Source organism: Marinomonas sp. ef1, from assembly GCF_002806845.1.
Classification (GTDB): domain Bacteria; phylum Pseudomonadota; class Gammaproteobacteria; order Pseudomonadales; family Marinomonadaceae; genus Marinomonas; species Marinomonas polaris.
This window is the reverse complement of record NZ_NHTT01000007.1, coordinates 230685-288355: the sequence shown is the minus strand read 5'-3', so window position 1 is coordinate 288355 and position 57671 is coordinate 230685. Positions and strand designations below refer to the sequence as shown.

Here is a 57671-nt window from a genome sequence, read left to right as displayed (position 1 = left end):
ATACCCACTCGCAGCCGCTGGACAACCCGGTGTCGAGCGCGCACTCGGATTAATGAAAGCCGAACTCGAACGCGACATGAAACTCATGGGCAAAACTTCGATTGATCAACTGACGAGAGAAAACTTGCGGTTTAGGTTTTAGCCTTAAGCATATTTAAAATTTTAGGGAGCTGAAATAAAAAAACAGCATGAAAGCGATAAACTTTCATGCTGTTTTTTGATACAGGTAATCAGCCTAACTAGCTTACTAACCCATTACGAATTTGGCCCTTTAGCTAAACAAATTCATGAACAAAGTAATGATAAATGGGTTACAAATATTGATAAAGATCACTGTAATAACAGGCAACATAACAGCAGCATTTGGCGCAGGTCCAAAACGATCAATAACAGTCGCCATGTTTGCAACGGCATTAGGCGTTTGACCTAAACCAACACCACAATGACCCGCAGCCATAACCGCAGCTTCGTAATCTTTCCCCATCAAACGGAAGGTAACGAAGTAGGCAAATAACACCATCATTATCATCTGAGACACAAGAACAACAAGCATTGGTATCGCAAGGTCGAACAGCTGCCAGATTTTTAGCGACATAATAACAAGCACTAAAAATAAGCTAAGCGAGATACTACCAATCAGATCAATATGACTCATCTTAAGCTTATAGTCATTGTAATCACATACGTTTCTAACAATTGCAGCAGCGAAAACACCACCCACATAATATGGGAAAGTAATACCGGTTTTATTAAGTAATAAGACAAGAACCGAACCAAAAGCCATAGTCAATAACACAACAGAAACGGTACCCAGTGGCGTACGTTTATGAGCATCATCATCTTTAAGATCTACTACTTCATTGTTATTAGCGCTACTTTTTAAATCAAACCTTTCAATCAAACGTTTTGCTACGGGACCACCAACAAGACTGCCCATAACCAAACCAAATGTTGCAGCTGCAATTCCAGTAAAAGTAGCGGATTGAACACCTAATGCTTCAAATGATGGACCAAATGCCGCAGCAGAACCAATACCACCAGACATAGCAACAGAACCCATACTTACCCCAAGCAGTGCATGAATACCCAATAGTTTAGATAAACCTATGCCAAGCAAATTTTGTAAGAATAGTAATGAAACCGCCGCCACAGCTAGAATTGCCCCTTGTTGACCGCTGCGTTTGATCACGTGCAGACTGGCCATAAAACCAGTACAGGTAAAGAATAGGACTAAAAGGAAGTTGGTAAGCCCTTTATCAAGGGTCACTGTATATAAGCCAGTTTGTTTGCCGATTAGCATCAAAATGGCGTAAAACAAACCACCAATGACAGGAGCTGGAATAAAGTATTTTTGAAATATAGGCACTTTACCTTTGAGATAACGGCCTAAGAAAAGGACGACGACAGCCAAACCCATGGTTTGAACTAGATCAAGCGTAATGTTCATTTGTAAATTCCTTTAATTATTTTTTTAGGAAAGTTTATATGGATCGTTATAAAAATTTATTCTCTAAACCTAATAGCTCTAACGTGGTTTTACCCGCTCTTATCTGCTCTCTAAAAACAGCTTCTTTTGATTCTCTCAACTCAGCCATTTCTAATACATTTTGCGCTTTATCAGGATTAACAATGACAAGACCGTCTTGGTCTCCAATCACAATATCTCCAGGGCAAATCTGAACATCACCAATACAAATCGGAACATTCACCTCACCAGGCTGGTTTTTTCCAGTACCTTTAATGCTTATTCCTCTACAAAAAACAGGAAATCCCATTTCAATAATGGTCTTTGCGTCTCGAACAGATCCGTTGATAACCAAACCAGCCAAGCCGATTGCCAATGCCTGCTCGGTAAGAACATCCCCCCATGGTCCGGCTTCTAAAAAACCTTTTGCATCAATTACCAACACATCGCCGGGCTTTGCTTGCAATAATGCATAATGAATCATCAGGTTATCAGCAGGTTTACAATCTAACGTTAAAGCTGGACCTGCTAAAGTCATACTGCTACTCAGAGGTTTCATCCCGCTATCAAGAGCGCCTTTTCCCCCTTGAGCCTCATAGACAGTTGCCGTACCAAGCTCTTTAAGACGTTTCAGTAACTCGTCATTTTTTATTGTTTGTTTAGTCATACCGCTCTCCTTTGAACTTAATTCCAATTTAAGCTAAAGTAAAAACTTAAACAAACATGCTTTTTTGAACTTAAGATAAGAAAAAATGAACTTAAAACAGCTCAGATATTTTTGTGAAGTCGTTAGTTGTGGCAGCGCCACTCAAGCTGCGAAGCATCTTTTTATCGCTCCAACAGCAATTAGCATGCAAATCAGTCAGCTAGAAAACCATTTAGGGGGAGAGCTTTTTGATCGCTCAACTCGCCCTATGGAATTGACCGCATTAGGAAAATACTTTTATCCAAGGGCAAAAGACCTGTTAGCTCAGATGACAAAACTGGATGAAGAAACACACGATATCGCGACAGGCAAGAGCGGCTGCTTAAGTATTGGCGTGGTGAGATCAACGCTATTTACCATCATGCCTCAGGCAATCAGAGCTTTTCGCGAAGCTTATCCAGGAGTTCATTTAGATTTATTAGAAGTGTTATCTGAATATCAACCAGACCTTCTGGTTGATAGGCGCATCCACATTGGTATTTCGCGATTTATTGGCGAATTTTCACCACCTGATCACCAAACACACACCTTAATTATGGAAGACCCTTTTGTTGTCGCGATACCGGCTCACCACCCGCTAGCTGAAAAAACATCATTAGTGCCGGAAGATATCGACAAGGAGCCTTTTATTATCTACCCGAAAGATCCAGTAACCAGCTACGGTAAAAAAATCTTAGACGCTTTAGCTAAAAAAGGCTCTAAGCCAGAAGTGTCTTATGAAGCCATTGAAATACATACCGCTTTATCACTCGTATCAGCAGGATTAGGTGTAACTCTTGTCGCGCAATCCATATCAAAAAATCACTTTAAAGATGTGGTATTTATTCCAATAGAAGGTTTAGAAACAAGCACATCAATCGTTGCGGTCACCAATACCAGAGAGCACAACATACACGTTGATGCATTCTTGTCTTTCATAAAATCATAAAAATCAAAAGCCATTTCAACCAATAGCATTCTTAGTTTATAGATACTACTATTATATGAAAAATTGATGGAGAGTATTTATATTTAATACAAAACAGCACAGGAGCTTAACTGCTCCCATGCTGTTTTTTTATAGTAGTAAATCAGCCCAATTGGTTTACTAAAGCGACAATGTCTTGCTTTGCTTTTTCGGCCGATAAGGCATGACGATCATCAGCAAACTCTTGATATTCCGAACCGATTTCGAAAAACTTAGCAACGCCCAAGTACTTAGCCAACTCTTTGATGTGCGGACCAAGATGATTCATCTGTTCGCGTACACCACCAGCACCAAAACCAAACTCTCCAGATGAAGTTAATAAAACTAAGGTCTTTCCGGACAAGATTGGTTCAATCGGAAAATCCCCTCGCGCTAGGTCAAAGGTAAAGGTTTTATTCACTCTCAATATTTGATCAAACCACGCCTTTAATATCGCTGGCATGCCGTAGTTATACATAGGTGCGGTAATCACGATGACATCGGCATTAGACACTTCATCAAAATAAGTATCTGACTCAGCCAAGGCTAATTTCTGCGCCGTGCTTCTCTTTTGCTCTGGGGCGAACGCCGCCGCAATCCAACCCTGACAAATGAAGGTTGGTGGATTAAGACCGAGATCACGATAAACCACCTCGTCTTGATGATTTTTATTCAGCCATGTGTCTATAAAACAACGCCCAAATGACTTTGAAATCGAATTATAGCTTTGTGTTGAGTTATCAGTATGACGAACGCTTGAGTCGATATGTAGAATGGTTTTCATATTTTATGCCTCTTCCATTGATAGTTAGTAGGCATAGTGTGTTCGGCAATCGTTTTAGTGACAAATGGTCTTATTTTTTCTATAAAGTAGTTATTCTCATCCATAGAGTACCTTTATGTTTCAGCAACTTCCCTCTTTAAATGCTATCAAAGCCTTTGAATCCGCTGCTCGATTAAACAGCTTTAAAGACGCCGCTAATGAACTGAATGTGACGCCGACGGCTATTTCTCATCAAATCAGAACACTTGAAGACAGCTTAAAAATAAGATTATTTGAACGAAAAACACGAGCGGTGACGTTAACGAAAGAAGGCGAATTACTGGCAGCGTCTGCCAACCAATCTCTGCAGGACTTACTCTCGACAGTGAATCAATTAAAAGGCTCTCCTCGAACATTAACCATCAGCACGACCAGCTCGTTTGCAGCAATGTGGTTAGTCCCAAACCTTGCGGGCTTTCAGCAACAGCATCCTGACATCGATATTAAAATAAGAGCAGAAGAATCTCTTATAGATATGGAACATGATAGACGTGTCGATATGGCGATTCGTTACGGGGAGCCGCCTAAACAACTTGAAACCAAGGCACTTATTCATCAACCTTTAATTCAAGAGTCAATTGGCTTCTTTGCGACACCAGACTATTGGAAAAAACACAGTAAAAGCACGTCTGAGGCCGTATTCTTCTGCACTCAATGGAAGAACTCAAAGTTACCGAACTTAAGGATAGAAGAAACGATAAAAAGCATCGTTGCCGACACTCAACCTAATATTCGCTATTTCCATGACGAAAACCTAACCGCTCAGGCGGCACTTTCTGGACAAGGCATTGCCATCATCAGCCAGCTTGCTGTCGAAAACTCGATTAAAAATGGCTGGTTAACCCAAGGCACGGACAAAATGGCAACACCTATCACTGGTTTACATTACTACTTGGTTATACCCAAGCGGGTACAAACTAACCAAGCTGCAATTCGTTTTAAAAAATGGTTGCAATCAACGTTGGCCAAAAATCAGCCCGTGAATTAGCCCCTAATCACTTATCTTCTTATAAAAATATTTACGACAAGTGCTTTCATCCATTCGCTTGAGAACAAAGACTAAAAACCCAATCACTGTCACTGCAAACACAATCCGTCCCCAAAAAATAGTCATAAAGTCCGCGCCAATTAACAGAATCAGCAGCGTGTCTTCAATCAAGCTATGAAGCAGGTTGAGTAGCATCATGGCGACAAAAATATCCCGCGGAGAAATATGTCCTCGCTTTGCTTCATTAATAAGCAAACCGCCACCAAAGGAAACGCCTAGCGTGATACCAACAATCGTCAAGTTTGTGGCTTCTCGGCTGATACCAAGCACAGACAAAACAGGCCTAAGTAATATCCCCATCAACTTTTCGATACCAAGTAATTTTAACAATCGTAAAAACGTCATTAGCGCAGCAATTACCACAAAGATCATCGCGAGACTTTTAAGCTGATCGATTGCCCAAGCCACATAACTTGGATCACTCACTGGCGCATGTCGCCAAACTACCTCTGCAGACGTATTTAGTAGGTCGCCGCCTTGGTATATTTGATGCAAAATCCACCCCATTAATAAACCACCACCAAGACGAATCACCAATGTCGCAACAATACCTACTCCGGCTTTTTTAGCAACGGCCACTTCGACAGGAAGTGAGTGAGCAAGCAACATCAAAGTGCCAAGAATCGAGACTTGAGCGACGGTTAAATCCGCATCGATACTCATAAATATCACCAGTCCAGCGTACATATTGGTGACGAGCGTGGTTGCCCACACCAAGCCCATTTCACTAGGCAAGCCTACCATCGACATGACAGGGCTCAACCATTGGCTCAGTAGCTCAATGCCGCCAAACTCTTCAACAACCTTGATGATAATAATCATGGGAATCATGATCTTATAAAGCGTCCATGTGACATTAAGAATTTCTTTCCACAGCCCATTCAATAAAAGCTCGGTCAAAAAAATCATTTTCTTATACATCGTATTGCTCCAATAAATAATGGAACAGATTCTATGTACATCTAGAGAAATATGTCGCTTAATTTATCTAATAAAAATCACTAATATTTCTAAAATATAAAATATTAAGAAATTTCAAATTGAAAAATATCGATATTGAGAAATGTATGGAATTAGACAAAATAGACCGAAAGATCCTAGCCATCTTGCAACGCAATAATCGTATCGCAAACGTGGAACTTGCCGAAGAAATAGGACTATCTCCACCAGCCTGCCACAAAAGAGTAAAACGACTAAGAGATGACAACATCATTGTGGGTGATGTTTCTATTGTGAACCCAGAGTTGAGCGGTAATAAGCTTACTTTGCTGGTGTCGGTTGAAATGGAGCGGGACCGAAAAGATGTGTATGACGCTTTTAAACGCGTCGTTAGCAAAGCCCCTGAGGTGAGACACTGCTACCAGATCACAGGTAGCTACGATTTTATGATGGTCATCACTGTGTCAGATATTCAAGCCTATGAAAGCTTTGTCGATCGAGTACTTCACACTGAAGCCAACATCCGAAAATTCCAGACCTCGGTATCACTTCGAACGGTAAAGTCCTCAACTGAGATCCATTTGAACGAATAGGTTACGTAGAGGCTGAGCAAAATGCTTAGGCTCAACTGACGTCAGCGTAACAGAATCACATTGTTGGAATTGACTAAACGTTTTGATGGCTTCGACAAAGGCGCCAATCACCATGTCATCATCAAAGTTTGGTGTTTCTATCTGTATCTCCAGGTATAGAGATTTGATTTCTAGGCGGCGTTCTTTTCGATGGGCTTTGCAATCCATGCGACCGATGAATTCTCCTCGAAACAGTAGCGGCAGACAGAAGTAACCATATTTGCGTTTGGGCTCTGGCACATAACATTCGATCTGATAATCATACTGAAACAGACTTTTAAGTCGGTCTCTCTGAATGACACTGTTATCAAATGGCGAGAGTATCAAAAGGCGGTTATTCAAACGAGGCAAACGGAGCTCTAATGCATCTGGTTCCATTACAAACACATCGCCATTAGGGATTTTCACCTGTTCTAACAAGCCTTGTGCCAAGCGCCCATCGACTATGTTTTTCACCGCGTTGCGAAGCCCTGTATTGCGACGTAAATAGGTCAGGCCTTTTAGCGAAGCAAGACCATGACAACGTAATTGCTGATCGACCAAATGGCTCGCAAACTCGTCTAAACTAGGTGTTGTAGAATCCACGTGAGAGGGCAAAACTCGCTCGGTTAAATCGTAGGTTTTCTGAAAGCCTTCACGATTACAAACCATGAGATCCCCTTGCATATAGAGTTGCTCAAGAGCTTTCTTCGCAGGCTTCCAATCCCACCAACCTGCTCCACTATTACTGGATTTGGTTTCGATATCTCGAGAACGTAATGGTCCGTCAGAAGTAACACGAGCTAACAACTCTGCCATCAACTTTTCATCTGGATCTTTGTACCAATGGGTTTGACCGCTTTTAATCGCATTCTTATAAGGCAAGGAAAAACGAAAATCGCCTATAGGTAAAAACGCCGCCGCGTGTGACCAATACTCAAACACATCCCTATCCAGCAACAGTTGATTGGTCATTGCTGGCACGAACTTGGGCACTCTTGAATACAGTACATGGTGATGAGCCCGCTCCACCACAGAAATAGTATCGATCTGAACGTAACCTAAATGACTCACTACTTTACGCGCGCCAGCCAAGCCACTACCAAACGAACTAGCCTGCAGCAAACCTTGAGATGCCAAAGCCAAACGACGCAAGCGAGAGAGGTCTTTATTAGATTTGAGTTCAATCATAATGATGCCAAGCCTTATTCAATTATTAAATTCGGCAAACAATCGCGCCTGTTGTACGCTTTTCCCAATTCTTCAAAGTAACGGAACGATATTTCTGCATGATGCCATCCGCAACGAATGATGTAATGCCAACATGATCCAATAAGGTAGTCATGACAGACTCAGCCGCTCGAACCGCGCCATCTTCGCACTTTAACGCAATAGCGAGTTTTAGCTCAGGAATAGCGGCGATATAAACACCTTCAGCCCCTACTTTAAGGAATACGCGCTTCTGCAATATCGTCATCATATCGGTACAATAACGATCGGTTCCCGCCACCATAAAAGGATGTTTCACCACAGCATCATATAAGGTTTTACAGGCTTTCTGACGCTCTACTGATAAGCTCTCAGGACTCGCAAACTTAGCAAAAGCCAATGCAAGATTGGTCAGTGGCATCGCCCATGTTGGCGCAGAGCAACCATCTGGCGACCAAGGTGCTGTGCTGTAATCGTACTCGCACATCTCTGCCATGGTATCGGCAATTTTCTGTTGTACTGGGTGATCAATACCTATGTAACCCTGTGATGGAACACCGAGCAATTTGGCTAGTCCCAACATACCAGCATGTTTACCAGAGCAATTATTATGCAATTGATTCGGCTTTTTTCCTTCGCCTGCTAGCGCATAACTTGCCTCAGCGCGGGATGGCCAATGACAGCCACATTCAAAGTCGGACTCAGACGAGGCAAGCTTATCTAACATGCTTTGTACTGTCGCCACATGCTCTGGCTCGCCACTATGAGACGCACAGCAGATAGCAATTTCCTCCTCACTAAAAGCAAAGAGTTCAGCACCGCCCATCTCGATAAAAGCCAATACTTGCATGGCTTTTATCGCGCTGCGAGGATAAACCAACATATCTACATCGCCCCAAGATTCAACCACTTCGCCAGTACTTGAGACAATAACCGCCTTAATACTATGCTCGCTTTCAACAATACCGCCGCGTGTCACTTGCACGGAAAGAGGAGCATGCTGCATATGATTTTTCCTTTATCTAAAAATGGAATAATTGAAACAGATTAAGTTGAACATGGGGATATAACAACGCGTCAGAAAAAGCCTTTTTTATCACTCCGGTGCTACAGAGGTTTGCAGGTAATCATCACAGACTTCCAGTTCGTAAACCGTTTTTGATTGAACTAAGCAACGGCGCATTTCATTACGTGCACTTTGGTAAAGCTCATCGGTAAGATCGGTGATCTTTTCCCATTGCTCTCGACTTGGCCATTGGGCATAACCTACCAAAATATTAGGTTTATCTGACGTATGAAGTCTTGAGCCAAAGCTACCACAATTTTTATAAATCGCTTTTGTAACTTCAAGCCATGCATTACGAAAAGACGCTTCCGTGCCTTCTTTGATTTCAAATTCATAAACAGCGATAAACATCCTTTTCTCCTTGGGTTAATGATATTTTTATAATTTTACTTTTACCAAACACCAGTCTAAAAAACCTGCGCTCGTAACTAATAATACATTCTGTCTTAGTAAGTGAACGCAAAAAGATTATCAAACCAAAGCTTTCAATCGACTAGAAATTGGATGATTGTCTTTAAGTTGCAACAAGTCCCATAAATTACCGTATAGGTCTTCAAATACGGCGACTGTGCCGTATTCCTGCTCAGCAGGTGGTCGAACAAAGTGAATACCTTCTGTGAGCATACGCTCATAGTCTCGCCAGAAGTCGTCAGTATTTAAAAATAGAAAAACACGACCGCCCGCTTGGTTGCCAATGAAGTCCATCTGCTCCGGTTTAGACGCTTTCGCTAGTAATAAGGTCACGCCCTTTGAACCTGGCGGAGACACGACGACCCAGCGCTTGTCTTGCTCTGGCTGATAGGTATCTTCGATCAATTCAAATTTGAGTTTATTAACATAAAAATCAATGGCTTCATCGTAGTCTCTAACGACCAAACCGATATGCACTATGTCTTGCTTCATAGGTTTAAAACTCATTTAACAATGGGAATGACAAACACTATAACGCCAATGAAATCGCATCGAAAACGAAATTTAGTATTTAAAAATTAGACGACCTATATGAGCAAAAAAATAACAACGTCATTTGACCAGCAAGAATAAGATCACGAGAAACAAGACAAAAGAAACGCCTTGCCAGAACATAACGGGGTTACGTTGCATTAATGGCGGTCGAGTTCGATCTAGAAAGGTTTGATTCGGATGATGTAGATCGTAGACGAATTCAGAGACTTCTTCGTAACGTTTTAGCGGGTTGATGTTTAATGCTTTATGCAATGCGTCGTCGATCCAAACTGGCAGTTCAGAGGCTTCGGTAATAACACTGCGATAAGTTAAGCGTTGTTGGGCTGCAATGCTTCTGGCTTGCGCTATTTTTGGACTGTAAGGGAATTGATTGCCGGATAACATTTGGTAAGTAATAACGCCAAGCGCGTATATATCGGAGCGTTCGGAACCCGCGTGACCAAGAAAGTATTCTGGTGCGGAATAGCGCATGGTGCCCCGCAGCACTTCTTCGTCTTTGGTGTTGCTCACACCAGCGATGTAGGTGGAACCAAAGTCGATGATTTTCACCGTATTGTGTTTATCGATCATGATGTTCGCAGGACGAATATCTTGATGAATCATGCTTTTACGATGGAAAGCCTGTAGTCCATTGGCGATTTGCGAAATGATGTCTCGGGTTTGTTCTAGTGTTGATTTGGGGTTGTCTATCATCCATTGGGCAAGGGATTGGCCTTCTATATATTCCGTCGCCAGATACAGAAATTGCCGTTGTCGTGGCGATTCTATGGCTTTGACCACATGAGGATTATTCAGCCGTTTCGCTATCCAGTCTTCCAACATGAAGCTTTCCAGATACGCCGCATCGTCGCTCAATTCAGCCGACGGCGTTTTAATCACCACCAGCTCATTGCTATCTATATCGCATGCTAAAAACACATGACTGCGACTGCTCACATAAACAGACCGAAGTATCTCGTAGCCATCAAACGTCATTCTTTCTCGTAATGGCGGCGGCAAAGGCAATAGGCTGACGCCCTGCTGAACATCCTCCAACTGATAACTTGGCACTTCATCTACTCGGGCGATTTGAATACTGAGGTTATCGCCACTGCCGTTTTCCAAAGCCAGTGCAATAAGGTGTTCTGCGGCCTTATCCAAATTCTCTGATTCGACAATACAAGTAACTACTTGCTCTGCTTCAAGGAATTCATACACGCCATCAGTTGCCATCACAAAGATGTCACCTTTGGTCATCGGCAGAGTTTGATAATCCAGTTCTATAATCGGCTCTATACCTAAGGCACGAGTCAAATAGCTCTCGCTGACGGATACTCTGCGACGATGATCTTGTGTTAGTTGCTCGAGCTTTCCGTCAACTAATCGATAGACTCGACTGTCGCCTAAATGAAAGATATGAGCCGCATTGGCGCAAAGTACAATAACGGCAAAGGTACACACATAGCCTTTGTCTTTGTCGAATCGGCTTGGGCCGTTTTGTGTTTGAGAATACAGAGCAGCATTGATGGATTTAATGACCTTTTCACCCGATGTCTTCACCGACCAAACATCTGAGGTGTGGTAAAAATCTTCTAAAAATCGCGAAATAGCGAATTCACTGGCGGCTTGGCTCACCTCGCTCGAACTGATGCCATCGGCAACAGCAAGAGCAACACCTCTTGTTGTTAATAGCGGTTCCGCTGGTGTCTGACAACCCAAGAAATCCTGATTGATATCTTTTTTGCCCTTATTGGTCGAGCTACCAATGCTGATGCTTAGTTTTTTCATCTCACGACCTTAATAACACAAAAAACTCTGCAAGCACGAATGCTTACAGAGTCTAGAACTTTGTTTAATACAACGCGTATCTTGCAAAACGAACGTTATGCTAGTTTACGTGATGCTGATGTTTTCACATGGGTAAGGTAAAGCGGTAAACCGACCAATAACAAACCACCCGCAAGGTTTCCCAATACCGTTGGGATTTCGTTCCAAATCAGATAATCCATGAAAGTGAAATCACCACCCATGATCATAGAGAATGGGAACAAGAACATGTTAACAATAGAGTGCTCAAAACCCATGAAGAAGAACAACATAACCGGCATCCACATAGCAGCCATTTTGGCACCTGCGGAAGTAGAAATCATCGCGCCTACAACACCCATAGACACCATCCAGTTACATAACATGCCGCGAATAAAGATGGTAAACCAGCCACCGGCACCATGAGATTGATAACCCAAGGTACGCGATTCACCGATAGCACTCACTTTTGCCGCTAATTCGCCGCCGTCTGTTGAATACCCGTAGGTGAGAATAAACGACATCATGAACGCAGTGGTTAATGCTCCACCAAAGTTACCAATAAACACTAACCCCCAGTTGCGCAGCACTTGCGCAGGCGTTACACCCGGACGCTTATCCAGCAAAGCCAAAGGCACTAAGGTAAATACGCCAGTCAGTAAATCAAATTTCATTAAATACAGCATGATAAAACCAACGGGGAATAACACAGCACCCAATAATGGACTGCCCGTTTTGGTCGCTACGGTGATGGCAAAGATTGCCGCCAACCCCAGAATTGCACCCGCCATGAACGCACGAATGATGGTATCTTTTGTCGACATATAGACTTTTTGTTCGCCTGCGTCGACCATTTTGGTGACAAATTCACTTGGTTCTATGTAAGCCATTTTCACGCCCTCTTATCTTTAAATTGCAAAAAAACCAAAACGCTCTGAATCAACACTCTCTAAATCAAGCAAGTGCTATCACCATGATTTATATGGCAAGAACTTCCCGTTCAATGTCAAAATCACGCGATCACCTTTGGGGTTTTCTTCCTTTTCGACCTTCATTGAAAAATCAATCGCGCTCATGATGCCATCGCCAAATTTTTCCTGAATCACTTCTTTCAATGTTGGGCCATAAACGCCGACTACTTCGTACAATCGATAGATAAGCGGATCTTGTGGAATCGCTTGATCCCACGTTTTTGTTGGATATTCCATGAGGGCGGATTTTGCTTCTGCTGGCAGGCCTAAAAAAGCCACCAGTTTTTCAGCAACTTCTGCAGTACAGCTATTCATTCCTAAGCACGCGGATGTTATCCAAACGTCGGTCATGCCTACTGCATCAGCAATGGCTTCCCAGCTCAGATTTTTCTCTTTCTTGATGGTAAAAATAGCTTCTGTTACATCAATTTTTTTCATTCTTCTCTCCTAAAAATTTGGTCTAGCTAAAGTCCACTAAATGAACGCTGTAAAACTCCATGTCTCAGAATTAAGCAAACAGTTTTTGCCAATGACACGACCAGTATTGAAAAATCAAACGACTTTTTAAGAAGGAAGAAGAAAAGAGAGAAGTAGATACACGCCTCCCTTATCAGTAACGTCCTTTCAAAAGGAGCCTGATCGAGTGCTACCAAAAAGGTTTAGTAGCGGGCGACGATGCCATTGACTAAGTTAACCGACATTGGCCAACTTATAAAATTCCTATAGGCAAAACCTACATGAACATATTTTTCATTCAGCAAAGATAATGCCAAACAGAAAAATAAAAAGAACTCAAAGTAGTTTTTCCTTTAAAATCAATGCATAAGATAATTTTATAGCAATTAAATAACATAGATGTTTATTTAAAATACGCGATAAACTAGGAACTACTTTTATTAAAGCGCACGTTTTAGACACAACCTCCGCACCAAGAGTAAACACAATTCATAAACTAAAAAGTGAATGCCCCGCTAACGTGTTAGCTTTTCCAGCTAAACACAGTCATCAATATAAAAGACTCTCTGAGACAAGTTTTTTATATTAAATCTAATATTTTAAAAAATGAACGATAAGAACTAATCAAACCACTTAACCTCATTTTTAGCTTTTATTAAATGAGGCCGTACAAAAAATACTGAATAAATATTTTTTTCAACTAGAATGAAAATCATCTAACCCTTATTTTGGAGAAAGTTAATGACGATAAAAATCAAAATTTATCTAGGCATAATGTTATTCGTGATCATAGTTCTAGGTAATTCTGTTTTAGGCATGTTATCCGTCAGTAAGCTAAAGTCCGAAATCAACTTTATTACAGGCAATGCATGGGATGCAGCAGATGGCTCGATGGAAGGAACTATTGGTATACAATCACAAATCATCACCCTTGATGCTTTCATTAATAATGAACTGTCATTAGCAGACGCTAAAAATAAAATTGCAGAGACAAATAAGTTTACTCAAGAAGCACTAGGCAGAATGAAAGCGTCTGGGCTGATAGAAACACAATCAATAACTACCTTAGACAATTATTTAGCAAAGCTAGAGACTTTGAAGGGAAAGATTCTCTCTGATGACAAAGAAAACTCAAAAAATGCTGTTGCAGAGTTTGACCAGCACGTCATAACATTATTGGAATTTGTGGGTGAATTAGAAGAAGAAGGTGATAGTAAAGTCGAAGAAGGCGCAGCGGGGATAGCGAATGTTATCAATCAAGTTGAGCTAAATAATTACATTAGCTTAGCTGTTGTACTTATTCTATCTACCTTTATTATCTTTGCTGCGAACAGGCTCATCATCCGACCTTTACGTCAAATGATATCAGTACTGGAAGGCCTTAATAGTGCAGACGGCAACCTAACCACTCGCCTTGATAGTTCAGGCAAAGACGAAATGGCCGAAGTAGCGAAAAACCTCAATGGTTTTATTGAACTTGTCCATTCTGTTATCAAACAAGTAGCCAGTACAGTTTCCACAACTCAGGGCTTTGCCGCTCAAATCGATGATGCATTACAACAAGTTGACCGTTTATCCAAGCATCAACAGCAAGGTACTAACGAGATATCCAATGCAGTCAACGCTATGACAAGCTCTTTAAGCGAAGTATCTTCTGATGCCAGCAAATGTGGTGATATGGCAATCAAAGCTAACACCAACTCGACTCAAGGGCAAAACAACTTATCGCAGACACTAAAATCATTACACAATGTCGTCGACGAAATGGACAAAGCTTCATCCGTGGTTTCCACCCTAGAAACCGACGGTCAGAATATTGGTAATGTACTGGATGTTATTCGTGGTATTGCAGAACAAACTAACCTATTGGCACTTAACGCTGCCATTGAAGCCGCGCGTGCAGGGGAAACAGGCCGAGGTTTTGCTGTTGTAGCAGATGAAGTGCGTAGCTTGGCAAACAGAACACACGAATCAACACTAGAGATCGAAACCGTTGTGGAACGCATACAGAAAGGCTCGGCAGATGCGGCGCAAGTAATGCGCACTTCTCAGAAATTAACCGAAGGTGTATCAACACAAGCAAAAGAAACCATCGAAATGTTCACAGCCATTATTGCTTCGATCAATACCTTGAGCCACACCAACCAACAAATATCCGCATCCATTCAGGAGCAGAACCAACAAGCAGGCGAGATAGCAGAACAAGTTAATGATGTCACTAACACAGCGTTTTCAAACGTGGAATACACACAAAAAGCCGTCGATATCAAAAATCGTTTAATCAACGATGTGCAGCAGCTAAGCAAGTTAGTGGACCGCTTTAGAATCTAGTAATTCGGTAAAACGCTTCACACTGTCCTCTTGCTTTCTTGACTAGAGCTAGAGAGCCCAGAGGATAACTTATAAGTTGTCCTCTTTTGCCATGAGCGCGGCTAAATAGCGCTCCTCCATTTCAACATATTTTTTTTGGACTGACTCTATCTTTGAGTCTAACTCCTTAATTTTTTTCTGCAATTTCTCGAACTCTTCAGATTGGTCTTGTCCATCAAATAGTTCTGCTTCTAAACGCTTTCGTTCTTCTTCTAATTCCTCATTAATTTCTCGAAGGTTTTCAACTTCTTCTTGATCTTGGCTGGCTAAAATATCATCTTCACCTTCACCCATTACCGTTTCATCAATAGCATCTGGATGAAGCAGTTTATATTCAAGATTTTCACGTAAATCTCTCGCTTTGTCTAAATCTCGCTCGAGCATTTCTACATACAGCTCAGACTCATTTACCATTAAACGCAAAGAGCTCAACTTTGAAGCTTGCTCATTGGCAAAAGCATCAGACTCTTCGGTAAATGAATCCTGATAAAGCAAGTCTTCCATATTTTTCATGGTGCTACGCTCTTCATCTATCACACCATATATATCAATACCCTGCGTAAGACCTTCATCTTGTTTTTTAAGTAGTGCTTTTTTTCGTTTTAAAGCCTCATCACGCTTAATCACGTCAATATTCAGGTTGTATCTAATAGCCTGCAAACTTTCAAGTTTGCCCTCTAATCGCTTAACCACTCGACTACTTTCTAATAATGTTTTTTCCAGTCTGGCAATAGAAATATCGTAGACGCCGATGTGCTTACCATCGCCTTCATGGTCTACTTTCACTTTACGAACTTGTTCTTTTAAATCGGCAATGATTGTTTTTTGGTAAGCCGCTAACTGTTTGAGATCAGAAACTTTATCATCTAACTCTGAACGAACCGAATGCAAAAAATCAGACTGATCTGCCTCACTTAAGAATGCCTCCAAGGCATCTACATAAAGTGCGTTATCGCCCTCTTCCTTGACTTCGGCTAAATGCAACTTTAAGCGTTCAGAAAACTCGTACATACTTGCCATTTCAGATCGAAGCAAAGCAAGTGACTCATCAAGTTCAGTTTCTTTCTCTAATTTCTTTTGAAGCTTTTCAAACTGTAAATTTAATTCAGATGTTATGTTTACTTGGGCGAACACTTTTTCACCCGCTTTCTGAATGACTTTATTTAACTCTCGCAACAAAGACTGATTAACTTTTAACGATTTCAAAAGTGCATCGATCTCTTGCGCACGATCTACTTTATCCAAGAGGCTTTTGAATCCATCTAGAAGCGCCAGCACTTTCGGATTCGGCACGGAATGCTCAATGATATGTATTTCAACATCTAAAAAAATTGCCCAACATGACAAAGCAGCCCGTCCCTGAAAGTCAGACTTTGGTAACTCAGTAAGAAGTTGAGCACATATGTTTCGCTGCTGTTCAAGCAAAGCTAACCACTGTCTTTTTTCTTCTACTGACACATCTTGCTTATCAGCATGCAATTCAACAGATTCCACTTCATCAGCAACATCTGGCTTAGATACATTTTTCTTTAGAGAAAAATATCTCAACAAAACAAATATGAACACCACAAGCAAAAGTGCACTCGATACAATAAGTCCCCATTGCCAAATCAACATATTATGACAGTCCTATTTAATACAAAGTCTTTAAAGAAATAATCATAGAGGGATATGTCTTAAGAAACCATTAAACATACATTTTTTAACGCACTCACCACAAAAACAAAAAAAGCAGGTACAAGACCTGCTTTTTAGAGATGTTATTTTTGCTAGAAGAAGTTAGAAGTCTAGTTGTTCTGCTTCTTCATCTGCTTCAACGTCTGTTTCTTTAGCATTCGTTTTTTCGTCCGCCTTACCCTTTTTAGGTAATAAATCTTCACGGATCTTGGCTTCAATTTCTTTCGCCATTTCAGGATTATCTGCTAAGAATTGAGCTGCATTGGCTTTGCCCTGACCAATTTTATTACCATTATAAGCGTACCAAGCACCTGCCTTATCAACAAAACCTTGCTTTACACCTAAATCGATCACTTCGCCCATACGGTAAATACCAGCACCGTACATGATTTGGAATTCAGCTTGTTTAAATGGTGGTGCAATCTTGTTTTTCACTACTTTAACGCGAGTTTCATTACCAATCACTTCATCGCCCTGCTTCACTGAGCCGATGCGACGAATATCCAAACGGACAGAAGAGTAGAACTTAAGTGCGTTACCACCAGTAGTCGTTTCTGGAGAGCCGAACATAACACCAATTTTCATACGAATTTGGTTGATAAAGATAACAAGGCAATTGGCGTTTTTAATAGAACCAGTCAATTTACGCATTGCTTGCGAAAGCAAACGCGCTTGAACACCAACAGAAGAGCTACCCATTTCGCCTTCAATTTCAGACTTAGGAACCAAGGCTGCCACAGAGTCGATGATAATAACGTCAACGCTATTTGAACGTACCAACATGTCAACGATTTCAAGCGCTTGCTCACCAGTGTCTGGCTGAGAGATCAAAAGGTCAGCGATATTGACACCAAGCTTTTCTGCATAAGAAGGATCGAGAGCGTGTTCCGCATCAATAAAGGCACAAGTTTTACCTTGCTTCTGAGCTTCTGCAATAACACTCAGTGTTAATGTTGTTTTACCTGAAGACTCTGGTCCGTAGATTTCACAGATACGACCATAAGGAAGACCACCAGCACCTAGTGCAATATCCAGACCTAACGATCCAGTAGAAACCGTATCAATATCAAGCTTGGCACCTTCGCCCATCTTCATGATGGCGCCTTTACCAAATTGACGCTCGATTTGAGACAGCGCTGCATCCAGCGCCTTTTTCTTGTTGTCTGCAATAGATGACATTATGAAATCCTTGTGGCTACTTTTCGTTGTGATTAATTGTCGTTGTGGGTAACTCTATCGTTTTTTTTGGGGAATCTCAAGAAATACTGTATATAAAAACAGTATTATTTTTCACTGCTTTCAAGCATCTCTTTCACACCATGAAGAGCAGCTAAAACAGTCGCTTCTCTTACCGCTTGACGATCCCCAGAAAACTGAAAACGCTCAACTTTGGCTTCTTGTCCAAGCATTTTCCACCCGATATAAACACAACCTACAGGCTTTTCTGGCGAGCCGCCCCCAGGACCAGCCACGCCACTCACAGCCACAGAAATGTCACCGCCTAATTGTAAGGCACCAGCACACATCTCTTTCACTGTTTGCTCAGACACGGCACCAAAGGATGATAGCGTTTCTTCTTTTACCGACAAACCACGCATCTTAGCTTCATTGGCATAGCTAATCACACCACCAAAAAACCATGATGAGCTACCAGCTATTTCCGTGCATACCGCACTAATCAACCCGCCAGTGCAAGACTCAGCCGTAACCAACAACAACGCTCTTGCTTGTAAGGGTTCGCTGGCTTGTTGTGCCGCTCGTGTCATTTTTTGCATTTGATTCATTATCGTTATCCCTTAAATCCTAGGAAAATATCCCGTAGAATACCCCTCTATTTTTTGGATCACAATCGAGCTTCCCGAATGAGTAAAACACCAGCAGATAATCATACACCGATGATGCGCCAATACTTCGGCCTTAAATCACAGCACCCAAACCAGCTGCTATTTTATCGCATGGGAGATTTTTACGAGCTTTTCTACGATGACGCTAAACGCGCGTCTCAGCTGCTTGATATTACACTTACCGCTCGCGGTCATTCTGGTGGCATGCCAATTCCGATGGCTGGTATTCCCTATCACGCTGCGGAAAACTACATTGCGCGCTTAGTTCGTATGGGCGAGTCCGTTGTTGTGGCTGAGCAAACTGGCGATCCAGCCACCAGCAAAGGTCCTGTTGAACGCCAAATCGCTCGCATTGTAACGCCAGGCACCATTAGTGATGAAGCATTCCTGGAAGAGAAACGCGAAAACCTTCTACTTTCCCTTGCTCATCAATCCCGCAAAGGCCTCGATATTTTTGGTTTCTCTTATTTAGATATGGCCAGTGGCCGTTTTTGCTTATTTGAAGTAGATGGTCACGAAGCGCTTTCTAGTGAATTACAGCGTTTATCGCCGAGAGAAATTTTGATCTCTGAAGATTTCCCTGCACGAAAGACACTGAAGCTGGAAAAAGGCATCTCTGAACTTGGCCCTTGGCATTTCGATTATGAATCCAGTTATCGCCAATTAATTCAGCAATTCAACACCAAAGACCTTTCTGGTTTTGGTTGTGAGGCCATGACAGCCGCTATTGCGTCTGCAGGTGCTTTACTTCAATACGCTAAAGATACTCAACGCTCTGCGTTACCGCACATTCAATCCATCATGGTTGAACATAAAGACGATTCGGTTCTGATTGATGGCGCGACTCGACGTAACTTAGAAATCGATATCAATCTTACTGGCGGTACCAGCAACACAGTTGTAGAAGTTCTCGATAAATGCTCTACACCAATGGGCAGCCGCTTACTAAAACGTTGGCTGCACACGCCAATTCGTGATTTAAACGAAATTCAGGCTCGCCAACAAGTCGTCGCAGAATTACAGAAAAACCAAACCTATGATGTCTTTGAAGCGCCTCTTAAAAAAGTGGGCGATTTAGAACGCATATTGTCACGCGTCGCCTTACGCTCTGCTCGCCCAAGAGACTTATTGCGCCTGCGATTTGCGCTTGAAGCCGCCCCAGAAATCAACGATTTGTTAGCAAGTGCTACATCTGAGCGACTGCAAGAACTCAATCAGCGTATTATCGCGCAACCAGATATCACAGAGACGTTGGCAAAAGCCCTTGTCGAAAATCCACCGTCAGTTGTTCGTGATGGTGGTATTTTTGCCAAAGGCTACGATGAAGAGTTAGACGAACTATTGGCCTTATCCACTAATGCCACAGACTTTCTTGCCGAAATGGAACGCAGCGAAAAAGCCCGTACTGGCATCAGCTCATTAAAAGTCGGTTTTAATCGAGTTCATGGTTATTACATTGAGATTAGTCGTCTACATTCCGATCAGGCACCGGTGGAATACATTCGTCGTCAGACGCTAAAAAATGCCGAACGTTTTATCACACCAGAACTAAAAGCCTTTGAAGACAAAGCCCTGAGTGCAAAATCCAAATCCCTTGCCAGAGAAAAAGAGCTTTACGAAGCGCTTCTAGAACAACTTAATGAGATTCTAGGCGAACTACAAACCACCAGCCAAGCTTTAGCGCAACTTGATGTACTGAACAACTTTGCGGAACGCGCTAATGCGCTTAGTTTTACCTGCCCTGAATTACATAATCGTGGTGGTATTCAAATTGTCGGCGGCCGTCACCCTGTAGTGGAATCGGTTATTTCAGAACCTTTCGTACCAAACGATCTTGATCTAAATGACAAACGCTCCTTATTGATGATCACCGGCCCGAATATGGGCGGTAAATCTACCTACATGCGCCAAATAGCTTTAATCACTTTATTGGCGCATACCGGCTGTTTTGTACCAGCAGAATCGGCTTCTATCTCTGTAGTGGATCGAATCTTTACACGAATGGGTTCATCAGATGATCTTGCCGGCGGTCGCTCAACCTTTATGGTGGAAATGACGGAAACCGCAAATATCCTAAATAACGCCAGCAAAAATAGCCTGGTACTAATGGATGAAGTTGGACGCGGCACCAGTACATTTGATGGCCTGTCATTAGCTTGGGCAGCAGTCGACTATTTAGCTAATAAGTTAAAATGTTATGTTTTGTTCGCAACGCATTACTTTGAGCTCACTACGCTTGCTGACCAATTAGAAAACGCGGCTAACGTTCACTTAACAGCGACAGAGTACGAAGATGAAATCGTCTTCTTACACAAGGTCCATGAAGGCCCAGCTAGCCAATCATACGGGCTACAAGTTGCACAACTAGCAGGGGTCCCTCGAGATGTTATTGGGCACGCTAAGCAAAAACTCAAAGAACTGGAAGTCGTCACAGGCATTGACCTTGATACAAAGACCATAGAGACTAAGGCAAATTCAAGTTCAATCAAAGCAAAAACCAAGGAGCACTTGGTCAAAGAAAGCAAGAATGGCTATCAACCTCAGCAAGTGGATATGTTTGCTCAGGCGGAACAAAATGCCTTGAAAAATGCTCTTGAAGAACTAGATTTAGATAATATGACGCCGCTAGAAGCAATAAGCGCCCTTTATAAGCTAAAGTCTCAGCTGTAATGGGTTATAGAGACCTTTAAGACTTCTGTCGAAAGGTCTCGATATAAGCTAATAGCAGATAAATTTAGCCTAATGACGATTGTTGCTTGCCGCGAAATAGCCTATACATCTAAAATAGCGCGCAATCATTTTTATAGCTTGTAAGGAGAAGTCGAATGGCTTTCATCGTTACCGATAACTGCATTCGCTGCAAATACACTGACTGTGTTGAAGTTTGTCCTGTGGACTGCTTCTACGAAGGCCCTAACTTTTTAGCCATCAATCCTGACGAGTGTATCGACTGCGCATTATGTGAACCTGAATGTCCAGCCAATGCTATCTTCTCTGAAGACGAATTGCCTGAAGACCAAGAAGTGTTCGTAGAATTGAACAGAGACTTGTCTTTGATCTGGCCAAATATTGCAGAGAAAAAAGACGCACTTCCTGATGCCGCGCAGTGGGATGGTGTTGAAGATAAATTAGAGCATTTAGAGCGCTAGTTTAACGCTATACCAAATTTAAAAGCCAAGAATGTAAAAAAGCGACTCCAAGGTCGCTTTTTTTTATACTTAACTTTATACAGATAAAAACCGACAAATTTAAGACAAAAAAAAGGGCGCCTATTGGCAACCCTGCTTTTTGCTAACATCCTGTCAAGCAACTCTTCCGATGAGTAAAACATCACTGTTTGCTTCATCATGAAGCATCCAAACTATCCTTATCAAATGGCGCATTCCATCAAACCACGTTATTCCTTTGAACAATCCATTGCTCTCGAACATCCGGTTCAATCCTTAACACCATCAATGGCATTTCATTAAGCACGTCATGCGCTTTTCATCCATGAATTCCGTTTGGATAAGACACAATTTAACAGCTAAAAAATATATATCAACTTTATCAAAAACAACTAAAATTCAGTTATTTTATTTAAAATCAATGAGATAGATAGAGATCACAAAAATACATGACATATAGCCACACAACATACGGGAAACGCCTACAGGCATGTAAGGAAAAGACTACAAACCTTGATTATTCATTCAAACATACAGAGTCATATAGCAACAAGAAACTCATCAGCCCACTTGATTGCATCAAGGTACGTAGTTTTCAAGTCGTCCAAATCTTGAGGACTTTTTATCGTATGTCCACTGCCATAATGCTCCACTAGATCAAGCGTATTACCCACTCTTCCAGATCGATGTACTATCGCGTTAATAAATTCACTTGGTAAAGGCAACTCCCCGAGCACTTCGTCTAACTTCATTCCTGTGCAAACATCAATCATTGACAACATTCCGGCTAAAAAATATTTATCCTGATTATTGTAACCCCGGCTATGAGCAAATAATTCAGCGTGTTTCGCGCGAACCATTATTTGCTCAAGCAAAACGTGTCTATCTCCAACCATTTCAGACATTAATAATAAATTGGTTAATGATTTAAGTTTTTCCACACCAATCAACATAATAGCCAAACGCACAGAATCAACCGAGGCAACTAAGCCTGTAATAGGAGAGTTTAAGTAACGCAGTAGTTTATGAACCAGTCCTGCGTCTTGGCTGACTATTCGCTCCAGATCGTCGACACTTAAAGTCGATGTATTTAAAAGCGATGACATCAATTGCAAAAGTGTCATACTGTTCACTTTAGACGCTTTACTAGATATCAATTCAGGCTTTTCAAAAAAGTACCCCTGAAAATATTCAACACCTAACAAACGGCAAAATTGATAGTCTTCCCACGTCTCCACTTTCTCAGCAATAATTTTAATGTTAAAGCCCCTTAGTGCTTCAACTTGTTTGTGGAAATTATCTCGGCCTAAAGTCTGGACATCTAGTTTGATGTAGTCTGCGAGCTCAATAAAAGGCGTTAACTTACTATCAAAAACAAAATCGTCTAATGCTATAGAGCAGCCAGCTTTCACCCAGCGACGTAAAGATGACAACAAAATCGCATCGAAGCCCGAACCTTCCAGTACTTCAACCACGATATTTTCTTTATTGATCGGCATGCCACTGGGACTTAACAAATAAGCGCGAGGAAAGTTAATAAATGCCTTACTTGTCCCCACAAGGTTTTCCATACCCAGCTCAAAAAGACTAGCAGCTATGACCTGAGCTGTTGCTCCAACGTCATCTATAATATCAGCCTGCGCTGCAACAGAATTTTTGCGATAAAGAAGTTCATACCCCATTACAGCAAGGCGACTGTCTACGATTGGCTGTCTTGCCAATGCAACATTAGAGTGGGCTGATAATACATTTTCGACCATATCGTTTCCGTTTCAATAAAAGTATCAGTATTAATTTATACAGTGTCTCAATATTGTCTAAAAATTGCCATTGGGCATAGACAATAATCTTGGTAACATGGACTACATAAAATGTAGCCAGCTATATAAAACAAAATAAAGCAATAATCTGTGGGGAAAACAATGCCAGTATATCGCTCCAAAACAACTACATCGGGCCGTAATATGGCCGGAGCTCGCGCGCTATGGCGTGCAACCGGAATGACAGACGATGATTTTCAAAAGCCAATCATAGCCGTGGTCAACTCTTTCACTCAATTTGTACCAGGTCATGTTCATCTCAAAGACATGGGCCAACTGGTTGCTCGTGAAATTGAAGCCGCAGGTGGTGTAGCGAAAGAATTTAACACTATTGCTGTCGACGACGGTATCGCCATGGGTCATGACGGCATGCTTTACAGTCTTCCATCTCGTGATTTGATCGCAGATTCTGTTGAATACATGGTTAATGCTCATTGCGCCGATGCTATGGTTTGTATTTCAAACTGTGACAAAATTACACCGGGGATGCTAATGGCTGCTATGCGCATAAATATTCCGGTTATTTTTGTGTCTGGCGGTCCAATGGAAGCGGGAAAAACCAAACTGTCCGAAAACAAACTTGACCTAGTCGATGCCATGGTTATCGCAGCAGACCCAACGGCAACAGATGAAAAAGTAGCCGAATACGAACGCTCAGCGTGCCCAACCTGTGGCTCTTGCTCTGGCATGTTTACCGCGAACTCAATGAACTGCCTAACCGAAGCGCTTGGTCTAAGTTTACCGGGCAACGGCACGACATTAGCCACTCACTCAGATCGTCGCCGTTTGTTTTTAGATGCTGGTCGTCGCATCGTAGACATCACTAAACGTTTCTACGAAAACGATGAAGCGAACTGGGCACCACGTTCTATCGCAAGCTTCGAAGCCTTTGAAAATGCCATGACTTTAGACATCGCCATGGGTGGCTCAACCAACACTATCTTGCATTTATTGGCAATTGCCAATGAAGCAGGTGTTGATTTCACCATGCAAGATATTGATCGCTTATCTCGTAAAGTGCCTCAACTATGCAAAGTAGCGCCAAACTCACCGAAATACCACGTTGAAGATGTACACCGTGCCGGTGGTATTTTTGCCTTGCTGGGTGAGCTTGATCGCGCAGGAATTTTGCACAATCAGTGTCACACTGTGCATTCAAAAACCATGCTAGAAGCGTTAGAGACATGGGATATTATGCGCTCGCCAACTCCTGAGATCATAGAATTTTACAAAGCAGGACCTGCCGGCATTCCAACGCAAACCGCGTTCAGCCAATCTACTCGCTGGCCTTCTTTAGATGGAGACCGTGCTGAGGGTTGCATTCGCTCCATCGAAAATGCTTTTTCCCTCGAAGGTGGCTTAGCAGTACTTTATGGCAACATCGCTGTTGATGGCTGTGTTGTAAAAAGTGCAGGTGTAGACGAATCGATTCTTGTGTTTGAAGGCCGTGCTCACGTAACGGAGTCTCAAGACGAAGCGGTTAAGAACATTCTTGATGATAAAGTGGAAGCAGGTGACATTGTCATCGTTCGCTACGAAGGCCCTAAAGGCGGACCAGGCATGCAAGAAATGCTTTATCCAACGTCTTACATTAAGTCCAAAGGATTAGGAAAAGCCTGCGCACTATTAACTGACGGTCGTTTCTCTGGTGGTACATCTGGCCTGTCTATCGGTCACGCTTCACCTGAAGCTGCTGCCGGCGGCGCAATCGGTTTGGTTGAAAATGGCGACCGTATTTTGATCGACATTCCAAATCGTACGATCAATGTTTTGCTTAGCGATGAAGAGCTACAAACTCGTCGCGACGCTATGAACGCAAAAGGCGCAAACGCTTGGAAGCCAGTTGAAGAACGTCCACGTAAAGTCTCTCCAGCACTAAAAGTGTACGCGCACTTTGCGACCAGTGCGGACAAAGGGGCAGTACGTGATATTAGTCAAATCGACTAATTGTTAAAAAAGTAATACGCAAAAGGCCGCTTTGCCAAATACGGGCGTTGCGGCCTTTTTCATTCAAAATCTAATTATTCATCACAGGAAAAACAATGCTCAGCTATCGCCATATTTATCATGCAGGCAACCACGCTGATATTTTAAAACATTTGACGGTCAGTCAAATATGTCGCCATTTTATAAAAAAAGACGCGCCTTTTTTCTATTTGGATACACACGCTGGCATTGGTCAATATTCACTAAACTCTGAGCAGGCGCAAAAGAACAAAGAATTCCATTCAGGTATTGCACGACTGTTAACCGAAGACAACCTTCCTGAGCCATTGGAAAACCTGTTAGACATCGTCCGCGAGATGAACCCAACAGATACGTTAGAGTTTTATCCTGGCAGCCCCAAAATTGTCGATTATTACGTTCGCCAAAAAGACAAGCTACACTTATGTGAGCTGCATCCAAACGATTACCCTATTTTAGCGGCACTTTTCCCGAATAAACGTAAAGCCAATGTTGTAAAAGACAATGGCTTTGCCGCGGTTAAAGCCATGCTGCCACCACCACAGAAGCGTGGATTCGTGCTGATGGATCCACCTTATGAGGTGAAAAAAGATTACCAATACGTTGTTCAAGCTCTAGATGATGGTTACAAACGCTTCCCTCAAGGCACTTATGCCATTTGGTATCCTGTATTAAATCGTCAGCAAGCTAACGAATTATTAAAGTCCGTCAAAGCAACCAATATTCGTAATGTGCTTTTACTAGAGCTTTGCATTAGAAACACAGAACAAGAGCGCGGCATGGCAGGAAGCGGTATGATTATCGTCAATCCACCTTGGACTCTAGAAAAAGAAGCCAAGGAATTTTTGCCAGTGCTCAGCAAGTTACTAGCAGAAGATAATGATGCGGATTACCAAGTTACTTGGATCACCCCAGAATAACCATATTATAAAGGAGCGCGTCATGAACACGCCTTTTGAACTCGCGTTTAAGTACATGCCAACGCCTGCTTTTATAATAGAAAGCAGCACTGGCAAACTAATATCATACAATCGCAACTTTGAAATTTTGTTTGAAAATTTTAATTCGACGCCTTCCGGTACCTGGGAATCACTTTGTGAAGACGCCGTTTCTCCTGACGACTGGCAAAAGCTTAATAAAAAAATCAAAAGCGGCAGCATTGAGCGTTGTGAAAGCTTAATTCGTGTTGGTGATAAGCTAATCAATATGCAGCTTGAAATGCGCCACCTTGGCGAAACGGTGTTGGCTTGTGTTTACAATACTGACCACATGGATCTTTCTGCTGCCGAAAACACCCTGCTAAAATTCGCACTGACAGAATCTTCTGCGGGATTGTGGATCTGGGAAACAGAGTCAGATTTAGTATCTTGTTCAAAATCCATTGCGACACTATTGAATTATCCACTTGATAAAACACCACGCTCTACTACTGAATGGCACGCCCTTGTTCATCCCGATGATGTGAAAAAATTGGCTACTGTAGTCAATGAGCATGTAGCACTCAATCAAGATTATTATGAAGTGGAATATCGTATTCTGACGGGTGACCAACGTTACCTATGGGTAAAAGAACGCGGCAGAAGCTACACCAAAGGCCCAGATGGCAGCATCAAGAAGATCATTGGTTTCATGGTGGATATTAGCCACCAAAAAGCACTGGAAGAACATCTACGCAACCAAGCGACATTTGATGAACTAACAGGGCTATTGACTCGTGGCGCAGCGCTGACGCATTTTAAAAAGCAACTAGGCTTGGCAAAACGCCAATATACGCCATTAACCATGGCAAAAATAAACCTTGATGCTAACGAACGCCTAAGCAAACTTCCAATGGAAGCGCGCAATATTGCCATTCAAACCTCCGCTCGTTATATCTATAAAAAGATTAGAGAAGCGGATGTACTAGCACGAGTAGAGCCTGACAAACTGCTGTTATTACTTCCTAACACCAGCGTAAAAGATGCGAAGACTTTGCTAAAACACATCATTAACCCGACAGAAAGTGAAAGCTCAGCTTTGTTTGAAGGCAATTCAGATCCTATGGATTTCTGTATTGGTATAGCAGCGTTTCCAGAAGATGGTGAAACAATAGAAGAACTAGCGCTGAGCGCAAATCAAGCCGTTGAAGATGGCCAAGCTTCTTGCAAACAAATCGTCGTTAACTAGATTTAAGTTCTTAAAAACAAAAACGCCGCATTTTTAATGCGGCGTTTTTGTTCTAGCAAATATGACTATTTAGTCGCGATCACCTTGCAGCGTTAAAACGATCCTTCTCGCGCCACCATGATCACGGTGTTCACCTAAATAAACGCCTTGCCAAATCCCTAAGCACAACCTCTTATCCCGAATAGGAATCGTCAAAGATGAGCCCAACATGCTGGCTTTTATGTGTGCGGGCATGTCGTCGCTGCCTTCGTAAATATGCTCATAATAGGGCTGATCTTCTGGCACCATGTGAGAAAAATGTTTTTCCATATCACGGCGAACAGAAGGATCGGCGTTTTCATTGATCGTCAAAGAAGCCGAAGTATGCAGCAGTTGAATATGCAATAACCCTATCGATACTGGTGTCATTTTTGATAAAGCAGCCGCCACCTGATCAGTGATCAAATGAAAGCCTCGACGCATCGCTGGCAATTGAATCTCAATTTGTTGCCACATAATGAATTACTCTGCGCTGGTTCTTTGGTAAACAGAGAAACGATAGTCGTATGGATTCGGACCTTCAGCGGCGAAAGCTTCTTCGCCTATCAGGGTAAACGATGGCCAATCTACCTCTGGGAAAAACGCATCACCTTTTACTTCGGCGTCCACATGAGTGATGTACAAACGATCCGCGCGTTCAAGAGCGAGTTGGTAAATTTGCGCGCCGCCGATAACCATGACTTCTTCTTGGCCATTAACCAAGCAAATATCTTCGCCAAGGGAAATGGCATCTTCCAATGTCGTCACCACATCAATCCCCTCCGCTTGATAAGCTGGATCACGACTGATAACAATATTGCGACGACCTGGCAATGGCTTGCCAATAGATTCAAAGGTTTTACGTCCCATGACAATGGGTTTGCCCATCGTCGCTTGCTTGAAATATTTAAGATCATTTGGCAAATGCCAAGGTAACGAGTTATTAATACCGATGGTTCGGTTCGTAGACATAGCGACAATTAGTGACAACATACAATAACCTGCTTAAAAATCTTGGCTCTTCTTTGCTCCGACAATCCAAGAGCAAAGGCTTCTGATATAATCAATGGCATTTATTATACCCATGACGATCCAGATTGCATTTCCTAACCTGCATTACCAGCATTCGTCGAGGCTAAAACAGACAAGGCATTTTTATGAAACAGTATTTAGATCTTTGCAACCGCATCGTTAACGAAGGTGAATGGGTCAACAACGAACGTACTGGCAAGCGCTGCCTAACCGTTATTAATGCCGACCTCACCTATGATGTAAGTAAAGGCGAATTCCCTCTCGTCACCACACGTAAAAGCTATTGGAAGTCTGCTATTGCCGAAATCATCGGCTATTTAAGAGGCTACGATAACGCGGCAGACTTTCGTGCGCTGGGCACCAAAACATGGGATGCCAATGCCAACGAAAACGAAGTTTGGCTAAACAACCCTTACCGTAAAGGCGAAGATGACATGGGACTTTGCTATGGTGCTATTGGCCGTCACTTCCCAAAGCCAGACGGTGGTCATATCGACCTATTAAAACAGATTGTTGACGATCTAAGCCGTGGTGTGGATAACCGTGGGGAAATCCTCACTTTTTATCACCCAGGCGCGTTTCACATGGCTTGTCTTCGTCCTTGTATGTACAGCCATCACTTTTCATTGCTTGGTGATACGCTTTATCTAAACAGCACACAGCGCAGCTGTGATGTGCCACTTGGTTTAAATTTCAACATGGTTCAGGTATACGTATTGCTTGCCATCGTTGCGCAAATCACAGGGAAAAAACCAGGCAAAGCCTTTCATAAGATAGTGAACGCTCACATCTATGAAGATCAGCTAGAACTAATGCGTGACGTACAACTAAAGCGCGAGCCTTACCCTCTGCCAACTTTAAAAATCAACCCAGAGATCAAATCTTTAAAAGACATAGAAACTTGGGTCACCATGGATGACTTTGAAATCGAAGGCTACCAATTCCACGAGCCTATCTCCTACCCTTTCTCAGTTTAAGCAACTCTCGGTTCAAGAGACCTAAAAGCAAAACAGCGAACCAATAATGGTTCGCTGTTTTATATTGAAGTCATCTTTGTGGATAAATTAATCCTATAAGAACTTTTCTATCAAAATTTCATCGATATATTTGCCACGAACTTTAGCGTGTTTTTTCGCAGTTCCTACCACTTCAAAGCCCTGTCTTAAATACGTCGCTAAAGCGTTTGGGTTATCCTCTCTGACGTAGGCGAATAACTTTTCATAGCCTTTTGATCTTGCTAAGTTGAAGGTCGCTTTAAATAAAATCGATGCAACCCCTTGCCTTCTGCAACTGGCATCAACAAATGTTCCAATAATACCGACATGATCAAAAGCATGAGTATAGGCAGCAAACGGCTCTACATTTTGAAAGCCAATGACGCTTGAACCCTCTTCGTTTAAGGCCACATGAAACACCCCCCTCTCAGGGAAGTCTTGAATAAATTGCTCCTCATCTTCTACCGAAAAAGTAATATCGAGTATGGTAAAAAGACCTTCCTCGATAATGGGATTCAAAATATTAACTATGTCTTGTGCATCTTTGGTTTGCGCTTCTCTAACCAAGAGTGTCATGCTTTTCCTTAACAATTTTATGGTATTCAATACAATCAATACTGTTACCCTGCACTTCAGCGAAGTTTTCATGGGTCTTCATTTCAACAAATCCGTTGTGTGTCAGCACTCTCTGCGAAGCAATGTTGTCCACAGAAGCGAAGGCGATTATTTTTTGCAGATTAAGCTCGTTAGCCAGTTGAGTTATTTGTTCAGCTGCACGCTTGGCAATGCCACGTCCGGCAAATTTTTCGCCCATTCGATAGCCTAAATAAGCCTCGTGCGACACTAAATTAATATCGGTTAAATTAATACGTCCAGCAATCTCACCGGTGTCGTCAATAATAAGCATCGGCAACATGGCTTTTCTTTGATGTTGCGAAAGAAATTCTTCGATGTGCTTTTTTACACCTTCATCACTGTAAAAACTAACTTCCCGCGGATTGATATGCGCTTCAAACCAAGTTCGGTTTTCTGTTTCAAATAGCAGCAAAGGTTTAAAGTCAGACCGAGATAATAGACGCAGTTCCATTTCAAGCTGAGTGTGTGGTGAAGCGAAAATTTAGTGCCTGCATGATTTTAAAAATCGTGTCGAAGCGCGGCTTTGTTTTACCACTGATGGTTTTATATAAGCTTTCTCTGTTCAGTCCAGATGCTAAAGCAATATCGGTTACACCATGTTTTTTAACCAGCAATCCCAATGCTTCAATAAAGGTATTTGGGTCATCGTCAGCCAAACATTCTTGTAAGAAAGCCTGCACTTCTTCCTGTGTTTCAATATAATCAAACGGATTAAAATCGCTTGCCTTTAATGTCATGATGGTTGCTCCCATTCACTAAGCAATATCTTCGCTTTCTCTATATCTTTGCTCTGTGTGCCTTTATGGCCACCATTAATAAGCAAGATAACTTCGTTATTACGTACGCTGTAATAAACTCGATAGCCTTTTCCCACAAAAACACGCATCTCCAAGAGATTACTCGCAATCACTTTGCTATCACCGAAGTTGCCGTTAATCGCCCTAATGATTCGCATGTTTATCGCCAAAAGAGCTTGTCGATCCTTTAGTTTAAACAGCCATTGATCAAAAACATCCGTTTTCTTGATTTCATACTTCATATAAATAATTGTAGCCCTTAGGCTACATCAATACAATTTTAATCTACTCTTTCACATTTAAAAAAACAAAAGCCATAATTAGCTTTGTCAGCATCAAAACAAAAAAACCAGCCGTACGGCTGGTTTTAAGCGTCACTCTAAATCTTTTTAGCTATTTTGAAGCATTCGCTTTTGGAAATGTGTTTAGCTTGAAGCCCGCAATAATTAAGCCAACACCAATTATTACCATTGGCAAAGATAAAAGCTGCCCCTCTGTCAGCCAACCAAAAGCAAGGTAGCCAATTTGTATATCTGGCTCGCGGACAAATTCTACTAGGATTCGGAAAATACCGTAGAAAAGTAAGAACATACCAGAGACACAATACCGCGGTTTTGTTCTTTGTGAGAAGAACCACAAGATACAAAACAGTGCTACACCTTCTAGTGCAAATTGATATAACTGCGAAGGGTGACGAGCAAGTTGCAGCGGATCATTAGGAAAAATCATCGCCCAAGAAACATCTGTCGGTTTGCCCCATAATTCACCGCCAATAAAGTTGCCTAAACGCCCTGCACCTAAACCAATTGGTACGAACGGCGCCAGAAAGTCGGTCACATCAACCAGGTGCTTGTTGTAACGACGAGCGAAGAAGTACATAGCAGTAATAACGCCTAATAACCCTCCATGGAAAGACATGCCGCCTTCCCAAATACGAACAAGAATAAGTGGATTATCAACAAACGCAGAAAACTGATAAAACAAAATATAACCGACTCGGCCACCCAATATGACGCCAAGTGCGCCATAAAATATAGCATCGCTGACCATCTCTGGTGTCCAAAGCCCATTGGAACGTTTAGCGCGATACATGCCGCATAAGTAGGCCCCGGCAAAGCCAATAAGATACATAATGCCGTACCAATGAACGGAAATTGGCCCTATTGATATGGCAATAGGGTCAATGTTTGGATATGAAATCATAATATTGAAGCAAGCCTCTGATAGGTATTATTCCACGTTAGTGGTTTTAGATGGTCGAATCAAACGCTCAATATTGGCTTCGCGCATGAGTCGTGTCATAGTCTGTGTGACCGCTTCAGCATGAGATAGTTTCATCACTTCGCTAAGCATGGCTTGCGCTTGTTCCATCGAGATATTACGAATCACCGCTTTCACTTTAGGAAGTGAGGTCGAACTCATCGATAATACGTCGTACCCCATGGCCATTAATAAAATAGCACCCATCGGATCACCAGCCATTTCACCACATACGCTTAAACCGACACCTTCATCTCTGACTTGATCGACGATGCTAAGCAATGCACGTAATACAGAAGGATGGAAAGAATTATATAAGTCCGCTACACGCGGATTATTTCGATCTACAGCAAGCAAATATTGCGTTAAATCGTTACTTCCTACCGATAAGAAATCCACCAATTCAGCTAATTCTTTAACTTGATAAACCGCCGCAGGAATTTCTATCATTACGCCAACTTGAGGCATTTTGACGTCGTAACCTTCCTCTTTAACCTCTGCATAACCACGGCGAATAAGCGCTAAGGCTTCTTCTACTTCCGCCACATTTGAAATCATAGGTAGCATAATTTTTAGATTATACAGGCCAGCACTGGCTTTTATCATGGCGCGAATTTGCGCCATAAAGATTTCCAAATGATCCAGAGTAACTCGAATACCGCGCCAACCTAAGAAAGGGTTCGCTTCGTTTATAGGAAAATAAGGCAGCGCTTTATCACCACCAATATCCAAAGTACGAACCGTTACTGGCGAAGGTGCAAAACCTTCTAACTGCTGACGATAAATAACGACCTGTTCCGCTTCGGTCGGAAAACGATCTCGCACCATGAAAGGCACTTCTGTACGGTAAAGACCTATACCTTCCGCACCACGATCCAAAGAACGGGCGATATCAGCAGACAAACCAGTATTAACAAATAAAGATAAACGGTGGCCATCAAGAGTTTCACAAGGTAAGTCTTTGAGTGTTTCGTATTCTTCTTCTAAAAGACGCTCTTCATCAACAATTTGCTGATAATTTTCAATAAGCGCTTCAGACGGATAGGTAAAAATCTTGCCCAAATAACCATCGACAATAAGATCTACTTTATCCAACTGAGCATAAGGCAAATCTAATGCGCCCATGACAGTTGGAATACCCATAGCACGGGCTAAAATTGCCACATGAGAGTTACCCGATCCCATTACCGAGACTAGGCCTTTGATCTTATCAATTGGAATTTCGCCTAACATGGACGCGGTGAGCTCTTCACCGATAATAATAGATGGCTCACTGAAACGCTCTGCTACATTTGGAGCCTTCTCTTGAAGATGAGATAAGATACGACGACCAAGGTCACGAAGATCCGAGGCCCGCTCACGTAAATAAGGGTCATCCATGCGGTTAAATTGCTGAATATGCGCCTGAATAACCTGTCTTAATGCACCTTGAGCCCAATTACCTTCTTTGATTTTTCGAACAATTTCACCAGCGATTGAGTTGTCATCTAGAATTTTTAGATAAACATCGAATAATGCTTTTTCATCTTCTGAAAGGTGTTGGCTAATACGATTGCTGGCGCGACGAATGTCTTGTCGAACGGCATCAAGTGCTTGATAAAAGTCCTGAATCTCTTCATCAAAATCTGTTGTACGACGATCAGGGATAACATCTAAATCAGCAGGCGGAAACACCACAACACCGCGACCAATCGCTACACCAGAGCTACCAGGAACACCCTTATAGCGAAAATCCGATCCACTAGGAATAGCGTTAGGATTAATACTAGTAATCGCCCCTGTCGCTTCAGCGTGAGCAATAACACCCGCCAATTGGGCCGATAAAGTAATAAGAAAGGCTTCTTCGCCTTCATCAAATCGACGTTTGTCTTCATGCTGAACCACCAGCACGCCTAAAACTTGTCGATGATGAATAATAGGAACACCTAGAAAAGAGCGGTATCGTTCTTCGCCGGAACCTTTTAAATAGTGGAAAGATGGGTGAATATGAGCATCTTCAAGGTTTACAGGTTCAGCCCTACGACCAACTAAACTAACCAAACCTTCATCTGCTTTTAGACTAACATTACCTGCAACGTCCGCATTCAAACCGCGCGTTGCCATCAAGATATATTCTTTAGTATTGGTGTCTACTAAATAAATAGAACACACCTCTGCTCGCATTGCTCTGCGGACACGTCGGACAATAATGTCAAGTGCCGCAGATAAAGACTGCGCGGCAGTCACCTCCTGGGTAATACGTCTTAGCAAACTTAGCATAGCTCTCCCATCAATCTATATAACCTCCAGCATCAAGCCAGTAAGTTTATCACTTTTCTAGTCGACGATGTGCACTGGGGATAAGCTCTTTTAGAGCTCGACGGTAAACATCTTTTTTAAACGCCACAACTTGGCCAAGTGGGTACCAATAACTAACCCAGCGCCAGCCATCAAATTCAGGGGTTTCCGTTCCATCTACGCACACAGAAGCATCAGGACAACGAATAGACAGAAGAAACCATTTCTGTTTTTGTCCAATACATAGAGGTTTGCTATTGTGTCTTAGCATGCGTTTAGGAAGACGATAACGCAGCCAACCCCGAGTTTTACCTATTACTTCCACCTGATGAGGATCTAAACCTACTTCTTCTTTAAGCTCTCGAAATAAAGCTTCTTCAGGTGTCTCGTCGGATTTGATACCTCCTTGAGGAAACTGCCAAGCATTTTGCCCTACGCGTCTCGCCCAAAGAAGTTGGCCACGCTCGTTCATCAGTATGATGCCCACATTCGGTCTGTATCCGTCTGCATCAATCACGAGCTATCACCTTTTAATATAAAAATAAATTAGTTTCATTGTTCCATAATTCCCCCATCTGCACAATTAAGACTGCTGTTATTTATTGTCTCCAGAGCTATAATTCACGCACTTTAGAAGAATTGAGGACTGCTTGTGACACTCGCAATATTTGACTTAGACGGCACATTATTAAATGGCGACAGCGATTACACTTGGGGACAATTTCTCGTTGAGAAAGGTTTAGTAGACAGCCACGCTTACAAATTAGCCAACGATAAGTTCTTCGAAGAGTATCAAACTGGTACTTTAGATATTCATGAATACTTGGCGTTTAGCCTAGAACCATTAACTAAGTTCTCTAGAGAAGAGTTGGCCAAGCTACACGACATTTTCATGCAAGAAAAAATCCAGCCAATGATGCAAGAGAAAGCTAATGCGCTATTACAGCATCATAAAGACCAAGGTCATTTCTTGCTGATGATCACCGCGACTAACCAGTTCGTTACTGGGCCAATTGGCGATGCTTTAGGCATGGATCATATTATTGCACCTGTGCCAGAGATCATTAACGATCACTACACAGGTAAAATTGTTGGTGTTCCAAGCTTCCAAGCTGGCAAGGTTACACGCTTAAATGATTGGCTGGCTGAGACCGGACACACAATGGAAGGTAGCTTTTTTTATAGCGACTCTCGTAATGATTTACCTTTATTAGAATTGGTTACTCACCCTATTGCCGTTGATGCCGATGAGACACTAACAAAAATTGCGCAAGATCGTGGCTGGCAGCATATTTCTTTAAGAGATTAGTGAACGAAACAATAAGATTGCCAAATAAAAAAGCGCTGCCAGATCATATCTGACAGCGCTTTTTTCGTTCTTATTCTTTAGCTTTTATTTTTTGGTTACTAACAACATAAACCAAATAAGCTTATAAACCCATGTTGTTATGGATTCGATAAAATAGAGCTTTTAGGTATTCCGTTTCTTCTATCGCAGGGTGGACCGGATGATCTGGTGCTTGCGTTCCGCGATAAATCAACTGCGAAAAACGCTCTAATTGACGACTGTTGCTACGAATAATATCGTGTAACCGTGCCGTTTCCAGATGCATAGAACAAGAACCGGAAACCAAAATCCCGCCCTTCGCAACCAAGCGCATCGCTAGCTGATTTGCACGATGGTAAGCACCCTCGCCCGCTTTAATGTCTTTACGACGAGCTATAAACGCTGGCGGATCCATAACAACCACATCGAAACGCTCTTTCCCTTCAATCAAAGACTGCATCGCTTCAAATGCATCACCGTGCATCAAGTTAAAACCACCTTCGTATTGGTTCAACTTAAGGTTTTCACCAACATGGCTCAATGCGCTTTCAGACGCATCAATAAAGGTAACATCTGTCGCACCAGCAGAGGCTGCTTGAACGCCCCAACCACCAATGTAAGAGAAAACATCAAGTACACGTTTGCCATCACAAAAGCCTTGCATGGTTTTGCGGTTTTCACGGTGATCATAGAACCAACCAGTTTTTTGTCCATCCCACACTGGCGCTTGAAACAACACACCGTTTTCTTGTAGGAAAACCAACTCTGGAACCGTACCAAAAGCTTCTTCAACATAGGTTTCAAGGCCTTCGATCTGACGCATCTTGCCATCATTTTTCATCAGAATCGCTGATGGCTTCACTACATCTTGCAAGGCTTCAACGATCTCGTTTTTTACTCGCTCCATGCCAGCGGTCGATATTTGTACAACCAAAACATCGGCAAAACGATCGACAACCAAACCTGACAAACCGTCAGAATCACCAAAAACAAGACGGTAATACGGCGCTGGATAAGTCAGCTCACGCAAAGATAAAGCAATCTTTAGACGATGAACCAAAGTCGACTTGTTTAAAAATGTATCGGTACTACGGCTCATTAAACGACCGCAGATCAATGTATTAGGGTTTATTGTCGCAATACCAAGAGGTTTACCTTGAGCTGTTTCGACAACAACCTGATCCCCTGGGGTAAATTGCTTTAATGGCGTAGCTGAGGTATCTACCTCATTGCTGTAAATCCATTGATGTCCAGCCCTTAAACGGCGATCAGCTTGACCTTTTAGTCGAATAACACTCAAAATTTTCACCCAGTATATTTAAAAAACGCTATTATAAAGACTCTAGATTCAATTGCTACGAATTACGTAGCTGTAAAGTTACTTGTCTTAAAGAAGTGTGTCCATGTCATCTACATTAAATGAAAATCAGCTAAAACTCATCTTGCAAGGCATCAGCATTCCACCACAACCACAAATCATGGTGGATTTACACATGGAACAAGCCATGCCAGATCCTGACATGGCACGTATATCAGAAATCATTTCACAGGATGTAAGCCTTTCAGCCGCCGTATTAAAACTCGTAAACTCTGCGTCTTTTAATTTACCTAAAAAAATAGCATCCATTCAGCAAGCCGTCATGTTGCTTGGCCCAACAAGCGTCACCAATATCGTTAACGGACTCGCAGTCAAAAGCGAACTTTCAGATGACGCAATAAAATCTTTACACAGTTTCTGGGATACAGCCAGCGAAGTTGCTGTGATTTGCTCAAGTCTAGCCAACCAGCTTAATTTTAAATACCAAGATGAATGCTATGCGCTTGGGCTTTTTCATAATGCAGGTATTCCTTTGATGCTTAAGCGTTTCGATGGCTACAAAGATGTATTGAAACAAGGTTATCAAGATCCAGAATTCAACCTAACCGACGTTGAAAACCAAGCTTTCAAAACCAACCATTCAGTTGTCGGTTATTATTTAGCAAAATCATGGGGGCTACCTAAAAGTTGCTGTGCGGTTATAGCCAAACACCATCGTGTCGATTACTTATTCCACCACAGAGTGCCTGGCGACTCTATTAATTTAACCTTTGCTTCTATTTTAAAAATGGCTGAGCACATTGCCTCAACCTATAGACACATAGGCGGTGCAAGCGAAGACTACGAATGGCAAAAAATTGGCCATTACGCCCTAGATCATTTAGAACTGAGTGAATACGATTTTGAAGGAATAATTGAAGTGTGCCATGAGCAAGGAATCGGAACTATCTAGCTCTATTGTCTGCCCCCCAACAATACATAAAAACGCCCAAGTGATTTATAAGCAAGTCACCTGGGCGTTTTATTTACTAACGTGGGAACATTACTAGGTGATCTAAATGAACACTCAAGCCGATCTCTTGCCCCACGGAATGATTGTGGTGAGAAGAAGCAAAACAATATACCACTTTGCCAGAAGACAATTTCACGCGATATAAGAAGTGTGACCCACGAAACCATTTACTTACAATCACACCAACAAATTCACTGTCGTCATCATGTAAAATATCATCAGGACGAACCAATAAGTCCACTTGAGTATTGTCAGCAAAACCATGATCTAAATCACCGCGAATATTACCCAAATCTGAATGAACGCAATCTGGACCACAGACGGTAGCCGTTAGGAAATCCCCATGACCAATAAAACTCGCCACAAAGCGTGTTTCTGGTCGATGATAAATCTGATACGGCGAACCTGTTTGATGAATTACGCCTTCACTCATAACCGATACTTGATCCGCCATCGCAAAGGCTTCCATCTGATCATGGGTCACTAATAACGCGCTCATTTTTTCATGCTGCAATATGGCACGAATATCAGGTACCAACTCTTCTCTTAACTTAGCATCAAGCCCAGAGAAAGGTTCATCCATCAGCAGTAATTTAGGCTTAGGTGCAATGGCGCGAGCCAAAGCGACACGTTGCTGTTGGCCACCAGAAAGAGAATGCGGATAGCGTGATTCGAAACCCGACAAACCAACCAAATTTAACAAATAAGTCACTCGTTCCTGTGCTGCCTCTTTAGGCCAAGCAGATAAGCCAAAAGCGATATTCTGTGCAATGGTAAGGTGTGGAAACAAGGCAATGTCTTGAAACACCATACCGATAAAACGGTGCTCAGGATTCACACTGTGTGATTGACTGGCAATCACCTCGTCATCAATGCGAATTTCTCCTACCATTAAAGACTCAAAGCCTGCAATTGCACGCAACAAGGTCGATTTACCGCAGCCACTTGGCCCGAGTAAACAACCGATCTGCCCTTCTAGCAGTTTGAATGAAGCATTTTTAACAACCGCATCACCATCATAACCAACCGAAACATCGGTCAGTGTCATTTCTTTCAATAGTTTATGAGGAGGTAAAGATGTCATATGCGATCCTATTTTTAATAAACGCTATTGGGCGCTTCGGCTATTTTGATTTATTCAGGTGAGAAGAAATGGAACGGCTCAACAAAATCACTGGCACCAGTCCCACCAGCACTATCATTAACGAAGCTGGAGCAGCATCGATCAGTCGCTCATCTGACGCCAATTCAAAAGCTCGCACCGCTAAGGTATTAAAATTAAATGGCCGTAACACCAAGGTCGCTGGTAATTCTTTCAACACATCGACAAAAACAATTAACATGGCCGTTAAGACCGAACCTTTTAATAGCGGAATATGAATGCGCGTTAAAACTTTAAAAGGCGACATCCCTAGCGAACGACCTGCCATGTCCATACTCGGCTTAATCTTTCCAAGGCCGTTTTGTACCGCACCTAAAGACACAGCCATAAAACGAACCGTGTAAGCAAACAGCAACGCCACTAATGTGCCAGAAAAAATCAAACCGACTCTTTCCCCACTGTAATGTTTAACCAAATCAATGATTCGATGGTCCAACCAAGCTAGAGGAACAATAGTGCCAATCGCGATAATAGTCCCCGGTAAGGCATAACCTAATCCCGCAATGCCTACAGATGTCCTCACCGCTTTACCATTATTTAAACGAATGGCGTAACTCAATATCAAGGCTAAACTCACCACAATAAGCGAAGCCATAGCCGCTAGATAAAACGAGTTCCACGCCAGTTGAATAAAGTTCGCGCCGGGCATTTCTGCTTTAAATACCGCCCAATAGGCCAAAACACCTACGGGAATAAGAAAGCCAACAAGAATAGGCAGCAAGCAAAAAATGCACGCTATAAAGCCACGACTACCTTTCAAAATCATACGCCGATTACTGGCCTTTTTTAGACCTGATGCATGATAACGAATGCGATGCCGAGAATATCGTTCTAGCAAAATCAACACCGCCACGAACATCAGTAAAATACCTGCCAGCTGAGAAGCAGCTGCGATATCACCAAATCCATAAAAGGTTCGTAAAATGCCCGTTGTGAAAGTATTTACACTGAAATATTGCACCGTACCATAATCCGCCAATGTCTCCATAAGCGCTAAGGTAAGGCCTGTTACTATCGCCGGACGAGCAAGGGGGAGTGCCAATTTGAAAAATACAGCGCGACCAGAATAGCCAAGTGTGCGACTAACTTCTAAGGTGTTCTCAGACTGCTCTAAAAAAGCCGCTCGGCTCATGAGATACACATAAGGGTAAAGAACCAAGGTCAGCATAGCTATGGCGCCACCAAGGGAACGTATTTCAAAGAACCAATACTCACCGTAACGCCAACCAGTAAGTTCGCGAATAAACGTTTGTACAGGACCTGCAAAATCCAATACCCCCGTGTAGGTATAAGCAATAATGTAAGCAGGCACGGCCATTGGCAAAAGCAAGGCCCAAGATAGTAAGGTGCGACCGTGGAAATCACACATGCTAGTCAACCAAGCGCAAGGCACACCGATAACCAGCACGCCAATGCCAACACCCAACATCAGTAACAAGGAGTTAGAAATGTATTCAGCTAAGACTGTCTGATAAAGGTGTCGCCACACTTCACCATCACCGATCAAAACATTAACCAAAACAACCAAGATAGGTAATGCCAAAATGGCAGCAATAATCATTGCCGCCATTTTTAACCAATTCCACTTAGACTTACTTGCTAAACTCGGGGGAGCTAAATTAGCCATCGATTATCAAAAACCATATCAGAAAGCTCGTTATATGGAGCAAATATCAGAAAAATCACTTCCAACCAGAAATATCCATAAGCTCGACTGCTTCACGATTGTTTTCACCTAATTGGCTTAACGAAATCGTATCCGCACGGAATGTACCAAATGGCGCCAACATTTCTGGAGCGCCAATGCCTTTTACCACAGGATACTCGTTATTCACGTGAGCATACCATTCTTGGGAAGCTTGGTTAGTGAGAAACTCAAGCAACAAGGTAGCATTTTCAATATTAGTCGCCGCGGCAGTGATACCAGCGCCACTAACGTTAACATGAGCGCCGCGTTCGCCTTGCGCTTGATTAGGCCAAAACAATTTTACGTCGTTATAAACCGCTCTTTCGTCTGCACTATCACTTTGCCCAAGACGACCATAGTAATAAGTATTCGCCAGCGTTAGATCACATACACCCGCAGAAACGGCTTTTAATAGATCCACATCGCCACCAAAAGGCGGACGTGCAAGGTTAGAAACAAGTCCTTTGATCCAGGATTGCGTTTTCTCACGACCATCTGCCTCTAACATGGAAGCAACCAGAGATTGGTTATAAATATTGGCTGAAGAACGCACACAAATACGTCCTTTCCATTTTGGATCAGCAAGGTTTTCGTAAGTAGATAAATCTTTTACTGAGACTTTTTTAGGGTTGTAAAAAATCACCCGAGCACGCTGAGATAATCCAAACCAATAACCATCACTATCTCGTAAATGACTCGGAATATTTGCGCTTAATACGTCGCTGTGAATAGGCTGCAATACGCCTGCAGCTTTTGCTCGGTGCAAACGGCCAGCATCAACAGTAATAAAAATATCTGCTGGACTCGCATCACCTTCTGCTTTTAAACGGCTCAACAAGGCATCGGCAGAACCGGTAATAAGGTTAACAACCACATCATTTTGTTCTGAAAACTTATCCAACGCAGGCTTAATAAGAGATTCTTTGCGAGCAGAATAGATGTTCACTTCGCCTTTGGCTTGTAAACCGGTAGAAAGAAGCAATGACGAAGCTAACGCAACAAATCCGACATAACTCAATATTGATTTTTGTCCTTGCGTTTTGATCGTTTTGCGCAATTTCATAAACATACTCACCTTCTACCAATTCAACAGATCCCCTCTTCCCAAAAACACCACATAGCAGATGAAAATAAGAGAAAAGGCCATAAAAAAAAGAGACAAGAAATTAGCACAACACAATGCTAAACACTAGCGATTATCATTTATTTATAGAGGTAACATAAGGGGTTAAACAGAGATAAACAAAGGATAAATTAAAGACTGGCATATCAATTTTTTGAATACGCCAATCTATTGAATATATGCATTTAAACGTATTTAAAAGCAGTTAAAATACGATATTAAAACCTAGTGAAGTAATTGATTAAGTCCATCGCCAATCGCTAAAGCATCATCTAATTCATAAATAACGCCCTCAGGCAAACCAGCCGCTTTCGCTACAGCAGAAGGAAAGCCCTCTCGAACTAAATCGTAATCTCGCTCATTACGAATACATGCATTAATGTAACAAGCCAAATTCAATACACAAGCAAGTGGATTTGGCTCATCATCCGAAAAAGGACGTTTATGATGTTGTACTGCGTACCCAAGTCCTGCCGGAAACTTCCACAAATCCATTAGCGCTTTACCAGCATCTTGGGAAGTAAAGCCAAGTAAATCTTGTTCAGCTTTAACACGCCCCGCTTTACGGTTAGTAACCAAAGATTGAATCTCTTGCGCAATAGCTGGCTCAGTAAGATGCAATAATAATCGCCCGATATTATGAACAATTCCTGCCGTAAAAGCTTCATCGGTCTCCACCAAAGGTGTCCGCTTTGCAAACCATTGCGCCAACTCGGCGACACGAAAAGAATCAGCCCAAAACTCAGGCAGCTTAATCCCCTCTACCTTTGCGACAGAATTGGAAAAGCCAGAAGCAATAACCAAGGTTTTTAGCTTGTCAGTACCTAGTAATACAGTCGCCTCATCGATAGAAGATATTTTTCTCGATAAACCGAAATAGGCTGAGTTAACCACGCGTAATACTTTCAAGGAGATCGTCTGATCATGAGAAACGCGTTCAGTAAGATCGGAATATTTAACATTAGGATCACTTAGGAGCTGAATCAGTTCACGAACGACATCGGGGACATTGGGAAGTTTATCCGTTTTCTTCAGAAGATCCGTTGCTTGCATACAATTCCGCCTTTTCTCTGATTGGTGATATATCTATACATGCAGAATAAGACAGCAAATGCTTTTTGCAACCGGAAATACGTAGCGTTTTGAAAACACGCTATTTACCTCCTAATTGCAAAAAACAAAAAAATGCTTAATTTAAGAGAAAGAAGACAAACCTGCAGCACGGGCAACCAATTTTTTCTTCAAAGATTCGCCTTTGTTAAATTGCTTCATACCGATATTTCTGAGCTGAACAATAAACGGTTGCTGAGTGGAAAATAGACGCTTAAATGATTCCATACCTGCAGCCATGGCAATGTTATCCAACATGCGTGCACGCTGGTAACGGCGTAGAACTTTACTCGTCCCTAGATACTCGCCACGTCTATGGGCTTTTTCTAGCACTTCCACTAACGCCTTCACATCACCAAAACCTAGGTTCGCACCTTGCCCTGCTAAAGGATGAATAGTATGTGCGGCATCGCCAATCAACGCTAGTCCGGCTTTCACATATTGCTTTGCATGACGTTGTCTTAGAGGAATCGCTTGACGAACCTGAGTGATACCCAAGACATCGAAGCGCTTATTCATCGCGTAATGCAAACGACGACAAAAAGCTTTCTCGTCGAGAACCATTAAAGACTCGGCTTCTTTAGGCGGTACAGACCAAACAATGGACACAAAATGTTTTTGATCGACAGAAGGAAGTGGAAGAAATGCCAAAATACCTTCTTCGCCGAAACTCTGCCACGCAGTATTTTCATGAGATTGAGCAATTTCGATCGTTGTGACGATCGCATGATGACCATAATCCCACTCAACGGTATCAAAGGCATTTTCGCTGCGCAGTTTGGACATAGCACCATCTGCCGCAATAATGGTCTGAGCTTCCAGCACATGAGCAGACGTCAGTTCTACTCTTACACCAGATTCACTTAACTCATGTGACTCTAAAGAATCGCCTAAATACAGATCGATGTTTTTCGAACGTCTAACTTGCACCATTAATTGCTGATTTAGTACAGCATTTTCAACTAAATGACCAAGCTCGGGCATTGCCGTAGCTTGAGCATTAAAATCGATATAACCCTCACCAAGGCCATCCCAAACCACCATATTGTCATAAGAAGCAATACGGTCTTGCGCAATGCCTTGCCAAACATTAGCCTGTTCTAGCAAGGCTTTAGATTGACTAGAAATGGCACTCACACGTGCGTCATAAGCTGGCGGTGTGGACAACCTATATTCGCCATCATGTTTATCAACAAGAGCAATTCTCAAAGAAGATTTAGCTAACAATATCGCAGACAAAGCGCCAACCATACCGGCACCAACTATTATCAAATCGTACGACTTAGCCATCTTCTTTACTCCGTCTCGTCTTTATAATGTTTATCGACTTTCAGCCATTAAGGCCTCAATCTCTGTAATTTCTTTTGGCAGACCATGGGTCAAAACATAAGGGCCATCGGCGCGGATAAGCACATCGTCTTCAATACGAATACCAATACCTCGCCATTTTTCGTCCACCGATTCATTATCAGCCGAAACATACAACCCAGGCTCAATGGTTAACACCATGCCTTCTTCTAGCAAACGCGATTCACCAGCAATTTTATAAGCACCGCAGTCATGAACATCCAGACCTAACCAATGACCTGTATTGTGCATGTAAAAGGCTCTATATGCCTTGCTCTCGATCAGTTGATCGACATCGCCTGTCAATAAGCCATGTGCTACCAAACCTGCAGTCAAAGTCCGAACCGCTGCGTTATGGCAAGCTTCATATGGCGTTCCTACATTTAACTCTTTCATGCCAGCATGATAAGCGTCCAATACAACTTGGTATAACGCCGCTTGTGGCTCACTGAATTTACCGTTCGCTGGAAAAGTACGAGTAATATCCGCTGCGTAACAACCTAATTCTGCACCGGCATCAATCAATACAAGATCACCGTCTTCGATCACTTCATCGTTTTTGATGTAATGTAAGACGCAGGCGTTACTACCTGAGGCAACAATATTGTTATACGCAGGTTGGCGCGCACCGGATTTCATAAACACATAATTTAATTCTGCTTCTAACTGGTATTCATTCATACCTGGACGAACAGATCGCATAGCCTGTTTATGAGCTTCAACACTAATTTGCGCTGCGGTTTCCATGATACCGATTTCTTCCGCGTCTTTGCGCAAACGCATTTCAGACACAAATGGAAACAAGTCAATGAAACTTGTCGGCGCCGCCGCGCCCATTCTGACTTTTGCAGCAATAGCATCACGCCAGCCAGCAATTTTTTCACGAAGAACATCGTCGTTAAACAAATACACAACTTGTTCAGCGCCATCTAAAGCAGCAAACGCCATCTTGTCTAATTCTTCTAACGGAGCAGCATCATTTGCACCAAAATTTGCTATCGCGCCTTCACTACCAAAACGAAAACCATCCCATTGCTCACGTTCAGGATCTTTTGGCAAAGTCACTAAGGTCATTTCACCACGGCCACGAATAATGGCGTAGGCACTTGGCTCAGGAAATCCAGTTAAATAGAAAAAACTACTATGCGGACGAAACTCATACTCACAATCATTATTGCGAGTTGCTAACTCACCCGTTCGCAGAACAACCACACTGTTTTCAGGTAACGATTGCATCAGGCGCTCACGACGAGCCTGATAAGTTTGAGTGTCGATTTTCATAGAAGGTCTCACTTATTAATTTTTCATTCCATTAAACACTAGCGATAACATTTTGATTTAACATAAAAATCTAGTGTAGAGAATTTTGTTTAGTATGATCTACATCAGGATTGATATCATGATGTTCAGTGTACAACATCATTGCCGACAGTCTGACGTACTCAACCAATTCTGTTAAATCAGCTTCGTTATCATTGTTGTCTTCTAATGCGCGCATTTCCGCTTGCATGCCGGAGATATTGGCAAAATCACGCAGAATTTGCTTAGTCTCATCTGATAAATCCTTTTTTTGCCCAGACAAACCATAACCAGCCAAAAAACCGTGGGCCCATTGCGCCAAAGTCACACCTCTTTCGCATAATTCAGCATCGTCATCGGAAATACTTGGCACAAGCGCAAACTCACCATTTTGGAACAAAGTCAGCGTGGCGGTATAAAGTTCAACGATTACTGCTCGACTAGCTTCTTCTTTCCAGCCTTCGATATCACAAAACTCTACAACCATGGACAACCAATCTTCCAATGGCAAAGTCACGCCAGAAGCAAGATAACCACAAAGTTGACCATGCAATTCTGATGGTGATGCGGTAATGGATTCGGTGACAAAAACATCGGCGATCAAATCGAAGTCCAATGCGTCTTTTAACATTTCTGTGGACATAAACTGTCTACCTATTTCTGTTCAATTTATAAAAAAGAAGCCGCACCTAGTGGCGCGGCTTTCTGTCACATATTGCGATCTCATACCAACAATATGGGGCAGTGATACAGACCTTTCAAGTCTATTAGCCTAGTTGTTTAAGGCCAGACTCTACCGTTTGCAGAATCAAAGTATTGATTGTCATTGGGCCAACACCACCAGGAACTGGAGTATAAGCCGCAACGCGATCAGTCAAAGGACCAAGCTCAATATCACCAACACCACCTGGATGATAACCAGCATCAACCACAACTGCGCCGTCTTTGATCCACTCTGCTTTGATAAATTCTGGTTTGCCTACAGCACCAACGATTACGTCGGCTTGTTTCACAAATTCAGACAGATTCTGTGTACGAGAATGACAAATCGTCACTGTTGCATTGGCATTCAACATCATCATCGCCATTGGTTTGCCAAGAATTGGACTACGACCAACCACAACAACGTGCTTACCTTCTAGGTTCACATCGTACGCTTCAAGCAAACGCATGATACCAGCAGGTGTTGCCGCGCCGTAAGCAGGCTCTTGCATAGCCATACGACCAAAACCAAGACAAGTTACACCATCTACGTCTTTGTGAGCTGCAATCGCGTCGAAACACAAACGTTCATCAATTTGCTCTGGCACTGGATGTTGCAACAAAATACCGTGCACGTCAGGGTTATTGTTTAGCTCGTTGATCTTTGCTAGTAGCTGCTCAGTGGTCGTGGTTTCAGACAATTCAATTGCCATAGAATCCATACCAACACGACGACAAGCATTGCCTTTCATCTTCACATAAGTGGCTGATGCTGGATCAGCACCCACTAGAATTGTCGCTAAAATTGGGGTGCAACCGGTACGCTCTTTAAGCTCGGTAACTTGAGCCTGTAGGCGGTTTTCAGTTTCTTTGGCGCAAAGTTTGCCGTCAAGAACCAGTGCAGTCATGAATGAGCTCCAGTAAAATTAGAGTGATGTATGAGGGAGGCGCATTATACCTCAACTTTTGCTTTGATACGCAGTGCCAAAACCAATTTGTTCGGCAAAAGAGCGAATCTTCACTTTTACTCTACGCTGGCTCTAAATAGTCCACCAACAACTGAAGGTTACGCTGACCACGAAACTCATTCACATCAAGTTTATAAACCAAGCGAGCTTGTGTCGCTTTATCATTCGGCCATTGATCTAGATCGACAAAGAAGCTAATTGCATCTAACAAAAGCCCACTACTCGGCTCACGCACCATAAGTTTAAGGTGTTTTTCACCAACGATACGCTGCTGCAAGATATCAAACACGCCATCAAAACAAGGCTCTGGGAACATCTGTCCCCATGGGCCAGATAAGCGAACTTGCTCGGCAAAACTCAAACTAAAGTCTTCAGCTGCCAGTGGCCCATCGGTTAACAATGTCGCTTGTAATTGTTCGGGGGTTACCCATTCGGTAATGATGGCATCAAATGCCAAACGGAAAGCGTCATAGTGAGATTCTTTGATCGACATACCTGCCGCCATGGCGTGACCACCAAACTTGCTAAGCAACTGCGGATAACGTTTGGCCAATAAATCCAAAGCATCACGAATATGAACACCCGCAATGGAACGAGCTGAGCCTTTCAACTCATCTTCACCCACACGAGCAAAAGCAATCACTGGACGATGGCATTTATCTTTCATCCGCGAAGCCAAAATCCCAATCACACCTTGATGCCAATCCGCATCGTAAAAACACATACCGTTCGGCATGTCTTGTTCTTCGTCTAACAAAGACACAAGTGCTAATTCAGCCTGTTCTTTCATATCAGATTCGATAGCTTTGCGTTCACGATTGAACTGATCTAACTGCTGAGCATAATCGCGTGCTTGATGAGGATGAACTGCGAGCAAACACTCAATACCGATCGACATATCATCTAAACGACCTGCAGCGTTCAACCTTGGCCCGACCACAAAACCCAAATCGGATGCTTTCAATTGAGTATAATCGCGACGCCCGACTTCTAATAAAGCGAGAATCCCCGGGCGCGCCAAGCCGGCTTGAATACGCTTGATACCTTGCTGGACGAGAATGCGATTATTGGCATCAAAAGGCACAACATCCGCTACAGTTCCGAGTGCCACTAAATCCAAATAATCTGCCATTTTGGGCTCTGGAATGTGCTGATCAGTAAACCAATTACGACTATTCAACTCGGCTCTTAAAGCCGACATTACGTAAAAAATAACGCCAACACCCGCTAAGTTCTTGCTTGGAAAACCACAATCTGGATGGTTTGGATTCACAATAGCATCGGCGTTCGGAAGCGTATCACCGGGTAAATGGTGATCTGTAACAACTACTTTCATACCATAGGACTTTGCAGCCAACACGCCATCAATACTAGCAATGCCATTATCCACCGTCACCAAGACATCTGGTGATCGCTCTTGCGCAACCTCGACAATTTCAGGCGTCAGTCCATAACCAAATTCAAATCGGTTTGGCACCAAGTATTCTGGAGCAATCGCTCCCATCGCCTCTAAAGCTAAAATGCCAAGACTGGTACTGGTCGCACCATCGGCATCAAAGTCACCAACGATAAGAATCTTCTGACCAGCAACAATGGCATCCGCCAATATCTTCGCCGCGGTGGTTAGGTCAAATAAAGAATCAGGTCTTAATAAATGCGGTAAGCGGTAATCAAGCTGAGCAACGGACACCACATCACGAGACAAAAAAACGCGCTGTAAAGTCGCAGACATAGTCGAGGGAAAGTCATTTTTTTCAGCCGGCACAGCTCGACGCTCAATACGCATATAAATCTCAAAGTCAGGATAAGCAGATAGACAAAGAATAACATGAAAATGACCGCACTCGCGCTGCAGCCAATTCCAAGAAAAAATTTTCAGCAAATACAAAACCACACTGGATCAAAAACCACCATAAAATGATTAAAAATCAGACACATAATATCATTAGGTTTTGTTACATAAGCGGTAAATAGGAGAGGTTTTCTTACAAAACTGACGCAAAAAAGGAATTTTCTAGGCTATTACCTACAGAACCACCTCCTGACCAGAAAGTTAAGATATTCGGTGATATGATGCCGCACTTTTTTGATTTGGATAAGTATTCTAAAGATAAAAACTGAGCAGTACTCGTTTTAACCTATCGGAAAAAATATGAAAAATCACTCACCTACGACTCATAAACTACAATCAAACCAACGATTTGCGTTGGTTGCCTTAACATCATTGTTCTTTATGTGGGGCTTTATCACCTCATTGAATGACATCCTAATACCGCACTTGAAAGGCGTTTTTGACCTTAACTATACGCAAGCCATGATGATTCAAATGTGCTTCTTCGGCGCTTACTTTATCGTTTCAATACCTGCAGGAAACCTAGTCAAAAAAGTAGGCTTTCAGCGTGGTATAGGTATCGGCCTAATGATCGCCGCAGCTGGCTGCCTTTTGTTTATTGCTGCCGCAAAAGCACAGCAATACAGTATATTTTTAAGTGCGCTTTTTGTTTTAGCGGCAGGTATTACCATTCTTCAAGTCGCAGCAAATCCTCTTGTTACAGCAATGGGGCCAACAGAAACAGCATCAAGTCGTTTAACGCTTTCTCAAGCCTTTAATGCGTTAGGCACAACCGTTGCACCTCTTGTTGGTGGTGCACTATTGTTTACGGTTGCCGGACAATATGCCACCAAAGCACAAGAAGCTGAGAGCGTTATTATCCCTTACATCGGTTTGGCGATTTTACTTGTTCTTTTAGCTGCTATTTTCACTCGCATTAGCCTTCCAACACCTTCAAATATTGAAGAAGACACCACGGATACGCCAAGCGTTAGCATCTTAAAACACCGCCATTTGGTGTTGGGAACTGTCGCGATATTTATGTATGTGGGTGCAGAAGTGGCCATCGGCAGTTTATTAGTTAACTTCTTTGGCCTTGAAAATATTGCTGGCCTAGCTGAGGCAGATGCCGCTCATTATGTCGCCTATTATTGGGGCGGAGCTATGGTAGGACGCTTTATTGGTGCCGCGTTAATGCAGCGTATCTCTGCCGGTAGCTTACTCACATTTAATGCCTTCGCAGTAATTGCATTGATTACTAGCGCTATACTGAATGATGGTCATGTTGCAATGTGGTCTATCTTATTAGTTGGCTTATTCAACTCTATTATGTTCCCAACTATATTCAGCCTCGCCTTGAAAGATCTTGGTCCACAAACTAGCCGTGGTTCTGGCTTGCTTTGCTTAGCTATTGTAGGCGGCGCTATATTACCGGTATTGCAGGGCTTTATTGCTGACTCAATTGGCCTTCAAATTTCATTCGTTATGCCAATAATTTGTTACCTATATATTGCTTACTTTGGAGTCTTTGGCTCTAAACCCGTTTCTTGATAAAAGCACAACAGAAAAAATAATATAGTGTAACGCTTTATAGAAAAATGGCCTGCTTAAGCTATTAAGCAGGCCATTTTTTATTAATCAATCATCAACAGAAGGCAGCGCATTTAGCTTTTTCGAGTTCGGTTTCGACCTGCTCGCTTTGCACTATATAAACGACTATCAGCAAGAGTTATCGCTTCTCGTAATGAAGTAGATTCATTCATTGTCGCCACACCAAAACTCAGAGTCATACGAAACTTCTGATCGAGATACTCAAACTCGTAATCCTCTACATCTTGCCGAATAGATTCAGCCAATGCAAAAGCCTCCGACTCACTACAATCACAAACCGCTATCAAAAACTCTTCTCCCCCCCATCGAGAAGCTAAGCCGCCCTCAGGAAGAGACACTTGGATAATTTTAGCCAATTGAGAAAGAGCATAATCTCCAGCGTCATGACCATATTCATCATTAATACTTTTAAAAAAATCAACGTCAGCCAACAATAGATGAAAACTCGTATAGGAGCTTGCCTCAAGCCGTTGTAACATTCCTCTACGATTTAATAGTTCAGTCAATGCGTCAATATAAGCGACTAGCTTTAGCTTGGCTGAAGTTTCTTTTAATTCTTGGTTAAACCGAGACATTGAATATTCATAAATACCAGAAAGAAAAACCACCACGATAAAGGAAAATAGAATCCTCGTCTTTAACTCTGGGTCATAACCAAATTCGGCAAAATGGCTATCCGTAAAAAACATCGTAATAATTAAAGCGAGTGTAAAAAAGCTAAGCTCAATCAACCCTCTCTTCATGCCATTCAAAAATAAAGACACGGCAGGAATACAATATATCCAAACATGCCCCGTTCCCTTTACACCACCAGTATAAACAAGGTAAATCATCAAAGCATACAGGGGGTAGATTACGAAATTACCAGATAAACCATGGTTATGGGTACGGCGCAAATAGATATGGTTCATTGCATATAAAAATGCAATCAATATCAACGCAGAACCAAGGACAGTTTTCCCTTCGATGAGCGACACAATACCTAGTGGTAAAGTAAAAAGTATACCGACAGAGGCAAACAGATTAATAATGAAAACCCGACGAATATTTTCAGAAAATACATCATCAGTATTACCTACATAGAAAAAGGTCAGCCAAGAAGCTTTATTTTTTTTATTATCAAATTTTGATTTATGTGCGTATTTTGTCATGCATATTCTCCGACTTAGCACTTCTAAGCCGTATATGATAGGGAAACTTCAAATAAGCCTCCCCAATACACACAATCCTACACCAAAGCCTAAAATAGCTCCTCTAATAACCCCCTTTAGTTACAAATTACAACAATTCATATACTTAGCACTTTAGGCTGGATACAAACGCGATAACAAAACAGGCACCACCGTTTCAACTTTTAAAATTCTATCCCCCAAATGCACTGATTCCATGCCCGCTTCATGCCATTTACTCACTTCAAATTCATTCCACCCACCTTCAGGCCCAAGTGCTAGAACACAAGGTTGCTGAATATCGATAGGACAACGTTTAGACAAATAAGGGTGTGCAAGCAATCCCACTTTATCTTTTAAAATATCTGGCAATTGATCTTCTACAAAAGGACGAAACCTAGGAATCAAAGACCAGTTTGGCATTACTGTGTCTTTGGCTTGTTCCAATCCTTCTAACAAACATTGCTGAATAGATTCGGTCTGCAAAACGGGACTTTGCCAGTAGCTTTTTTCAACTTTGGCAGAATGAATAAGATATAAATCTTTCACTCCCATTGCAGTGATGTTTTGCAAGGTTCGCTTCAGCATATTTGGTCTTGGCAAAGCCATAACCAATACCATAGGCAAAGGCTCAGGTGGCAATGAAGCCAAATTGAGTGAATGAATATAACCGGCTCTATCCTCGCTTGGCGACTCATAAACCCCTTCGCCTATTTTTCCATTTAAAATGCCCACTCGCAGAACATCCCCTTGCTGAGCTTTAATTACTTTTGAAATGTGGGTTTGTTGGCGCAGAGTCAGCCCATATAGGCCATCACCAAGTGTATTTTTAGGATCGAGTAATATGATATTCATATGAAAGGCGCAAAAGTATGAGGGGAAAAAGAAACGGCCAATCTTTGATTGGCCGTTATTAGCATTGCTAATTTATCTAGAGCTATCTCTAATTAAACTAAATTTTTTCAGCAACAAAAGCCTGAACATCGCTCAGGCTATTATCTAGTACAGTATAAGATTCTTCACGCTCGAAAAGATCTTTCATGTGCTCAGGCAACATTGGTGTTTCGCAACCAGCTTTTTCGACAGCTTCAGGGAACTTCACTGGGTGAGCTGTTGCCAGGGTAATCATTGGTACAGACTGATCTTTCCAGCAATGACGAGCCGCTTCAAGACCAATCGCTGTATGCGGATCAAGAAGATATTGTGTCTTAGCGAAAACATCGGCAATCACTTCACAAGTTTTCTTGTCATCGACTTTATAGCTGTCAAAGTTATCTTTTACAAAAGACCAAGCTTGATCATTTAATGATACGTCGCCTTTATTAAAGCGCGCCATCAAATCATCAATTGCCGCACCATCGCGACCATGAGCATCAAACAATAAACGCTCAAAGTTACTAGAAACCATGATATCCATGCTTGGCGATAGGGTCACGTTCAAAGACTGACGACTCATGTCGTTTTCTGCGATCACTCGATGCAAAATATCATTCTGGTTGGTAGCAACCACAAGCTGATCAATTGGCAGGCCCATTTTCTTCGCCAAATAACCCGCAAAGATATCACCAAAGTTACCCGTTGGCACAGAGAACGACACCTTACGATGCGGCGCGCCAACAGACAAAGCTGAAGAAAAATAGTAAACGATCTGAGCCATGATACGGGCCCAGTTAATCGAGTTAACCGCACCTAACTTAGCGCCTTTCAAGAAAGACTGATCAGCAAAGCTGGATTTCACCATGCCTTGGCAATCATCAAAATTACCTTTCACCGCGATGTTAAATACATTGTCGTCGATAACCGTAGTCATTTGACGACGCTGTACTTCAGATACACGTTGATATGGATGTAAAATAAAAATATTCAGATGTTCTGAATGACGACACCCTTCAATCGCTGCAGAACCCGTATCACCAGATGTCGCACCTAGGATAACCAGTTTCTCTTTACGCTCAGACAACACATAGTCCATCAAACGACCAAGTAGCTGCAAAGCAAAATCTTTAAATGCCAACGTTGGACCACGGAACAACTCGAGAATCCATTCGTTATTACCTACCTGAACCATAGGCGCAATAGCAGTATGATTAAAACCTGCGTAAGCGTCATTAATCATAGTTTTAAAAGCATCAGCAGGAATATCACCTTCCACAAAAGGCCACATCACTTTAAAAGCAAGTTCTTGGTAACTTAGACTCGCCCAAGAAGCGATTTCTTCTTTGCTGTAATGAGGCAAGGTTTCAGGTACATATAAGCCACCATCATTTGCCAAACCAGCCAATAACACATCACCAAAAGAAAGCGCAGGCGCTTTACCACGAGTAGAAATGTATTTCATATTTGCTCTCTCTTACGCCAAGTTTTCAACACGGATTCGCTGCACTGTTCCAGCAACATCCGGCAAGGCTTCAATCGCCGCAATAGCAGCATTCATATTGCGTTCTTTTACATCATGAGTCATCACAACCAATGGCACTAATTCGCTACCTTCGCGCTCACGCTGAATAAGAGACTCGATACTGATGTTATTCACAGAAAGGATCTGCGTAATATTAGCAAGCACACCAGCGCGATCTTTAATCGTCATGTTAAGGAAGAAACCACATTCAATTTCTTCAACTGGTAAAATTTGCACATGAGATAAAGAATCGGCCTGGAATGCCAAATGTGGCACTCTGTTTGTTGGATCTGCCGTCAAAGTACGAGCAACATCAATAACATCTGCGATAACAGAAGAGCCTGTTGGCAATGCACCCGCACCTGCACCGTAAGTCAAAGTCGGCCCAACAACGTCACCTTGCACCATTATAGCGTTCATTACACCATTTACATTAGCCAAAAGCTGCTTATGGGAAATCAAGGTCGGATGAACTCTCAGCTCAATACCAGCTTTAGAACGACGAGCAATGCCCAAGTGTTTGATGGCATAACCAAGGTCATCTGCAAACGCCACGTCTTCAGATGTGATACGGCTAATACCTTCGGTATAAGTTTTTTCAAATTGCAGCGGAATACCGAACGCAATAGATGCAAGAATAGTCAGTTTATGAGCAGCATCAATACCTTCAATATCAAAGGTTGGATCAGCTTCGGCGTAGCCAAGAGCTTGAGCCTCTGCCAATACATCTTCGAATTCACGGCCTTTTTGACTCATTTCCGTCAAAATAAAATTGCCTGTGCCGTTGATAATGCCAGCTAACCACTCAATTCGGTTAGCAGACAAGCCTTCACGAAGCTGTTTAATAATAGGAATTCCGCCAGCAACCGCTGCTTCAAAAGCAACAATGACGCCTTTCTCTTGAGCTTTGGCAAAAATTTCGTTGCCATGCTCAGCAATAAGCGCCTTGTTTGCGGTCACAACATGCTTGCCATTTTCAATGGCCGTAAGAACCAATTCTTTCGCGACAGAAGTTCCGCCAATCAGCTCAAGAACAATGTCGATCTCTGGATTATTGACCACATCAAAAATATCACGGGTAACATTGATACCGGAGGTATCACAAGCGTCGTTATCACGACGGGCACCTACTTGCTCAATAACAATACTGCGACCCACACGTCGTGTAATCTCTTCCGCATTATTACGAAGAATGTTAAAACTACCGGACCCCACTGTCCCCAGTCCACAAATTCCGACTTTTACCGGTTTCAAAACAATACCCCACAGAGATAATTTAATTTTTATAAGACACTTAGTTAAGTGACAAGTTGACTCATTATAACGCCAGTATTATTCAAACCCAACGTAGAAAAGGCTGAAGAAGACTCATGTTTAGTGGAATATTTCGCGATAAGACTATAACCCAAGGTGTTTAACCAACTCAGCTGCTGGTAAATATCCTGGTAAAAACTCACCGTTGCCTAGCACAATACTTGGCGTACCGCGCACACCCACTTCGTTGCCTAGTTTATACTGATCTGCAACTGGGTTAACACATTTGTTTTCAGGAATTTCAGCGCCTAATTTTGCTTGCGTAAGCCACTCTTTAGGATCAGCTGAACACCAAATACTGACCATTTTAGTATAGGCTTCAGAACCTATACCGGCTCTTGGGTAAGCCAAGTAGCGCACAGTAACACCCGCCTCATTAAGTTTTGGGACTTCTTTATGAAGCATTCGGCAGTAACCACAATCAACATCGGTAAATACGGTGATGTGCGCTTTCTCGTCCTTTGCTTTGTAGACAATCATTTGCGATTCAGGAAGTGTTTCAATTTTGGCAAGTTTTGCTTTTTCTGTTTCGTTCTCAAGCGTTGTATTGTCTATTCGGTAAAGATCACCCGCGACAAAATATTTGCCATCTTGCGTTACATGTAATGTTGGACCGTTTTTTAAAACAACAACATACAAGCCTGCGCCTTCATGCAATTTCGCACTTTCGACTTCATATTGAGGCAACGCCGTTTGAACCGCAGATAAGACAGCTGATTGATCAGCAAATACTGCACAGGAAAGAGAAAGCAACATAGTTATTGCAGTAGAGCGAGATAGGGAACAGAAAAAACGCTTCATGAAAACCTCAAAGACATGTAAATAGTCTCTATTAGGCCATACGAAAGGGGGTTAGTTCCATAAAAAAAGGCGACTCGCGTCGCCTTTTTTTAATAAGAAAAAATTAACGTTTAGCCAATTTTTCTTTGATACGTGCAGATTTACCAGAACGCTCGCGTAGGTAGTAGATCTTAGCTTGACGCACGTCACCGCGGCGTTTAACTTCGATGCTTTCAACCAAAGGGCTGTACGTTTGGAAAGCACGCTCAACACCGATACCGCTAGAAATTTTACGAACGGTAAATGCTGAGTTAAGACCACGGTTACGCTTAGAGATTACAATGCCTTCATAGGCCTGTAGACGCTCGCGTGAACCTTCTTTAACTTTAACTTGAACAACAATAGTATCACCAGGACCGAAGGCTGGGATTTCTTTTGTCATTTGTTCAGCTTCTATCTGCTGAATCAGTTTAGTTTTATTACTCATGGATGTGACTC

General features: G+C 42.4%; 54 protein-coding genes (1 of these 54 only partly in view). 14 read left to right on the top strand and 40 right to left on the bottom strand.

The features are described 5' to 3' along the window. Positions 1 to 142, top strand: partial view of an alpha-hydroxy acid oxidase gene (locus tag CCS02_RS12395; RefSeq protein WP_100636702.1) — the 3' end only. Its footprint begins 1007 nt before the window's first position; only the last 142 of its 1149 coding nucleotides appear in the window; its start codon lies beyond the left edge, outside the window; the stop codon is at positions 140 to 142. A gap of 129 nt (positions 143 to 271) precedes the next feature. On the opposite strand, the gene gltS is transcribed toward CCS02_RS12395, so the two are convergent. Further along, positions 272 to 1447, bottom strand: a complete 1176-nt coding sequence (gene gltS, locus CCS02_RS12390) for a sodium/glutamate symporter (RefSeq protein WP_100187588.1) — start codon at positions 1445 to 1447, stop codon at positions 272 to 274. A 46-nt stretch (positions 1448 to 1493) separates the two neighbouring features. Next, positions 1494 to 2132 carry a 4-carboxy-4-hydroxy-2-oxoadipate aldolase/oxaloacetate decarboxylase gene (locus tag CCS02_RS12385; RefSeq protein WP_100187589.1) on the bottom strand — a complete coding sequence of 213 codons (639 nt, stop codon included), beginning with the start codon at positions 2130 to 2132 and terminating at the stop codon, positions 1494 to 1496. An 85-nt stretch (positions 2133 to 2217) separates the two neighbouring features. Between CCS02_RS12385 and CCS02_RS12380 the strand changes: the two genes are divergently transcribed. After that, positions 2218 to 3099, top strand: coding sequence for a LysR family transcriptional regulator (locus CCS02_RS12380; protein WP_100187590.1), 882 nt, complete (start codon positions 2218 to 2220; stop codon positions 3097 to 3099). A 142-nt stretch (positions 3100 to 3241) separates the two neighbouring features. Here CCS02_RS12380 and CCS02_RS12375 read toward each other — a convergent pair whose 3' ends face one another. Further along, positions 3242 to 3901, bottom strand: coding sequence for an FMN-dependent NADH-azoreductase (locus CCS02_RS12375; RefSeq protein WP_100187591.1), 660 nt, complete (start codon positions 3899 to 3901; stop codon positions 3242 to 3244). A gap of 115 nt (positions 3902 to 4016) precedes the next feature. On the opposite strand from CCS02_RS12375, the gene CCS02_RS12370 reads away from it, so the two are divergent. Then, positions 4017 to 4928, top strand: coding sequence for a LysR substrate-binding domain-containing protein (locus CCS02_RS12370; protein WP_100636701.1), 912 nt, complete (start codon positions 4017 to 4019; stop codon positions 4926 to 4928). Between the two features lie 3 nt (positions 4929 to 4931). Here CCS02_RS12370 and CCS02_RS12365 read toward each other — a convergent pair whose 3' ends face one another. Beyond that, positions 4932 to 5909, bottom strand: coding sequence for a hypothetical protein (locus CCS02_RS12365; RefSeq protein WP_198515368.1), 978 nt, complete (start codon positions 5907 to 5909; stop codon positions 4932 to 4934). 146 nt (positions 5910 to 6055) lie between these two features. On the opposite strand from CCS02_RS12365, the gene CCS02_RS12360 reads away from it, so the two are divergent. Further along, positions 6056 to 6520 (top strand): Lrp/AsnC family transcriptional regulator, encoded by a 465-nt coding sequence (locus CCS02_RS12360; RefSeq protein WP_100187593.1) that lies wholly within the window; start codon positions 6056 to 6058, stop codon positions 6518 to 6520. Here the strand turns inward: CCS02_RS12360 and CCS02_RS12355 are convergent. From CCS02_RS12355 to cynS, 7 genes are all read right to left on the bottom strand, one after another. Beyond that, positions 6494 to 7729, bottom strand: a complete 1236-nt coding sequence (locus tag CCS02_RS12355) for a winged helix-turn-helix domain-containing protein (protein ID WP_100187594.1) — start codon at positions 7727 to 7729, stop codon at positions 6494 to 6496. The genes CCS02_RS12360 and CCS02_RS12355 overlap by 27 nt on opposite strands. 25 nt (positions 7730 to 7754) lie before the next feature. Beyond that, positions 7755 to 8753, bottom strand: coding sequence for an asparaginase (locus tag CCS02_RS12350; RefSeq protein ID WP_072840710.1), 999 nt, complete (start codon positions 8751 to 8753; stop codon positions 7755 to 7757). 90 nt (positions 8754 to 8843) lie between these two features. Next, positions 8844 to 9164 (bottom strand): antibiotic biosynthesis monooxygenase, encoded by a 321-nt coding sequence (locus tag CCS02_RS12345; protein ID WP_100187595.1) that lies wholly within the window; start codon positions 9162 to 9164, stop codon positions 8844 to 8846. A 120-nt stretch (positions 9165 to 9284) separates the two neighbouring features. Continuing rightward, positions 9285 to 9716 (bottom strand): VOC family protein, encoded by a 432-nt coding sequence (locus CCS02_RS12340; protein ID WP_100636700.1) that lies wholly within the window; start codon positions 9714 to 9716, stop codon positions 9285 to 9287. 120 nt (positions 9717 to 9836) lie between these two features. Then, entirely contained in the window at positions 9837 to 11546 is a 1710-nt protein-coding gene (locus CCS02_RS12335; protein ID WP_100636699.1) for a bifunctional protein-serine/threonine kinase/phosphatase, read from the bottom strand. Positions 11547 to 11641: 95 nt separating this feature from the next. Beyond that, the gene (locus tag CCS02_RS12330) at positions 11642 to 12454 is read right to left on the bottom strand and encodes a formate/nitrite transporter family protein (RefSeq protein WP_072840714.1); all 813 of its coding nucleotides are present in this window, start codon (positions 12452 to 12454) and stop codon (positions 11642 to 11644) included. Positions 12455 to 12532: 78 nt separating this feature from the next. Continuing rightward, positions 12533 to 12973, bottom strand: a complete 441-nt coding sequence (cynS, locus tag CCS02_RS12325; protein ID WP_072840715.1) for a cyanase — start codon at positions 12971 to 12973, stop codon at positions 12533 to 12535. 759 nt (positions 12974 to 13732) lie between these two features. Between cynS and CCS02_RS12320 the strand changes: the two genes are divergently transcribed. Then, positions 13733 to 15322, top strand: a complete 1590-nt coding sequence (locus CCS02_RS12320) for a methyl-accepting chemotaxis protein (RefSeq protein ID WP_072840716.1) — start codon at positions 13733 to 13735, stop codon at positions 15320 to 15322. A gap of 69 nt (positions 15323 to 15391) precedes the next feature. Here the strand turns inward: CCS02_RS12320 and CCS02_RS12315 are convergent, their stop codons facing one another. The 3 genes from CCS02_RS12315 to CCS02_RS12305 form a co-directional block, all read right to left on the bottom strand. Next, entirely contained in the window at positions 15392 to 16978 is a 1587-nt protein-coding gene (locus CCS02_RS12315; RefSeq protein ID WP_072840717.1) for a hypothetical protein, read from the bottom strand. A gap of 162 nt (positions 16979 to 17140) precedes the next feature. Continuing rightward, a complete protein-coding gene (gene recA, locus CCS02_RS12310) occupies positions 17141 to 18217 on the bottom strand; it encodes a recombinase RecA (protein ID WP_198515367.1) in 1077 nt (358 codons plus the stop codon). Between the two features lie 104 nt (positions 18218 to 18321). After that, the gene (locus tag CCS02_RS12305) at positions 18322 to 18822 is read right to left on the bottom strand and encodes a CinA family protein (RefSeq protein ID WP_100636698.1); all 501 of its coding nucleotides are present in this window, start codon (positions 18820 to 18822) and stop codon (positions 18322 to 18324) included. Positions 18823 to 18900: 78 nt separating this feature from the next. Between CCS02_RS12305 and mutS the strand changes: the two genes are divergently transcribed. Next, positions 18901 to 21552, top strand: coding sequence for a DNA mismatch repair protein MutS (mutS, locus tag CCS02_RS12300; protein ID WP_100187628.1), 2652 nt, complete (start codon positions 18901 to 18903; stop codon positions 21550 to 21552). A gap of 155 nt (positions 21553 to 21707) precedes the next feature. Beyond that, positions 21708 to 22031 (top strand): ferredoxin FdxA, encoded by a 324-nt coding sequence (fdxA, locus tag CCS02_RS12295; RefSeq protein ID WP_012071401.1) that lies wholly within the window; start codon positions 21708 to 21710, stop codon positions 22029 to 22031. A 557-nt stretch (positions 22032 to 22588) separates the two neighbouring features. On the opposite strand, the gene CCS02_RS12285 is transcribed toward fdxA, so the two are convergent. Next, complete coding sequence (locus tag CCS02_RS12285; RefSeq protein ID WP_100187630.1) at positions 22589 to 23809, bottom strand: EAL and HDOD domain-containing protein; 1221 nt, start codon at positions 23807 to 23809, stop codon at positions 22589 to 22591. A gap of 162 nt (positions 23810 to 23971) precedes the next feature. Between CCS02_RS12285 and ilvD the strand changes: the two genes are divergently transcribed. From ilvD to CCS02_RS12270, 3 genes are all read left to right on the top strand, one after another. Further along, positions 23972 to 25816 (top strand): dihydroxy-acid dehydratase, encoded by a 1845-nt coding sequence (gene ilvD / locus CCS02_RS12280; protein ID WP_072841589.1) that lies wholly within the window; start codon positions 23972 to 23974, stop codon positions 25814 to 25816. A gap of 95 nt (positions 25817 to 25911) precedes the next feature. Then, positions 25912 to 26754, top strand: coding sequence for a 23S rRNA (adenine(2030)-N(6))-methyltransferase RlmJ (locus CCS02_RS12275; RefSeq protein ID WP_072841587.1), 843 nt, complete (start codon positions 25912 to 25914; stop codon positions 26752 to 26754). Between the two features lie 22 nt (positions 26755 to 26776). Continuing rightward, the gene (locus CCS02_RS12270; protein WP_072841585.1) at positions 26777 to 28000 is read left to right on the top strand and encodes a sensor domain-containing diguanylate cyclase; all 1224 of its coding nucleotides are present in this window, start codon (positions 26777 to 26779) and stop codon (positions 27998 to 28000) included. Between the two features lie 69 nt (positions 28001 to 28069). Here the strand turns inward: CCS02_RS12270 and CCS02_RS12265 are convergent, their stop codons facing one another. Beyond that, positions 28070 to 28495 (bottom strand): secondary thiamine-phosphate synthase enzyme YjbQ, encoded by a 426-nt coding sequence (locus tag CCS02_RS12265; protein ID WP_100187631.1) that lies wholly within the window; start codon positions 28493 to 28495, stop codon positions 28070 to 28072. 6 nt (positions 28496 to 28501) lie between these two features. Continuing rightward, on the bottom strand, positions 28502 to 29011 hold the full coding sequence (folA, locus tag CCS02_RS12260; RefSeq protein WP_100187632.1) for a type 3 dihydrofolate reductase: 510 nt from the start codon (positions 29009 to 29011) through the stop codon (positions 28502 to 28504). A 164-nt stretch (positions 29012 to 29175) separates the two neighbouring features. Between folA and CCS02_RS12255 the strand changes: the two genes are divergently transcribed. Next, positions 29176 to 30027, top strand: a complete 852-nt coding sequence (locus CCS02_RS12255) for a thymidylate synthase (RefSeq protein WP_100187633.1) — start codon at positions 29176 to 29178, stop codon at positions 30025 to 30027. Between the two features lie 93 nt (positions 30028 to 30120). On the opposite strand, the gene CCS02_RS12250 is transcribed toward CCS02_RS12255, so the two are convergent. The 7 genes from CCS02_RS12250 to CCS02_RS12220 all read right to left on the bottom strand — a co-directional run bounded on the left by CCS02_RS12250 (position 30121) and on the right by CCS02_RS12220 (position 35532). Continuing rightward, positions 30121 to 30621, bottom strand: coding sequence for a GNAT family N-acetyltransferase (locus CCS02_RS12250; protein ID WP_100187634.1), 501 nt, complete (start codon positions 30619 to 30621; stop codon positions 30121 to 30123). Next, positions 30605 to 31132 carry a GNAT family N-acetyltransferase gene (locus CCS02_RS12245; protein WP_100187635.1) on the bottom strand — a complete coding sequence of 176 codons (528 nt, stop codon included), beginning with the start codon at positions 31130 to 31132 and terminating at the stop codon, positions 30605 to 30607. The genes CCS02_RS12250 and CCS02_RS12245 overlap by 17 nt, the downstream gene beginning before the upstream one ends. Position 31133: 1 nt before the next feature. After that, positions 31134 to 31418 carry an addiction module antidote protein gene (locus CCS02_RS12240; protein ID WP_100187636.1) on the bottom strand — a complete coding sequence of 95 codons (285 nt, stop codon included), beginning with the start codon at positions 31416 to 31418 and terminating at the stop codon, positions 31134 to 31136. Beyond that, a complete protein-coding gene (locus tag CCS02_RS12235; RefSeq protein WP_100187637.1) occupies positions 31415 to 31720 on the bottom strand; it encodes a type II toxin-antitoxin system RelE/ParE family toxin in 306 nt (101 codons plus the stop codon). The genes CCS02_RS12240 and CCS02_RS12235 overlap by 4 nt, the downstream gene beginning before the upstream one ends. A gap of 151 nt (positions 31721 to 31871) precedes the next feature. Next, the gene (lgt, locus tag CCS02_RS12230; RefSeq protein WP_100187638.1) at positions 31872 to 32681 is read right to left on the bottom strand and encodes a prolipoprotein diacylglyceryl transferase; all 810 of its coding nucleotides are present in this window, start codon (positions 32679 to 32681) and stop codon (positions 31872 to 31874) included. Positions 32682 to 32708: 27 nt separating this feature from the next. Continuing rightward, positions 32709 to 34997, bottom strand: a complete 2289-nt coding sequence (gene ptsP / locus CCS02_RS12225; RefSeq protein ID WP_072841572.1) for a phosphoenolpyruvate--protein phosphotransferase — start codon at positions 34995 to 34997, stop codon at positions 32709 to 32711. Between the two features lie 49 nt (positions 34998 to 35046). Next, entirely contained in the window at positions 35047 to 35532 is a 486-nt protein-coding gene (locus tag CCS02_RS12220) for an RNA pyrophosphohydrolase (protein ID WP_072841570.1), read from the bottom strand. Between the two features lie 135 nt (positions 35533 to 35667). Between CCS02_RS12220 and CCS02_RS12215 the strand changes: the two genes are divergently transcribed. Continuing rightward, positions 35668 to 36324 (top strand): HAD family hydrolase, encoded by a 657-nt coding sequence (locus CCS02_RS12215; RefSeq protein ID WP_100187639.1) that lies wholly within the window; start codon positions 35668 to 35670, stop codon positions 36322 to 36324. Between the two features lie 121 nt (positions 36325 to 36445). On the opposite strand, the gene CCS02_RS12210 is transcribed toward CCS02_RS12215, so the two are convergent. Further along, positions 36446 to 37642 (bottom strand): class I SAM-dependent rRNA methyltransferase, encoded by a 1197-nt coding sequence (locus CCS02_RS12210; protein WP_100187658.1) that lies wholly within the window; start codon positions 37640 to 37642, stop codon positions 36446 to 36448. A gap of 103 nt (positions 37643 to 37745) precedes the next feature. On the opposite strand from CCS02_RS12210, the gene CCS02_RS12205 reads away from it, so the two are divergent. Next, positions 37746 to 38612 (top strand): HDOD domain-containing protein, encoded by an 867-nt coding sequence (locus tag CCS02_RS12205; RefSeq protein WP_100636697.1) that lies wholly within the window; start codon positions 37746 to 37748, stop codon positions 38610 to 38612. A 76-nt stretch (positions 38613 to 38688) separates the two neighbouring features. Here CCS02_RS12205 and CCS02_RS12200 read toward each other — a convergent pair whose 3' ends face one another. The 9 genes from CCS02_RS12200 to recJ all read right to left on the bottom strand — a co-directional run bounded on the left by CCS02_RS12200 (position 38689) and on the right by recJ (position 49856). Further along, positions 38689 to 39756 (bottom strand): ABC transporter ATP-binding protein, encoded by a 1068-nt coding sequence (locus tag CCS02_RS12200; protein WP_198515366.1) that lies wholly within the window; start codon positions 39754 to 39756, stop codon positions 38689 to 38691. A gap of 40 nt (positions 39757 to 39796) precedes the next feature. After that, entirely contained in the window at positions 39797 to 41461 is a 1665-nt protein-coding gene (locus CCS02_RS12195; RefSeq protein WP_100636696.1) for an ABC transporter permease, read from the bottom strand. A 55-nt stretch (positions 41462 to 41516) separates the two neighbouring features. Further along, entirely contained in the window at positions 41517 to 42584 is a 1068-nt protein-coding gene (locus CCS02_RS12190; RefSeq protein ID WP_072841560.1) for a Fe(3+) ABC transporter substrate-binding protein, read from the bottom strand. Positions 42585 to 42869: 285 nt separating this feature from the next. Then, on the bottom strand, positions 42870 to 43697 hold the full coding sequence (locus CCS02_RS12185; protein ID WP_100636695.1) for an HDOD domain-containing protein: 828 nt from the start codon (positions 43695 to 43697) through the stop codon (positions 42870 to 42872). A 141-nt stretch (positions 43698 to 43838) separates the two neighbouring features. Beyond that, the gene (locus CCS02_RS12180) at positions 43839 to 45044 is read right to left on the bottom strand and encodes a UbiH/UbiF/VisC/COQ6 family ubiquinone biosynthesis hydroxylase (RefSeq protein ID WP_100636694.1); all 1206 of its coding nucleotides are present in this window, start codon (positions 45042 to 45044) and stop codon (positions 43839 to 43841) included. A gap of 30 nt (positions 45045 to 45074) precedes the next feature. Continuing rightward, positions 45075 to 46382 (bottom strand): aminopeptidase P N-terminal domain-containing protein, encoded by a 1308-nt coding sequence (locus tag CCS02_RS12175; RefSeq protein ID WP_100636693.1) that lies wholly within the window; start codon positions 46380 to 46382, stop codon positions 45075 to 45077. Between the two features lie 70 nt (positions 46383 to 46452). Next, positions 46453 to 47043 (bottom strand): UPF0149 family protein, encoded by a 591-nt coding sequence (locus CCS02_RS12170; RefSeq protein WP_072841552.1) that lies wholly within the window; start codon positions 47041 to 47043, stop codon positions 46453 to 46455. 124 nt (positions 47044 to 47167) lie between these two features. Then, positions 47168 to 48010 carry a bifunctional methylenetetrahydrofolate dehydrogenase/methenyltetrahydrofolate cyclohydrolase FolD gene (gene folD, locus CCS02_RS12165; protein ID WP_072841551.1) on the bottom strand — a complete coding sequence of 281 codons (843 nt, stop codon included), beginning with the start codon at positions 48008 to 48010 and terminating at the stop codon, positions 47168 to 47170. A gap of 121 nt (positions 48011 to 48131) precedes the next feature. Continuing rightward, positions 48132 to 49856, bottom strand: a complete 1725-nt coding sequence (gene recJ, locus CCS02_RS12160) for a single-stranded-DNA-specific exonuclease RecJ (RefSeq protein WP_100636712.1) — start codon at positions 49854 to 49856, stop codon at positions 48132 to 48134. A 366-nt stretch (positions 49857 to 50222) separates the two neighbouring features. On the opposite strand from recJ, the gene CCS02_RS12155 reads away from it, so the two are divergent. After that, positions 50223 to 51452, top strand: coding sequence for a sugar MFS transporter (locus CCS02_RS12155; protein ID WP_100636692.1), 1230 nt, complete (start codon positions 50223 to 50225; stop codon positions 51450 to 51452). A gap of 113 nt (positions 51453 to 51565) precedes the next feature. Here the strand turns inward: CCS02_RS12155 and CCS02_RS12150 are convergent, their stop codons facing one another. From CCS02_RS12150 to rplS, 6 genes are all read right to left on the bottom strand, one after another. Continuing rightward, a complete protein-coding gene (locus CCS02_RS12150; RefSeq protein WP_100636691.1) occupies positions 51566 to 52663 on the bottom strand; it encodes a GGDEF domain-containing protein in 1098 nt (365 codons plus the stop codon). 153 nt (positions 52664 to 52816) lie between these two features. Further along, the gene (locus tag CCS02_RS12145) at positions 52817 to 53536 is read right to left on the bottom strand and encodes a 16S rRNA (uracil(1498)-N(3))-methyltransferase (protein ID WP_100636690.1); all 720 of its coding nucleotides are present in this window, start codon (positions 53534 to 53536) and stop codon (positions 52817 to 52819) included. Between the two features lie 97 nt (positions 53537 to 53633). After that, a complete protein-coding gene (gene thrC, locus CCS02_RS12140; RefSeq protein ID WP_100636689.1) occupies positions 53634 to 55019 on the bottom strand; it encodes a threonine synthase in 1386 nt (461 codons plus the stop codon). Between the two features lie 12 nt (positions 55020 to 55031). Continuing rightward, positions 55032 to 56333: a homoserine dehydrogenase gene (locus CCS02_RS12135; protein ID WP_072841542.1), complete on the bottom strand. Its 1302-nt coding sequence runs from the start codon at positions 56331 to 56333 to the stop codon at positions 55032 to 55034. 144 nt (positions 56334 to 56477) lie between these two features. After that, positions 56478 to 57194 (bottom strand): thioredoxin fold domain-containing protein, encoded by a 717-nt coding sequence (locus CCS02_RS12130; protein ID WP_100636688.1) that lies wholly within the window; start codon positions 57192 to 57194, stop codon positions 56478 to 56480. Between the two features lie 103 nt (positions 57195 to 57297). Next, the gene (rplS, locus tag CCS02_RS12125) at positions 57298 to 57660 is read right to left on the bottom strand and encodes a 50S ribosomal protein L19 (RefSeq protein ID WP_072841538.1); all 363 of its coding nucleotides are present in this window, start codon (positions 57658 to 57660) and stop codon (positions 57298 to 57300) included. Positions 57661 to 57671: the final 11 nt, after the last annotated feature.

Bases quoted from the DNA above. Each gene is read 5' to 3' on its own strand.
- gltS (WP_100187588.1), bottom strand. From the start codon at position 1,447: ATGAACATTACGCTTGATCTAGTTCAAACCATGGGTTTGGCTGTCGTC.
- CCS02_RS12385 (WP_100187589.1), bottom strand. From the start codon at position 2,132: ATGACTAAACAAACAATAAAAAATGACGAGTTACTGAAACGTCTTAAA.
- CCS02_RS12380 (WP_100187590.1), top strand. From the start codon at position 2,218: ATGAACTTAAAACAGCTCAGATATTTTTGTGAAGTCGTTAGTTGTGGC.
- CCS02_RS12375 (WP_100187591.1), bottom strand. From the start codon at position 3,901: ATGAAAACCATTCTACATATCGACTCAAGCGTTCGTCATACTGATAAC.
- CCS02_RS12370 (WP_100636701.1), top strand. From the start codon at position 4,017: ATGTTTCAGCAACTTCCCTCTTTAAATGCTATCAAAGCCTTTGAATCC.
- CCS02_RS12365 (WP_198515368.1), bottom strand. From the start codon at position 5,909: ATGTATAAGAAAATGATTTTTTTGACCGAGCTTTTATTGAATGGGCTG.
- CCS02_RS12360 (WP_100187593.1), top strand. From the start codon at position 6,056: ATGGAATTAGACAAAATAGACCGAAAGATCCTAGCCATCTTGCAACGC.
- CCS02_RS12355 (WP_100187594.1), bottom strand. From the start codon at position 7,729: ATGATTGAACTCAAATCTAATAAAGACCTCTCTCGCTTGCGTCGTTTG.
- CCS02_RS12350 (WP_072840710.1), bottom strand. From the start codon at position 8,753: ATGCAGCATGCTCCTCTTTCCGTGCAAGTGACACGCGGCGGTATTGTT.
- CCS02_RS12345 (WP_100187595.1), bottom strand. From the start codon at position 9,164: ATGTTTATCGCTGTTTATGAATTTGAAATCAAAGAAGGCACGGAAGCG.
- CCS02_RS12340 (WP_100636700.1), bottom strand. From the start codon at position 9,716: ATGAAGCAAGACATAGTGCATATCGGTTTGGTCGTTAGAGACTACGAT.
- CCS02_RS12335 (WP_100636699.1), bottom strand. From the start codon at position 11,546: ATGAAAAAACTAAGCATCAGCATTGGTAGCTCGACCAATAAGGGCAAA.
- CCS02_RS12330 (WP_072840714.1), bottom strand. From the start codon at position 12,454: ATGGCTTACATAGAACCAAGTGAATTTGTCACCAAAATGGTCGACGCA.
- cynS (WP_072840715.1), bottom strand. From the start codon at position 12,973: ATGAAAAAAATTGATGTAACAGAAGCTATTTTTACCATCAAGAAAGAG.
- CCS02_RS12320 (WP_072840716.1), top strand. From the start codon at position 13,733: ATGACGATAAAAATCAAAATTTATCTAGGCATAATGTTATTCGTGATC.
- CCS02_RS12315 (WP_072840717.1), bottom strand. From the start codon at position 16,978: ATGTTGATTTGGCAATGGGGACTTATTGTATCGAGTGCACTTTTGCTT.
- recA (WP_198515367.1), bottom strand. From the start codon at position 18,217: ATGTCATCTATTGCAGACAACAAGAAAAAGGCGCTGGATGCAGCGCTG.
- CCS02_RS12305 (WP_100636698.1), bottom strand. From the start codon at position 18,822: ATGAATCAAATGCAAAAAATGACACGAGCGGCACAACAAGCCAGCGAA.
- mutS (WP_100187628.1), top strand. From the start codon at position 18,901: ATGAGTAAAACACCAGCAGATAATCATACACCGATGATGCGCCAATAC.
- fdxA (WP_012071401.1), top strand. From the start codon at position 21,708: ATGGCTTTCATCGTTACCGATAACTGCATTCGCTGCAAATACACTGAC.
- CCS02_RS12285 (WP_100187630.1), bottom strand. From the start codon at position 23,809: ATGGTCGAAAATGTATTATCAGCCCACTCTAATGTTGCATTGGCAAGA.
- ilvD (WP_072841589.1), top strand. From the start codon at position 23,972: ATGCCAGTATATCGCTCCAAAACAACTACATCGGGCCGTAATATGGCC.
- CCS02_RS12275 (WP_072841587.1), top strand. From the start codon at position 25,912: ATGCTCAGCTATCGCCATATTTATCATGCAGGCAACCACGCTGATATT.
- CCS02_RS12270 (WP_072841585.1), top strand. From the start codon at position 26,777: ATGAACACGCCTTTTGAACTCGCGTTTAAGTACATGCCAACGCCTGCT.
- CCS02_RS12265 (WP_100187631.1), bottom strand. From the start codon at position 28,495: ATGTGGCAACAAATTGAGATTCAATTGCCAGCGATGCGTCGAGGCTTT.
- folA (WP_100187632.1), bottom strand. From the start codon at position 29,011: ATGTTGTCACTAATTGTCGCTATGTCTACGAACCGAACCATCGGTATT.
- CCS02_RS12255 (WP_100187633.1), top strand. From the start codon at position 29,176: ATGAAACAGTATTTAGATCTTTGCAACCGCATCGTTAACGAAGGTGAA.
- CCS02_RS12250 (WP_100187634.1), bottom strand. From the start codon at position 30,621: ATGACACTCTTGGTTAGAGAAGCGCAAACCAAAGATGCACAAGACATA.
- CCS02_RS12245 (WP_100187635.1), bottom strand. From the start codon at position 31,132: ATGGAACTGCGTCTATTATCTCGGTCTGACTTTAAACCTTTGCTGCTA.
- CCS02_RS12240 (WP_100187636.1), bottom strand. From the start codon at position 31,418: ATGACATTAAAGGCAAGCGATTTTAATCCGTTTGATTATATTGAAACA.
- CCS02_RS12235 (WP_100187637.1), bottom strand. From the start codon at position 31,720: ATGAAGTATGAAATCAAGAAAACGGATGTTTTTGATCAATGGCTGTTT.
- lgt (WP_100187638.1), bottom strand. From the start codon at position 32,681: ATGATTTCATATCCAAACATTGACCCTATTGCCATATCAATAGGGCCA.
- ptsP (WP_072841572.1), bottom strand. From the start codon at position 34,997: ATGCTAAGTTTGCTAAGACGTATTACCCAGGAGGTGACTGCCGCGCAG.
- CCS02_RS12205 (WP_100636697.1), top strand. From the start codon at position 37,746: ATGTCATCTACATTAAATGAAAATCAGCTAAAACTCATCTTGCAAGGC.
- CCS02_RS12200 (WP_198515366.1), bottom strand. From the start codon at position 39,756: ATGACATCTTTACCTCCTCATAAACTATTGAAAGAAATGACACTGACC.
- CCS02_RS12195 (WP_100636696.1), bottom strand. From the start codon at position 41,461: ATGGCTAATTTAGCTCCCCCGAGTTTAGCAAGTAAGTCTAAGTGGAAT.
- CCS02_RS12190 (WP_072841560.1), bottom strand. From the start codon at position 42,584: ATGAAATTGCGCAAAACGATCAAAACGCAAGGACAAAAATCAATATTG.
- CCS02_RS12185 (WP_100636695.1), bottom strand. From the start codon at position 43,697: ATGCAAGCAACGGATCTTCTGAAGAAAACGGATAAACTTCCCAATGTC.
- CCS02_RS12180 (WP_100636694.1), bottom strand. From the start codon at position 45,044: ATGGCTAAGTCGTACGATTTGATAATAGTTGGTGCCGGTATGGTTGGC.
- CCS02_RS12175 (WP_100636693.1), bottom strand. From the start codon at position 46,382: ATGAAAATCGACACTCAAACTTATCAGGCTCGTCGTGAGCGCCTGATG.
- CCS02_RS12170 (WP_072841552.1), bottom strand. From the start codon at position 47,043: ATGTCCACAGAAATGTTAAAAGACGCATTGGACTTCGATTTGATCGCC.
- folD (WP_072841551.1), bottom strand. From the start codon at position 48,010: ATGACTGCACTGGTTCTTGACGGCAAACTTTGCGCCAAAGAAACTGAA.
- recJ (WP_100636712.1), bottom strand. From the start codon at position 49,856: ATGCGTATTGAGCGTCGAGCTGTGCCGGCTGAAAAAAATGACTTTCCC.
- CCS02_RS12155 (WP_100636692.1), top strand. From the start codon at position 50,223: ATGAAAAATCACTCACCTACGACTCATAAACTACAATCAAACCAACGA.
- CCS02_RS12150 (WP_100636691.1), bottom strand. From the start codon at position 52,663: ATGACAAAATACGCACATAAATCAAAATTTGATAATAAAAAAAATAAA.
- CCS02_RS12145 (WP_100636690.1), bottom strand. From the start codon at position 53,536: ATGAATATCATATTACTCGATCCTAAAAATACACTTGGTGATGGCCTA.
- thrC (WP_100636689.1), bottom strand. From the start codon at position 55,019: ATGAAATACATTTCTACTCGTGGTAAAGCGCCTGCGCTTTCTTTTGGT.
- CCS02_RS12130 (WP_100636688.1), bottom strand. From the start codon at position 57,194: ATGAAGCGTTTTTTCTGTTCCCTATCTCGCTCTACTGCAATAACTATG.
- rplS (WP_072841538.1), bottom strand. From the start codon at position 57,660: ATGAGTAATAAAACTAAACTGATTCAGCAGATAGAAGCTGAACAAATG.